The organism is Streptomyces zaomyceticus (assembly GCF_014656215.1).
GTDB lineage: Bacteria > Actinomycetota > Actinomycetes > Streptomycetales > Streptomycetaceae > Streptomyces > Streptomyces zaomyceticus.
The window spans coordinates 226,992-284,662 of the sequence record NZ_BNBZ01000001.1 but is presented as its reverse complement, the minus strand read 5'-3'; the positions used below and the strand labels follow the sequence as shown (position 1 = coordinate 284,662).

Genomic DNA, 57,671 nt, shown 5'->3' with positions numbered 1-57,671 from the left:
GAACAAGACCGGCTACCGCCGTCGCCAGGGTCACCGCCAGCAGTACACGGCGATCAAGGTCACCGGTATCCCCGCGGCTGCGAAGTAAGAGGGACTGAGACATGGCACACAAGAAGGGCGCATCGTCCACCCGGAACGGGCGCGACTCCAATGCCCAGCGGCTCGGCGTGAAGCGCTTCGGCGGTCAGGTCGTCAACGCAGGTGAGATCCTGATCCGCCAGCGTGGCACCCACTTCCACCCGGGCTCCGGCGTCGGCCGTGGCGGCGACGACACGCTGTTCGCCCTGCAGGCCGGTTCGGTGCAGTTCGGCACCCACCGTGGCCGCAAGGTCGTGAACATCGTTCCGGTCGCCTGATCGGATCATTTGCGGAGGCGGACCTCACTTCCCGTATCGGGAAGCGGGTCCGCCTTTCGCGTGTTACTAGATAGACATTCCGCACGTAATAACTGGAGGCACAACCATGACCACCTTCGTGGACCGCGTCGAGCTGCATGTCGCCGCGGGTAACGGAGGCCACGGCTGCGCCTCCGTTCACCGGGAGAAGTTCAAGCCGCTCGGCGGCCCCGACGGCGGAAACGGCGGGCGTGGCGGCGATGTGACCCTGGTTGTCGACCAGGCGGTCACCACGCTCCTCGAGTACCACCACTCGCCGCACCGCAAGGCGACCAACGGTCAGCCCGGCGCCGGTGACAACCGCTCCGGCAAGGACGGCCAGGACCTGGTCCTGAACGTGCCCGACGGCACCGTCGTCCTCGACAAGGAGGGCAACGTCCTCGCCGACCTCGTCGGCCAGGGCACCACCTTCGTCGCGGGCCAGGGCGGCCGCGGCGGCCTCGGCAACGCCGCGCTGTCCTCCGCGCGCCGCAAGGCCCCCGGCTTCGCGCTCCTCGGCGAGCCCGGCGAGGCGCGGGACATCGTCCTGGAGCTGAAGACCGTCGCCGACGTGGCCCTCGTCGGCTACCCGAGCGCCGGCAAGTCCTCGCTCATCTCGGTCCTGTCGGCCGCCAAGCCGAAGATCGCGGACTACCCCTTCACCACCCTGGTCCCCAACCTGGGCGTCGTGACGGCCGGTTCGACCGTCTACACGATCGCCGACGTACCGGGCCTGATCCCGGGCGCCAGCCAGGGCCGCGGCCTCGGCCTGGAGTTCCTCCGCCACGTCGAGCGCTGCTCGGTCCTCGTGCACGTCCTGGACACCGCGACGCTGGAGTCCGACCGCGACCCGGTCACCGACCTCGACATCATCGAGGAGGAGCTGCGGCAGTACGGCGGTCTCGAGGACCGGCCGCGCATCGTCGTCCTCAACAAGGTCGACATCCCCGACGGCCAGGACCTCGCGGACATGATCCGCCCGGACCTGGAGGAGCGCGGCTACCAGGTGTTCGAGGTCTCCGCCGTGGCGCGGCTGGGCCTCAAGGAGCTCTCCTTCGCCCTCGCCGGCATCGTCGGCGAGGCGCGCGCGGCCAAGCCGCAGGAGGAGGCGACCCGTGTCGTCATCCGTCCGAAGGCCGTCGACGACGCGGGCTTCACGGTCGTGTACGACGAGGCCGAGGACGTCTACCGGGTGCGCGGCGAGAAGCCGGAGCGCTGGGTCCGCCAGACCGACTTCAACAACGACGAGGCCGTGGGCTACCTGGCCGACCGCCTCAACCGCCTCGGCGTCGAGGACAGGCTGATGAAGGCCGGTGCCCGCGCGGGCGACGGTGTCGCGATCGGTTCCCTGGAGAACGCGGTCGTCTTCGACTGGGAGCCCTCGATGATGGCCGGCGCCGAGATGCTCGGCCGCCGTGGCGAGGACCACCGTCTGGAGGCCCCGCGTCCGGCGGCGCAGCGCCGCCGGGACCGCGACGCGGAGCGGGACGACGCGCAGCGCGAGTTCGACGAGTTCGACCCCTTCTAGGTCGTCTCCTCCGGACCGGCCGGGCGCCGGTCCGGCGGACGGACCGCCGTGCGGCCGTCCCTGTACGCACCGGCCGGGCACCCTGGGTGCCCGGCCGGTTTCGTCGTTCTCCGGCATCCGGGGGGCGCTCGGGGGCCACGTAGGATTCACGGGTGAGTGAGACCCCCCGGCCGCAGGCCCCCGCGCGTGTCAGTGTCGTCGTCATCGCGTACAACGACGCGGCGCACGTCGGCGACGCCGTCCGTTCCGCGCTCGCCCAGGGCGAGGCGGTCGGTGAGGTCCTCGTCGTCGACGACGCCTCCGGGGACGCGACGCCCGAGGTGCTCGCCGGGTTCGCCGACGAGCCGCGGGTCCGGCCGCTGATCCGGACGGAGAACAGCGGAGGCTGCGGCACTCCCCGCAACGACGGCATGGGCGCCGCCGTGCACCCCTACGTCCTCTTTCTCGACAGCGACGACCTGCTACTGCCCGGGGCCGTCGACGGACTGCTCGCCGTCGCCACCGAACAGGGCGCGGACGTCGTCGCCGGAATCTGTGTGCGGCGCGAGCTGCCCGAGGGCCGGGAGACCGTCTGGGCTCCCTCGCTGTACGACGTGTCCCAGGGCGCCACCCTCCCCGGCACCGTCCTCGACGGCATCGAGAAGAACCCCGAGTTCGTCCTCGACACCCTCTCCGTGAACAAGCTCTACCGGCGCGACTTCCTCGACCGGCACGCCATCCGCTTCCCCGACGGCGCCTTCCACTACGAGGACTTCGTCTTCAGCGCCCGCGTCCAGGCCGCCGCCCCCCGGCTCGCCGTCACCGACGTGCCCGTGTACGTGTGGCACGTGCGACGGCAGGCCGCGACCCTGTCGATCTCGCTGCGCCGCGCCTCCCTGGCCAACTGGGAGCACCGCATCGCCGCGCACGCCGCCGTCGTCGACGTGTTCCGCACGGCGGGACGGCCCGCGGCGGCCCGTGCCGCCCAGGCGAAGTTCCTCGACTACGACCTCCCCATGTATCTGCGCGAACTGCCGCAGCGCACCGCCGCCTACCGGGCCGACTGGTGGACGGTCACCCGCGCCCATCTGACCGGGTTCGAGGCCGCCGCGGTCGCCGACGCGCAGGCGCCGTCGCGCTGGCTGCACGCGGCGTTCACGGCGCTCGCCACCGTCCCCGAGGGGCGGGAGCTGAGCCGGTTCGTCGAGCTGTCCGCGCCGCGGCCGCGGCTCGTCCCGCCGTACCCGCACGCCGAGGACGGCGCGCCGGTGCTGGCCGCCGCCCCCGCCGACGTACCGCTGGAGGGTCTCGCGGAGCTCGCGCCCGCCGGGCTCCCGGTGGCCGTGGACGGTGAGGTGACCGTCGGCGCGTCGACCCGGCTGACGCTGACCGTGCACGATCTTTACGGGCGTGTCGCCGCACTCGGCCCGGTCGCCGTGCGTGTCGCGTTCACCGAGCGGGTCTCGGCGGCCGAGCTGTCGGCCGAGGCCCCGCTGCTTCCCGCGGAGGAGGGCTGGACGGCGACCGTGACACTGCCCACCTCGAAGCTGCTCCGCGCCGGCCGGCTCGCCGCCTGGTCGCTCCGCGCCGAGCTGCGGTACGCGGACGGATCGACCGGAAACGCCGAGGTCAGGGCCCCGCACGGATTCGTCGGCCGACGGGGCATGGTCCTCGGGCGACTCGGCAGGGTGCTGCTCGTCCAGGTCGTCGCCTCGGCGCGTCGCGGGCTCGTCCTGCGCTTCGCCGGCGGCGCGGTCGGCGCACGTCAGGTGGTGTCGGGACGCTTCAGGAGACTGTTCGCGATGCGGTGAACATCACCGGAGGCCCAGGAGAGCAGGTATGGAACAATTCCTCCTGCCGGGTAATCTTTCCGGTCGCCGGGTGGCCCTCGTCGAACACAACGGGGCGGCACCCTTCACCACTGAAGGCAGTAGAGCGCCATTGACCATGGCGCAGGCAGCGCCGCGCCTGGCGGGAACGCGTGCCGGATGTTGCCGCCCGCACTTGTGAGAGGACTTGGATGCCGACTAGCGACGTCCCTGATGTGAGCGTCGTCGTCATCGTCTACAACGATGAGGAACGGCTCCCGCGAGCGGTTCGGTCACTTCTCGACCAGACCCTGAACAACCTCGAAGTGATCATCGCCGACGACTGTTCGACCGATGGCACCGAGCGCGTCGCGCGCGCCCTGGAGGCATCCGACCCGCGCGTGCGCTACGTCCGCCTGGAGCAGAACAGCGGTGGCTGCAGCGCACCCCGCAACCGCGGCATCGCGGTCGCGCGCGCCCCGTACGTCATGTTCCTGGACAGTGACGACGAGCTGCCGCGCCACGCCTGCAAGAGCCTGCTCCTCGTCGCCGAGGAGACCGGCGTCGACTTCGTCACCGGTGAAGTGACCCGGCTGTTCGAGGAGACGAACACCACCGGTCTCTGGTACCCGCACCTCTTCACCGAGAAGCGGGTCGTGAACGGCATCGCCGAGAGTCCCGAGTACTTCTTCGACCACCTGTCGACGAACAAGCTCTACCGGACCGCCTTCATCCGGGACAACGCGCTCACCTTCCCCGAGGGCATCCACTACGAGGACCAGCTGTTCTCCGCGCAGGCGTTCTCGCTCGCGGAGTCCTTCGCCGTCGTCCCGTGGTCCGTCTACACCTGGCGCCTCGCGCCGGAGAGCGTCTCCATCTCCTCCAGCCGCCACAAGATCCAGAACGTGGTGGACCGCATCGGCGTCGCCCGGCTGATCGACGCCTGGTTCGAGGAGACCGGCCGCGGGGGTCTGCGCGCCGAGAAGGACTACAAGTTCCTCCGCCACGACTTCCGCCTGTACCTGGGCGACCTGGTCTTCCGCGACCTCGAGTGGATCGCCGAGTTCGCCGACGTGGTCACCCCGTACCTCGACGAGATCGCGGACGAGACCTACGCCCGGCTCTCCCGCGAGGAGCGCATCTGCATCCACCTGCTGCGCACCGGCCGCCTGGAGGAACTCCAGATCGCCGCCCGCCAGCTGGGCCGGCCGCAGCTCGCCCCGCGCTTCGCGACGGACGAGGGCGAGGTCACCTACTGGGGTGCCGTCGCCCCCGCCGACGACGCGAGCCGCAGCGCGCTGGACATCAGCGAGTGGTACCTGCGCGAGCAGGTGCTCGCCACCGGCCGCATCCGGCACGAACTGACCTCCGTGAGCATGCGGGGCCCGGTCCTGCACCTGGAGATCCGGACGTACGACCCCGCCGGTCTGATCACCGAGGACACCAAGGCCTCGGTGAAGCTGGCCGCGCACAAGACGCCGCTCTCGGTGCCGCTGACCCTCCGCCCCCAGGGCGACGGCCAGTACGTCTCCGAGGCCGCGCTCGACTTCCGCAAGGTGCCCGTCGGCAAGGTCGGCGTCGCGACCCGCCGCCACCCGGTGATCGCCCTGGAGCGCGACGGAGCCCGCCGTACGGACATCCTGCTGGCCGAGCACGACCAGCCCGACTTCCGTGCCACCGTCACCTACCACACGTTCGGCATCCACCACCTCCGCGTCAAGGCGGAGCAGAAGGGTGCCGGCCGTCTCGAGGTGACCTGGCAGCGCTCCGGCGTCCTGAAGTCGCTCGAACCGCTCGGCCCCATCGCCCGCAAGGCCAAGGGCAAGGTCGGCAAGGTCAGGAAGATCCTCGTCGGCAACGAGGGCAAGGCCACCGCGTACGACGCCGTGTCCAAGCTCCCGCGCAAGCGCAGCCTCGCCGTGTTCGAGGCCATGGAGGGCCGCGGCTACGCCGACAGCCCGCGCTACATCTACGAGGAGCTCAAGCGCCGCAACCTCCCGATCGACGTGGTCTGGGCGTACTCCGGCGACCGCTCGTCCTTCCCGAAGGACGTCACCCTCGTCCGCCGCGGCAGCTTCGCCTACGGGCGTGCGCTGGCCCGCGCGACCTACTGGGTCGACTCGCACAACCTGCCGTACCTGTACCCGAAGCCGAAGGGCACCCGGTACCTGCAGACCTGGCACGGCCAGACCTTCAAGGCGATGGGCTTCGACGTGCCCTCGCTGCGGGGTGCGTCGGAGATCGAGAAGGAGCGCTTCCGCTCCGCCGTGGGCCGCTGGGACGCGCTCGTCTGCCCCAGCGCCGAGTTCGAGAAGACCTTCGTCCCCGCCTTCGAGGTCTCGGCCGACCTGATCCGTTCCGGCTACCCGCGCAACGACGTGCTGGTGCGCTGGGCCGAGCCCGAGCAGCAGGCCAGGGCGGCCACCGTCCGCGAGGCCCTGAACATCCCGGCCGAGAAGAAGGTCCTGCTCTACGCCCCGACCTTCCGTGACGCGGCCCGCCGCACCGGTCAGTCGGTGCGCGTGGACTTCGAGGCGCTGGCCCCGCACCTGTCCGACGAGTGGATCATCGTCGTGCGGACCCACCCGTACGACCGGTTCAAGATCGCTCCGGAGCTGGGTCACTTCCTCCGCGACGGCTCCTCCTACGCCGACATCAACGATGTGATGCTGGCCTCGGACGCGGTCCTCACGGACTACTCCTCGCTGATGTTCGACTACGCCAACACCGGCCGGCCGATCATCCTCTACACGGACGACTACGAGGCGTACAAGGGCGGCGACCGCGGCACGTACTACGACCTCGAAGAGATCGCGCCCGGACCGATGGTGACGACCACCGAGGACCTCGCCGCCGCCGTGCGGGACCTGGAGGGCACCCAGGAGCGCCACGCGCAGCGGTACGCGCGCTTCCAGGAAATGTTCTGCTCGTACGAGACAGGCCACGCCAGCAAGATGGTGGTCGATGCTTTTTTCGAAGGCGGCACCCATGACTGAGGCCTCCCCTGTCCGCAACGTGTTCTTCGTCGGTATCGACGTCGACTCGATGGGTGGATCCCAGCGGGTGCTGCACACCCTCGCCCAGGGCATGGGGGAGCGCGGTCACCGCGTCGAGCTGATCGGCATCCGGCCCAGCCCGGAGCCTTTCCCGTACAACGTCACGCGTTCCTACCGGCACACGACGCTCTACCCGGCCCCCTCCGAGCCCAAGCCGCCGGTGCGCACCGTCGGCGACCGGATGAGCCTGGCGCGGCGCGCCGACGCCCGGCGCGCCCGGGCCGACCGCGACAACGCGCGGGCGGAGTTCGAGCGGAAGCTCGCCGAGGTCGAGGACGGCTACATCGTCTTCGGTTCGCCGTGGGCGGTCGACTGGGTCATGCCGCTGAAGTGGCGTCACCTCAAGGCCATCGGGCAGTACCACGAGTCCTTCGCCCAGGCGAAGCGGAGCGCCAACCTCGGCCTGATCCGGCGCCACTACCCGGAGCTGGAGCAGACCCTGGTGCTCTCCGAGGGCGACGCGGTCGAGTTCGTGAACCAGCGCGTGCCGAACGTGCGGGTCATGCCGAACCCGCTGCCGTTCTTCCCCGACGAGCTCGCCCCGCTCGACACCCGCAAGATCGGCGCCGTCGGCCGACTCGACCCGATCAAGCGGTACGACCGGATGATCGAGGCCTTCGCGCAGGCCCACCAGGGCCGCGACGGCTGGGAGCTGCACCTCTTCGGCGAGGGACCGCTGGAGGAAGAGCTCAGGATGCGCGCCGAGGACCTCGGCGTCGCCGACCAGGTCGTCTTCCGGGGCACGGCGCAGGACATGGCCGCCGCCTACCGCGAGCTGTCCGTCGTCGCGATCAGCAGTGAGCGCGAGGGCCGCCCGATGGCGCTGGCCGAGGCCGCCGCCTGCGGTGTGCCGTGTGTGAGCTTCGACGTGTCCGGCGGTGTCCGGGAGCTCGTCGCGGACGGTGTCTCCGGCACCCTGGTGCCGCCGGCCGACGTGCCGGCGCTCGCCGCCGCGCTCGGCGAGCTGATGGACGACGGCGCGATGCGTCAGCGGTACGGCCGGGCCGGGCGCGAGCATGTCGCGCACCTGGCGCTGCCGCACGTGCTGGACCAGTGGGAAGCGGCGTTCGACGAGATCGAGCGCTAGACCTGCCGCGCACGCCCCACCGAAGCGCGTCGCGGACGCGCGGGGGGAAGCGTGTGTGAAGCGTGTGGGGGAGCCCCGCCGAGACCTGGGTCACGGCGGGGCTTCCCCGTTTCCGGGGCCCGGGGGCCGTTCCCGGCGGGTGGCTACACTGTCGGAATGACCTGGCTCATCACCGGCGGCGCCGGTTACATCGGTTCCCACGTCGTCAAAGCAATGCTCGAGGGCGGCGAGAGCGTCGTCGTGGTCGACGACCTCAGCACCGGCAACCCGGCGCGCATCCCCGACGGCGTCGTCCTGGAGCAGGGCACGGTCCTCGACCGCGAGTTCCTCGACCGGGTGCTGCGCGAGCACCGGATCAACGGCATCGTCCACCTGGCCGGCAAGAAGCAGGTCGGCGAGTCCGTCGAGAAGCCGCTGTACTACTACCACGAGAACGTGACGGGCCTGCAGATCATCCTCGACGCGGCGACCGCGGCGGGCGTGAAGAGCTTCCTGTTCTCCTCCTCGGCCTCCGTCTACGGCATGCCCGACGTCGACCTCGTCACCGAGGAGACCGAGTGCCTGCCCCTCAGCCCCTACGGCGAGACCAAGCTCGTCGGCGAGTGGATGGCGCGCGCCGCCGGCCGGGCCCACGGCCTCTCCACCGCCTGCCTGCGGTACTTCAACGTGGCGGGTGCGGCCAAGCCCGAGCTCGCCGACACCGGTGTCTTCAACCTGGTGCCGATGGTCTTCGAGCGCCTCGACGCCGGTGAGTCCCCGCGCATCTTCGGTGACGACTACCCGACGCCGGACGGCACCTGCATCCGCGACTACATCCACGTCGCCGACATCGCGGACGCGCACGTGGCCGCGGCCCGCGCGCTCGTCGCGGCCGGCGAGCGCGGCGAGACGGCCACGCTGACCCTGAACATCGGGCGCGGCGAGGGCGTGTCGGTGCGCGAGATGGTGGACCTGATCAACGAGGTCACCGGTCACAGCGTCGAGCCCCTGGTCACCCCGCGCCGTCCGGGCGACCCGGCCCGCGTGGTCGCCTCGGCGGAGCGCATCGAGTCGGAGCTCGGCTGGAAGGCGCAGCACGACGTCCGCTCCATGATCAGCTCGGCCTGGGAGGGCTGGAGCGCGAACCGCGTGACGGTCTGATCTCCTTCGTTTCCGTCCGGCCCTCGTGGTCGGTCGCGGGCGGGGTGCCCCGGCTTCGGGGCACCCCGCTTTCGCATGCTCTCCGACTGCCTTTCTTCGGCGGCCTCAGGGCCGGTGGATGCGGTCCACGCCGTAGTACGTCGCCGTGCACTGCGCCGCCCAGTCCCGCTTGTACGTGGACGCGAAGAGGGGTTCGGTGAGGCCACCGATGAGGAGCGGTTCGTAGGCGACGTCCCGGGAGCCCGCCGCGACCTCCTGCCGGATGCGGGCGTTCTGCCGGTCCCAGGCGACCGCGCGTACCACCGTCTCCGTGGTCAGGGCGTACACCGGCTGCACCAGGGCGGCCGCGCTGCCGAGGGCGACCGCGCCGGCCGCCACGAGCGCGGCGGCGCGTCCGGCGGTTCGTCCGGGAGCCACGAGGCGCCGCCCCAGGAGGTGGCCACCCCAGGCCCCGTACGCGCAGAGGACGACCAGCAGCGGCAGGAGGAAGCTCGTCCAGGTGCGGCCGTACGTCCAGCCGACGTCTCCGTAGCCGCTGCGCAGTCCGAGGACGACGGCCAGGGCGGCGAGGGCGATCAGCGGCAGCGGCAGCAGCACCGCGGTACGGAACAGCGCCCGCGGGGGGAGTCCCGGGCCCGAGGAGTCCCGGCGGGCGCCGGTGCCCGTGGGATTGTCCCCGCGGGCGCCGGTGGCGGTGGGCGTGCGGCCCTCCCCGCGGGCGCCGGTGGCCGCGAGGGCCAGGCCGAGCAGCGCGCCGACGGCAAGGGCTCCCAGGTACGCCCACTGGCCGCCGATGGTCTGCCAGAGGCGCCACCAGTCGTGGAACGTTTCTCCGATCTGCGCCGCCGACATCGGCTCCTGCGGATTCTGCGCCCGCCGCCAGCGTGCGCCCGGCGAGGTGTAGAGCAGGGTGAGGCCGCCGACGAGTCCGAGGCAGGCCGCCGCGCACCACGTGGAGACGTACCGGTCCCGCGTCCAGCCGAGGCGGGGCAGACAGAGGACGCCCACGGCGACCGCGAACAGACCGGCCACCAGCGTGAACGGTTCGCTCAGCATGCCGAGCACCGCCCCGATCACCAGCGCCGATCCCACGGCGGCGGTCCTGGCCCACCGCAGACCACTGCGCGCGGCCCGGACGGCGCCGAGCACGGCCCAGAGACCGATCACGCTCGGCAGGGTGTGGGAGATGGTCGCCGGCGCCCAGAGCAGTACCTGGTACGAGCGGGTCCCGGCGAAGAACAGCAGCGCGGAGAGGAGCACCGAGGCGGCCACGAGGGGCAGGGCGGGCGGCCGGGCGGGCAGACCCGACGGCTCGCCGTCCGGCCGGCTCGCGTCGCGCAGGGAACGCAGGGCCGCGCGGCCGAGGAGGAAGAGACCGGTGACGAGTGCGACCACGAGGAGGGCGGGCAGCAGCTTCGGCCCCCGCATGCCGTCGGAGTAGAGCAGTCCGGTCAGGAAGGCGTTGGTGACGCGCCCGTTCTGGGTCTGGTAGAAGTCCGCGGTGATGCCGAGCACCCCCATGTCCCGGGCCTTCCACAGGGCGCACCAGTCGTCGGACGTGGGGCGTACGTACAGGCCGAGGAAGGCGCCGACCGCGAGCAGCGCCCCGGCGCCCGCGGCGACGGCGAGCGCGACCCACGGGAGCGCCCGCCGGAGTCCGTCCGTGGCTCCGGTGTGCTGTCCGCCGTCGTCCGCCATCCGTGCATCACCGCGCTCCGAGAGGGTCGTCCTACTCACCGGTCATCGCTCCAGGTGGCCGAGGTCAGTGCGCCCGAGCCCATGACGCGGCCGTTGCCATGACACGGCGATGCCACGGCAGGGCGACACCATGACGTGGCGACGACCGGACACGGCGACGCCGTGGCACGGTGTCGCCACGGCGTTGTCGTCGCTACGGGGCTCAATGGGTGACAAAAGGGTAAGAATGCCACCGGTATCACTATGTTCCCCGCATGCTTTGCTGCATGGACGACATGCCGACCGAGGGTGGTCACTCGGGCGACGTCGGACGGTCACCACCGCTCCGTACCCTGGCCGCGCTGCTCGAAGGAGAGTTCGACGGCGGTCCCTCAGGACGTACTCTCGCCCATCCCTCTGGAGTGACCGTTCATGACCAGGCTTTCCGTCGTCGTCCCCTGCTTCAACGAGGAGGACGTCGTCGAACGCTTCGACGCGCGGATGCGTCAGGTGCTCGACACCCTGCCGGTCGGATACGAGATCTGTTACGTCGACGACGGCAGCACCGACGCGACCCTGGGCAAGCTGCGCGCCATCGCCGCCCGGCACCCGCACCGGACCCAGTACGCCTCCTTCAGCCGCAACTTCGGCAAGGAGGCCGCCATGCTCGCCGGCCTGCGCAAGTCCACCGGCGACGCCGTGGTCATCATGGACGCCGACCTCCAGCACCCGCCCGAGCTCCTCGCGCGCATGCTGGACCTGCACCACCAGGGCCACGACCAGGTCATGGCCCGCCGGACCCGCGAAGGGGACAAGAAGCTCCGCTCCGCGTTCAGCCGGATGTACTACCGGGCCGTCAACCGCTGGGTCGACGTGGAACTCACCGACGGAGTGGGCGACTTCCGCCTCCTCTCCCGCCCCGCCGTCGACGCGCTCCTCTCGCTGCCCGAGTACAACCGCTTCTCCAAGGGGCTCTTCTCCTGGATCGGCTTCGACACCGTCACCTTCGACTACCAGAACGCCGCACGCGAGGGCGGTGAGACGAAGTGGAGGTTCAGCTCCCTGATCAACTACGGCATGGACGGGCTGATCTCCTTCAACAACCGCCCGCTGCGCATCGCCCTCTGGCTCGGGATGATGCTGAGCGGCCTCGCCGCCGTGTACGCGGTCTGGATCGCCGTCGCCGCCCTCACCCAGGGCGTCACCGCTCCCGGATACGTCACCCTGGTCGCGATCATCGTGGGGCTCGGGGGCGTGCAGATGGTGATGCTGGGGCTGATCGGGGAGTACATCGGCCGCATCTACTACGAGACCAAGCGCCGACCGCACTTCCTCGTGAAGGAGACCCACCGCTCCTTCGGGCGCGGCGCCGCCGAACACGCGGCCGCCGCCCGGATCCGCGTCCCGGCCACCGAGGGCGAGCACTGATGGCGGCGGCATCCGGCCCGGCCCGGCGCGGCCGGCTCGCCGAGATATTCCGCTTCGCCCTGGTCGGCGGCGTCAACACCGGCACCTTCTTCGGGTGTTACCTGCTGCTCCACCCCTGGATGCCGTACTTCGCCGCCTACTCCCTCGCCTTCCTCCTCAGCATGATCGGCTCCTTCTTCCTCAACACCTACTTCACCTACCGCACCCGGCCCACCTGGAAGAAGTTCGCCCTCTTCCCCCTCACCAACGTCACCAACTACCTCGTGCAGAGCGTCGGTCTGTACGCGCTCGTCACCTGGGCCGGAATGGACGACAGAATCGCGCCACTCGTCGCGGCCGTCGTCGCGATCCCGTTCACCTACCTCATCTCCCAGCGGATCCTGGTGCCCCGGAACGCCGGCCAGGGCCCCGGTGCCTCGGGTCCAGGGAGCGAAACGGACGAGCGGCAGCCGTCCCGGCTCGCGTAGATTGCCTGGCAGCCGCGCCGGGCGCATACGGCGCGTGGGACAGCCGAGTGAGGACGACGCAGGTGGCGACGCAGGTGACGGGACAGACGGACGTGGCAAGGCAGTACGTGACGGAGGCCCGCAGGATCGTCGTCAAGGTCGGCTCCTCCTCGCTCACCACCGCCTCCGGAGGCCTCGACGCCGACCGCGTCGACGCGCTCGTCGACGTGCTCGCCAAGGTCCGCAGCGGCGGCGAGAAGGAGATCGTCCTCGTCTCCTCCGGAGCCATCGCCGCAGGTCTCGCACCGCTCGGCCTCACCCGCCGCCCCAAGGACCTGGCCCGCCAGCAGGCGGCGGCCAGTGTCGGCCAGGGACTCCTCGTCGCCCGGTACACGGCCTCCTTCGCCCGCTACGGCGTGCGCGTCGGACAGGTCCTCCTCACCACCGACGACACCAGCAGGCGGGCCCACTACCGCAACGCCTACCGGACCCTCGACCAACTGCTCGCCATGGGCGCGCTGCCGGTCGTCAACGAGAACGACACCGTCGCCACCGACGAGATCCGCTTCGGCGACAACGACCGGCTCGCCGCCCTCGTCGCCCACCTCGTCCGCGCCGATCTGCTCGTCCTGCTCTCCGACGTCGACGGCCTCTACGACGGGGACCCGTCCAAGCCCGGCACGTCGAGGATCGCGCAGGTCGAAGGCCCCGCGGACATCGCCCACGTCGAGATCGGCGCGGCGGGCAAGGCGGGGGTCGGCACCGGAGGCATGGTCACCAAGGTCGAGGCCGCCCGGATCGCCGCCGCCGCCGGCATCCCCGTGGTCCTCACCTCCGCCAGCCGCGCCGCCGACGCCCTCGCCGGCCGCGACACCGGCACGTACTTCCACCGCACCGGCCGCCGCTCCGCCGACCGGCTCCTCTGGCTCGCCCACGCCTCCACCCCGCAGGGCTCCCTCACGCTGGACGACGGAGCCGTACGCGCGGTCGTCGACGGCAAGAAGTCCCTGCTCGCGGCCGGTGTCGCGGGAATCGAGGGCGACTTCGTCGCCGGCGACCCCGTCGAGCTGCGCGACACGACGGGCCGGGCCGTCGCCCGGGGCCTCGTCAACTTCGACGCCAAGGAGATGCCCCGGATGCTCGGGCGTTCCACCCACGCGCTGGCCAAGGAGCTCGGACCCGAGTACGAGCGCGAGGTCGTCCACCGCGACGATCTGGTCGTCATCCGCTGACCCTCGCGCCCCTCCCGAAACGGCTGAAAGTGCGGCCATCCGGAAGGGACGTTCACCAAAACCGCCCCAAGTGCCGCCTCGGACTGGTCAACTTTGTCTCGGGGGTAAGAGCAGGGCGGGGTACAGCACCACACGCATCACACAGGAGGCCGCCGGTGAGACGAGCGCGCCCAGGGGCGCCGCCCCGAGGGACTGCCGAACGCGCCCTGACCAGTGTCGAGGCCGGAGCCGACTTCGACGAGGCACGGGACAGGTCCACGGAGAGAAGAACCGAGACCACCACCGAGACACGTGAGGTTCCCGAGGCACGTGAGGCACGCGCCAAGGAACAGCCCGTGTCCAAACTCTGGCACATCACCCTCAGCGTGTCGGGTGTGGAGTCGCCGCTCAAGGAGGTACGGCGCGGGCTCGAACAGCTGGCCCACGACCACCCCTTCCTGCTGACCAGCCGCTATGCCAACGACCACGCCGAGATCCGGTACTGGGAGGAGGCCCGCGACCTGCACGACGCGGCGGCCGTCGCCCTGCGCCTGTGGGGCGAGCACCGGCAGACCGCCAAGCTGCCGCCGTGGGAGATCGTCGGCCTCGAGGTCATCGACCGCGAGACCTACCACCAGCGCATCGCGGAGGGCTACGGGCCGCCGCCCGCGGCCCCGGTCGGCGTCCACCCGTACTGAGCGGGACCTTCGTGACGCCCCTCCCGCGCCGTCTCGGAACAGCGGGGGCACGTCTCGGAGTGCGGGATACGTGAGGGATGTCCGCAGGGGTGCCAGTACCCTGCGGGCATGACCTCGCTCACGCCCCTCGACAACCTCTCCCCGGTCACCCGGGCCGCCTACCGGGCCCGTGGCGCCGCCGCCGAAATCGCGCCACTCCCGCGCGCGGCCAAGGACGACGCCCTGCTGGCGATCGCGGACGCCCTCGAAGTCCGCACCGCGGAAATCGTCGAGGCCAACGCCGAGGACATCGCCAAGGCCCGCGAAGCCGGGACCAGCGAGGCGATCATCGACCGGCTCACCCTCACCCCCGAGCGTGTCCGGGCCATCGCCACCGACGTCCGCGACGTGGCCGCGCTGCCCGACCCCGTCGGCGAGGTCGTCCGCGGCTCGACCCTCCCCAACGGCATCGACCTGCGCCAGGTCCGCGTCCCGCTCGGTGTCGTCGGCATCATCTACGAGGCCCGCCCCAACGTCACCGTCGACGCCGCCGCCCTCTGCCTCAAGTCCGGCAACGCCGTCCTGCTCCGCGGCTCCTCCTCCGCGTACGCCTCCAACACCGCCCTGGTGAAGGTCCTGCGCGACGCCATCGGCGGCGCCGGACTGCCCGCCGACGCCATCCAGCTCGTCCCCGGCGAGTCCCGCGAATCGGTGCGCGAGCTGATGCGCGCCCGCGGCCTCGTCGACGTCCTCATCCCGCGCGGCGGCGCCTCCCTGATCAGGACCGTCGTCGAGGAGTCCACCGTCCCGGTCATCGAGACCGGCACCGGCAACTGCCACGTCTACGTCGACGCGCAGACCGACCTCGACATGGCCGTCGAGATCCTGATCAACTCCAAGGCCCACCGAGTCAGCGTCTGCAACGCGGCCGAGACCCTCCTCGTCCACCAGGACGTCGCCGCCGCCTTCCTCCCCAGGGCCCTCGACGCCCTCGCCGAGGCCGGCGTCACCGTCCACGCCGACGAGCGGGTCCTCGCCCACGCCGAGGGCTCCAAGGCCACCGTCGTACCGGCCACGCCCGAGGACTGGGAGACGGAGTACCTCTCGTACGACATCGCCGCCGCCGTCGTCGACTCCCTCGACAAGGCCGTCGAGCACATCCGGATGTGGTCCTCCGGCCACACCGAGGCGATCGTCACCACCTCGCAGGCCGCGGCGCGCCGTTTCACCCAGCTGGTCGACTCCACCACGGTCGCGGTGAACGCCTCCACCCGGTTCACGGACGGCGGACAGTTCGGCTTCGGCGCGGAGATCGGCATCTCCACCCAGAAGCTGCACGCCAGGGGCCCCATGGGCCTTCCGGAGCTGACCTCGACCAAGTACATCGTCACCGGCGACGGTCACATCCGGTAACCGTTCCAATCGGTACGGGCGGGGAGGGTTCGCACACTCCCTGCCCAAAAACCCCTTCCGGGTCTACTCTGAATCCGTGCCGGACGACGTGGGGGGCACGCCGTTCCTGAACGGCGAAGACCCTGAGGACTCTGTCGACCGCGGAGGCGCCGACGAGGTCTACGCCGACGTGGTGTTCGACGAGGACTTCGTGCGGGCCGCGGCCGTCCACGAGCCGACCGCCGTCGAGCGGCTCCTCGCCGCCGCCCAGGCCCGTGCCGAGGCCGAGGCCGCCCGCGCCCGCACCGGCGGAGGATCGGCCGACGAGGACCTCTACGAGGAGTGCCACGACCCCTCCGCGCTCACCTACGAGCCCGACGACGTCGGCGACGACGCCAGCCCCTACGGCCGCCACGGCGGCGCCCTGCGCCCGTACCGGGGCAGCGCCCGCTGGCACCGGCCCGTCGCCTGGGTCCTCGCCCTCGTCATGGGCGTCGGCATGGTCGCCCTGGCCTTCAGCGCCGTCTACCGGGGCGCGGCGGCCAACCGCCAGGACCAGGTCCCTCCGCCGGCCACCACCGGTGTCGACACCCCCAACCCGAACCCGGCCCCGCCCGCCGCCCACGCCCCCGAGGCGCCCGCGGTCCACGCGCCCGCGGCCCGGTCGGCTTCCCCGAAGTAGCCGAAGCGGCGGCCGGCGTTCCCCCGGGCGGCCGAACCGTTCCGCCCCCGGCGGGACCCCGGGACACCCTGACGGCGGAATTCTTCCGACTTTGTCGCGTACCTCAGCGTTTACCGAAGCCTCCGCGGACCTACCCTGAAGGTATGGCAGGGCGTGGCGACCCGCCTGAGGGGACGCCCGAGGGCCTCCCCGGCGGTGAGGACGAATACCGATCCGTCGTCTTCGACGAGGCGTTCGTCCGTGCTGCCCACCTCCAGGAGTTCTCGGCCCGGGAACGGATGGGCGAGTACGCCCAGGCCGTCCGCAGCCGCCCGTCCGCCTGGGAGGGCCGCAGCAGCTCCCGCCAGGCCATCCTGCTCGTTCTGCTGATCCTGCTGGCCTTCGGCACGGCCATCTACCTGGGCGTCCGCAACCCGTACCAGCCCCCCGTCGATCAGCGGGCCGAACCGCTGCGGACCACGGTGGTACCCCTCGCCCCGAAGGGCCCGGTGGCGGGCGGTGTGCCCGACCGGCTCTTCGACAACAGCCCGGTCGCCGAGTACCGCACCGGGGCCGCCGGCATCAACCTGCCGGTCGCGGGACGCACCACCCACTTCGCCGAGAGCCAGGTCGTCACGGCGCTCAGCATCGCCAAGGACTATCTGGTGGCCTCCTCCCTGCAGCCCGACGTCCTGTCCGGGGCGACCGTGCGGCCCGCGCGCCTGCTGCTCGACCCCGACCAGCTGGAACAGTTCGACCGGAGCGTCGAGACACCGGCCGACGACGGCCGGCACGCCCTCGCCGGCTGGCTCGTCCGCTTCGACCCGCGTCAGGTCGTGCTCGCGGACCCGGCCGTCCGCGTCCAGGGCACCCTCCGCTTCGAGGAGACCAGCCCCGACACACTGGACGTCACCGCGGACCACACGTACACCTATGCGGTCCGCCCGGCGGGTCAGGGCGCCGGCCCGGTCGGCGCGTCGTCCCTCTTCACCGTCCACCGCGAGGTGCACTTCCGCTTCGACCGCGAGGACCTGCGCATGCACCGGGCCGAGCTGGTGACCAGCACCGCCGAGGTGGGCCCGCAGGCGTGCGGCGCGGACACCACGGGCTCCGTGAAACCGCTCCTGGCGGGAGCGAGTGCCCCCGAGGCGGGCGGCCCGGTGGTCACCGACCCGTACGCCACGGGCCGACCCGCCGCCCCCTCGCTGTGCGGAGCCCTGGCGCCGAGCGCGCAACCGTCGCTCTGACGGGTCGCTCCGACGCCCGGCGCGTGTCGACCGGCCCTCAGGCCCAGGTCTCGACCGCCCCTGGCGCCGAGGTCTCGACCGGCCCCGGCGCCGAGGTGTCGACCTGCCCTGGCGCCGAGGTCGCGCTAGGAGCCGCCCTTGTCGTCGTCGGCGGTCCCGCCGTCGTCCGACTTCTTCGGGCCCTGGCCGCCGTTGAAGCGGTTGCGCAGCTTCCCGCCCAGGTCGCCCGCCAGGTCACCGGCGCCCCCGGCTATGTCGCCGACCAGCTTCATCAGCGGATCCTTGCTGGTCCGCACCGTGTCGGCGTAGTGCCCCGCCGACTCGCGGAAGGAGTCCGTGACCGAGGTGTCCTTGTCCTCCGAGCGCTTGGGGTAGTGGCCGTCCATGATCCGCTGGAAGTCGCGGTTCTCCGACCACTTCTTCAGCTCCGCCGCCCGGACGGTGGTGAAGGGGTGCGTGCGCGGAAGCACGTTGAGGATCTTCAGGACCGAGTCCCGCAGGTCCCCGGCCTTCTCGTACTCGTCGGCCTGGGCGAGGAACGCGTCCACGTTCATCTCGTGGAGGTGGTTGCCCCCGGCGATCTTCATGAGACCGCGCATCGAGGCCTGCACGTCCTGACCGACGAGGAGTCCGGCCCGGTCGGCGGAGAGTTCCGACTTGCGGAACCACTCGCGCAGGGCGGTCACGATGGCCATGATCGCGACGTTCCCCAGCGGGATCCAGGCGATCTTGAGGGCCAGGCCGGTGAGGAAGAGCAGCACCGTGCGGTACACGGAGTGCCCGGAGAGGGCGTGGCCGACCTCGTGGCCGACGACCGCCCGCATCTCCTCCTCGTCGAGGAGCTCCACCAGGCCGGTGGTGACGACGATGATCGGCTCGTCCAGGCCGATGCACATCGCGTTGGGCTTCGGGTCCTGCGTCACGTACATCGGCGGGACCTTCTCCAGGTCCAGGATGTAACAGGCGTCCCGCAGCATGTCGTTGAGATGGCTGAACTGCGCGTCGCTCACCCGGACGGAGTCCGAGAGGAACAGCAGTCGCAGACTGCGCTCGGGCAGCAGCCCGCTGAGCGCCTTGAAGACCGTGTCGAAGCCGCTGAGCTTGCGCAGCGCCACCAGCGCCGAGCGGTCGGCCGGATGCTCGTAGGCCCGCGAGGAGATACCGGGGAACCGCTTCCGCTGCCTGCTCGGCACGTTCCCCTGGTCGTTCTCGGTCATGGATGCCCCCTGTTCGTACGAGTCGATGCTCGTCCCCCTGACGAACCCCAGCCTAGGCGGTGGCGCTACGGTGTGGCGGGGCCTGTGGATAACTCGGGCACCGAGGACGACCGAGGAGCACGACCGACATGCCGGACACCGTCGACACCGCTGCCGCACTGCTCGCGGCCGCCGCGGACCAGGGGCCGGGCGACACGCTCCGCATCGTGCTGCTCGTCTCGATCGTGGGCGGCGCCCTGATGGCCTGGTTCCTGCTGCGCGGCTATCGGAGCGACGACACGGGCGACGACGGCACCGGCGACGGCAGGGGCACCACCACGGACGCCACCACGGACCGTGACGCCAACGCCTGAGTCGGCGTGAGCCAGTCCGGACCGCCCGCATACGATGTGCGCGAAGTCTCCGCTCCCATCCCCGATCGATAGGTCTGCCGAAGATGAGCCTCCACAGCACCGCCGCCAACCTGGTCTCTCTCGCCGAGGGCGCCGAGCACGGCGGCAACCACGAAAGCCTCAGCCCCTACCTCACCGGCTTCGGCGCCTTCGGTGCCCTGATGCTGCTGCTGTGGATCACGACCCGCTTCAACCGCGACCGCTGAACCGCCGACCCTGATCAGGCGTCCGCTGCCGTGCCAGTAGGCTCTGCACGCATGGGAGAGCAGGAAATGCCTACTGGCGGGCGCGGGAAGCGCCGACTCGGCGTGATGGGCGGAACCTTCGACCCGATCCACCACGGACACCTGGTGGCGGCCAGCGAGGTCGCCGCCCTGTTCCACCTGGACGAGGTGGTGTTCGTACCGACCGGGCAGCCGTGGCAGAAGAGCGACCGGGCCGTGTCGGCGCCCGAGGACCGCTACCTGATGACGGTCATCGCGACGGCGTCCAACCCGCAGTTCTCGGTCAGCCGGATCGACATCGACCGCGGCGGCGCGACCTACACCATCGACACCCTGCGGGACCTGCGCTCCCTCAACAGCGACTCCGACCTCTTCTTCATCACCGGGGCCGACGCGCTGTCGCAGATCCTCACCTGGCGCGACGCCGAGGAGCTCTTCTCACTCGCGCACTTCATCGGCGTCACCCGGCCGGGCCACGACCTCACCGACGACGGACTGCCCAAGGGCGGTGTCTCGCTGGTCGAGGTTCCCGCGCTCGCGATCTCCTCCACCGACTGCCGGGCGAGGGTCGCGAACGGCGATCCCGTCTGGTACCTGGTTCCGGACGGCGTGGTCCGCTACATCGACAAGCGCCAGCTGTACCGCGGCGAGTGAGCTTCGGGGAGGGGTACCGGTGAACGATCAGCAGCATCCGTACGACCCGTACTATCCGCAGCCGCAGATCATCGGCTACGACGAGTACGGGCAGCCGGTGTACCAGCAGCCACAGGCGCCCCAGCAGGCACAGGGGCAGCACTACGACCCGTACGGCGGTCAGCAGCAGCCCCAGCAGCCGCAGGCGCAGCAGGGGTACGGCTACGACCCCTACGCCCAGCAGCAGTACACGCCGCAGCCGCAGCCGCAGCAGCCACAACAGCCGCCACAGCAGCACCAGGGGTCTCAGTACGACCCTTACGGGCAGCAGGGCTACGCCTACCCCTCCTACGACACGGGGCAGCAGTGGGCCGCCCGGGCCGAGCCCGCCCAGGCCTCCGCCCCGGCGCCCGCCCAGGCCCCCGCGCAGACCCCGCAGGCCGCGCCCGTCGCGGCCCCGCCCGGTGTGCCCGGCCAGCGCCCCGCGTCCGAGCGGCCCGCCCGGCCGGCCGATGACGACGACCGGGAGTACCGCACCGAGCAGTTCTCCTTCATCGAGGAGCCGGACGAGGACTCCGAGGACGTCATCGACTGGCTGAAGTTCACCGAGAGCCGTTCCGAGCGGCGCGAGGAGGCCAGGCGCCGCGGCCGCAACCGGATCATCGCGCTCGTCGTCGTGCTCGTCCTCGCGGTCGCGGGCGGCGTCGGCTACCTCTGGTCCGCGGGCATGCTCCCCGGTTCGTCCGACGAGGCCGGGAAGGGGGCTGCCGCGACCGGCCCGCAGAAGCGCGACACGATCGTCGTCCACCTCCACGACACCACGGGCGGCGGGACCTCCACGGTCCTCCTGGTGAACAACACCACGACCGGCCAGGGCACCACCGTTCTCCTCCCCGACTCCCTGGTCGTCGCCGACGACGAGGGCGCCGCGACCACCCTCGGCAAGTCGGTCGAGGACGACGGATCGAGCGGCACCCGGGAGGCGATCGGCAACCTCCTCGGCGCCGAGATCGCCGGCACCTGGCGGCTGGACACGCCGTACCTGGACACCCTCGTCGACCTGGTCAGCGGGATCGAGACGGACACCGACACCGAGGTGCCCGGACCGAAGAAGGGCGACGAGCCGCTGGTCAAGAAGGGCGAGAAGCAGTCCCTGAACGGGCGCTCCGCCGTCGCCTACGCGACCTACCGGGCGCCCGGCGAGGCCGAGAGCAAGCAGCTCCAGCGCTTCGGCCAGGTCATGTACGGGGTGCTCCGCAAGATCTCGGACGATCCCGCCTCCGCCACGATGACCGTCGAGAGCCTCACCCAGATCTTCGACCCCTCCCTCTCGGAGAAGGACCTCGGCGCCGCCCTGGCCAAGCTCGCCGAGCACGCCAAGGTCGGCGACTACAAGACGGCCCTTCTCCCGGTGGCGCAGGACGGCGCGCTGACCGAGGACGCGAGCGACAGTGTGGTGAAGGACATTCTGGGCGGCAAGATCACCGCCCCCGAGGCGGGCGACGTGCCCCGGATCTCGGTCCGGGACGCCTCCGGCAAGAAGGCGACCGAGGCGGCCAGGATCGTCCTGGTCAACGGCGGCTACGTCTTCGTGGGCGGCACGGAGACGGACACGCAGGAGAAGTCGCAGGTCGTCTACGGTGACGACGCCCAGAAGGCGACGGCGGTCGAGGTGGCCAAGACACTGGGTCTGCCGGCCGGCTCGGTCGCCAAGGGCAAGCCCACCGGAGCGGCCGCGGTCACCGTGGTCCTGGGCCAGGACTACAAGGTGCCGGGGGGCCGGTAAACGGCGCTCCGGAAAACGTTGGCGGGGCCGTCGGCGGTCCGTGAGACCCTGGAGGGGTACTGGACCGCCGACGAAAGCCTGCTTGTGACCGCCACGGATCGTTCCATCGAACTCGTCAACGCCGCCGCTCAGGCGGCCGCCGACCGGCTCGCGCACGACATCATCGCGTACGACGTCAGCGATGTGCTGTCGATCACCGACGCATTCCTGCTCGCCTCCGCGCCCAACGACCGCCAGGTCAAGTCGATCGTCGACGAGATCGAGGAGCGCCTGAACAAGGACCTCGGCGCCAAGCCGGTCCGCCGTGAGGGCGACCGCGACGCCCGCTGGATCCTCCTGGACTACGTCGACATCGTCGTCCACGTCCAGCACAGCGAGGAGCGTGTCTTCTACGCCCTCGAGCGCCTGTGGAAGGACTGCCCCGAGCTGTCCCTCCCCGAGGACGCGCGGAACACGCGCGGCAAGGCCGCCGAGCACGCCGAGCTGACCGGCGTGGACCTCTCCGAGCACGCCGCCGGCCTGCCCGACGAAGTGGACGGTGAGCTGCGCTGAGCACCACCAAGGGCGGCACCGGCCGCCGCATCGTCCTCTGGCGCCACGGCCAGACCTCCTGGAACCTCGAGCGCCGTTTCCAGGGTTCGACGGACATCGAGCTGACGGAGGCCGGCGTCGCTCAGGCGCGCCGTGCCGCCCGGCTGCTCGCCGCGCTGAAGCCGGACGTCATCGTGGCCTCCGACCTGAAGCGGGCGGCGGCCACCGCCGCCGAGCTGTCCGCTCTCACCGGCCACACCGTCGCTCACGACTCCGCGCTGCGCGAGACGTACGCGGGGGAGTGGCAGGGGCTGACCCACGACGAGATCGTGGCGCGCTACGGCGAGCAGTACGCCGCCTGGAAGCGCGGCGAGCCCGTGCGCCGGGGCGGCGGCGAGCTGGAGACCGAGGTGGCCGACCGGGCCGCCCCGGTGGTCCTTGAGCACGTCGACAAGCTTCCGGAGAACGGCACGCTCGTCGTGGTGAGCCACGGCGGCACGATCCGGACCACCATCGGCCGTCTCCTCGGGCTGGAGTCCCAGCACTGGGAGAGCCTGGGTGGCCTCTCGAACTGCTGCTGGTCCGTGCTCGGCGAGGGCGCCCGTGGCTGGCGACTGATGGAGCACAACGCGGGCACGCTGCCCGAGCCGGTCCTCGGCGACGACGACTGAGCCCCGTGACCGGCCTGCCGGACCCGGATTTCACTTTCCGGCAGGTCACAGGCTAAAGTTCTTCTTGTTCGCAGCGCAGAGCGCGAAGAACACGAGGGGCTATAGCTCAGTTGGTAGAGCGCCTGCATGGCATGCAGGAGGTCAGGAGTTCAATTCTCCTTAGCTCCACAATCACCGGATCCCGTCCCCAGCAGGGGGCGGGATTCGTCGTCATGTCAGCTCCTCCAAGGCCTGGAGCCCGTGGCGGCTCTCCTCGTCGTTCGGCGTGTAGGCCACGATCCGGCACTCCGGCATCCCGTTCACCGACAGGGAGACCGAGGTCAACCGGACCTCGCCCACCCGCTCGTGACGGAAGACCTTCACCCGCGTCCCCGGCGGGACCACGTCACCGCTGCGCCACAGCCGCGCGAACTCCGGGCTGGCCTCCGCGAGAGCCCGTACGTACTCCTCCCAGGCCGGCTCGCCCACATGGCGTCCGTACGCGCCCCGCAGCTGGGCCACCATCAGCGGCAGCTCCCGCTTCCGGTCGACCACCGGGCAGGTGGGGCCGGGCACGCTGAAAAGGGCCCACAGCACGTTGCGTATGCCGAACGGGCCGGTGTCCAGGTCGTTCCGTCCCTCCTGGAAGAAGAGCCGCTCGTACATGGAGTTCGTCGCCAGCACGTCGTACCGCGCGTTGTAGAGCACCGCCGGGTGCGGGTCCAGGGCGTCGAGGATGCCCTGGATCTCCGGGCTCACCACCGCCAAGTCCGCGGCGGACCGCTCCGGCGCGTACGGCACCTCGGCCAGGTGGTACAGGTGCTCGCGCTCGGGCCGGTCGAGCCGGAGCGTGCGGGCGACCGCGTCGAGCACCTGCGCGGAGGCGTTGATCGGGCGTCCCTGCTCCAGCCAGGTGTACCAGGTGACGCCGACCCCGGAGAGCTGGGCGACCTCCTCGCGGCGCAGCCCCGGCGTACGGCGCCGGAGCCCCGGCGGCATCCCCACGTCCTCCGGTGTCACCCTGGCCCGGCGGCTGCGCAGGAACGCGGCCAGTTCCGGCCGTCTGCGGCGCTGAGTCGGTACTGATGCCACGATCGTCACACCCCCATGGTCGAGTCCCCGTGCCGCCGTTGCCAGGTGGTGTCAGTACCAGCATCAGCGGGCTCTCGTTACCCGTATCCGATCGCGGTCACGCTCGACGCATGACCTCGACCACAACACGTCCCGTACTCAGTAAAGACGGTGGCACCGACAGCCGACCCGGACTGCTGCTGGGCGTGGTCCTCGCCGCCCAGTTCATGGCACTCCTCGACGTCTTCATCGTCAACGTCGCCGCCCCCACGATCCGCGCCGAACTCTCCGCGTCCGGAGCCGCGCTCCAGCTCGTCGTCGCCGGATACACCATCGCCTACGCGGTGTTGCTGATCACCGGAGCGCGCCTCGGCGACCTGCTCGGGCACCGGCGGATGTACCTGGGCGGTCTCGCCCTGTTCACCGCGGCCTCCCTCGCCTGCGGACTCGCCGCCGGCACCGGCCAGTTGATCGCCTTCCGGCTGGTACAGGGAGTGGGCGCCGCCCTGATGATCCCTCAGGTGCTGAGCCTCATCCAGCGCAACTTCACCGGCGAGCGCCGGGTCCGGGCCCTCAGCGCCTACTCCGCGGTGCTGGCCACCGGCGCCGCCGCGGGGCAGGTCGTCGGCGGTGTCCTGGTGAGTGCCGACCTCTTCGGGACCGGCTGGCGGCCCGTCTTCCTCGTCAACGTCCCCATCGGGATCGCCCTGCTCGTCCTCGGCGCCCGGTTCCTGCCCCGGGACGCCGGAACCGGACCCACGCACGCGCGTGCCCTCGACCTTCCGGGCCTCGTCCTGCTCGCCGCCGCCGTGACCCTGCTGACCGTCCCCCTGGTCCTCGGGCAGGAGCAGGACTGGCCCCTGTGGTCCTGGTGTTCGCTCGGCGGCTCCCTGGTGCTCCTCGCCCTCTTCGGCGTCTACGAGGCACGGCTCGCCCGGCGCGGCGGCGCCCCGCTCATCGCCCCGCGCGTGCTGCGCCTCCCCGGCATGGGGCGGGCCGTCCTGTGGATCGTCGTGGCGATGGGAGTCAACGCGGGCTTCCTCTTCACCCTCACCCTGCACCTGCAGGGCGGGCTCGGCCACAGCGCCCTGCGGGCCGGACTCACCTTCGGACCCGCCGCCGTCGTCTTCGGCGCCGTCGGGCTGACCTGGCGGCGTTGGCCGGCCCGGCTGCACCGCGTGCTGGTCCCGGGCGGATTCCTGCTCGCCGCCGCGGGCGCCCTCGCGATCGGCGGGCTGCTCGCGGACGGCGGTACGGGCGGTTGGGGGCTCTACCCGGCGCTGGGCGCGCTCGGCGCGGGCATCGCCCTGGCGTTCAGCCCCGCGCTGACCGGCGCGCTGGCCTCCGTACGGCCCGAGGACGCGGCCGACGCGAGCGGACTGCTCGCCACCGTCACCCAGCTCGGTCAGCTCATCGGGGTCGCCGCGTTCGGCACCCTCTTCCTCGGCGCGGTCGACGGACCGGGGGCGCGGAACTCCGCGGACGCGCTGTGGACGACCATGCTCGTACTGGCCGTCGCCTCGGTTGTCGGCGCGGTGGCCGGACCGGCGCGCCGAGCACGCTGACCCTCTTGCGAGGCCGTGGCAGAATCGGACGGCCGGAGGGGGACGAGAATCCGGACGGGAGGGTGGCCCAAGTGCTCGGCGACAACGGCGGGGTGTCCTATGGGTGCACAGCCTGCGGCCACAGCTGGAGCTGACTGATGGGTGCACACAGGCGGAAATGCGACTGGTGCGGCAGCGGCACGCCCATTGTCCGGGACATGGACCCCGTCAACCCGGGGTTCCAGTACTGGTGCGAGGAGTGCGCGCGGGCGCTGATCATAAAAGGCGACCCCATCGAGACGTACCGCGAGCTGGAGGGGGAGCCGATCTACGGCCGGCTCCTCGACGAGCACTGCACCCTCAAGCGGTTCTACTCCTTCGCCACGGCCTGACGCCGCAGCGTCAGCATGTACCCCACGAGCAGCGCCGCCGTCGTCAGCGGATAGACGGCGGACAGCACCATCTGACCCGCGTTCTGGTCCAGTTCGGGCCGGCCCGGGTCGTGCGGAACCCACCACAGCGCGAACGAGGCGAAGACCAGGGCCACCGTCCCCGTCACCGGCCACGTGCGCGTGGCGCGGTCCGCGAGCAGGATCAGCAGCGGCACGCACCAGACCCAGTGGTGGGACCACGAGATAGGGCTGATCATCAGCGCCGTGAACGCGCAGACGACCACCGCCACCGCCTTGTCGCCCCGCACCGCGGCCCGCACCGCGAGAACCATCGCCAGGCCGCCCAGGAGGGCCGCGGTCACCGCCCACCACATGCCCGGGTCGTCGGTGTGCATCAGCCGGGCCAGGACCCCGCGGATCGACTGGTTGGCGGTCTCCTCGGCGAAACCGACCCGGCCGGTCTCGAACAGGGTCTCCGTCCAGAACCGCTTCGAGTCCGCGGGGAGGGCCAGCGCCACGGCCAGCGTCGTCACCAGGAACACACCGGTCGCCGTCACCGCCGTGCGCAGCCACTGGTTCCAGCCCCGGTCCCCGCGCCACAGCAGCAGCCCCGCGACGAGCAGCAGGACCACGAAGAGTCCCGGTGTGAGCTTCACCGCCGTCGCCAGGCCGATGCCCAGGCCGGCCCAGCGGCTGCCCTGGCGCCGGGTGAGGTCCCAGAGCACCGCCACCGCTATGAGCAGGTTGATCTGCCCGTACCGCAGGGTCGTCCACACCGGCTCGCACCAGACCACGACGGCCGCGACCCACAGTGTCGTACGCCACAGGTCCGTACGGGAGAGCGACGGGCGGACCAACTGGAGCGACAGCTGGACCAGCGCGACCACCAGGAGCAGGTTCCCCGCCGTGGCGAGCGTGCGCATCACGGGCACGCTCACCAGGGTCAGCGGGACGAACAGCAGGGCGGCGAAGGGCGGGTAGGTCATGCCGAGGTTCGCCGACGTGGCGCGCATCGCGTACAGGTCGCCACCGGCCCGCACCGTCTCGCCCTCCGCCCGGTAGACCATGACGTCGAGCATGTTCACGTGGGCGAGGCGTTGCGCCACCCAGAAGGCCGCGAACGAGAGCAGGCAGACCGCCGCGGCGGTGGCCAGGGGCCACGGCCGGGCGCGGGTTTTGGAGAGCACGGAGACGGACACAGTCGGCGACCCTACCGGGCAGGTCAGGAGGGTCCCGAGAATCGATTTGGAGATCTGCCGGGAAGCCGGTTAATGTTCTGTCTGTCGCCGCGACGGAAACCGAAACGGAGACGGAAACAAGCAAGGGGCTATAGCTCAGTTGGTAGAGCGCCTGCATGGCATGCAGGAGGTCAGGAGTTCAATTCTCCTTAGCTCCACAGAAAAGAAGCGGGTCACCCGGATAGGGTGGCCCGCTTCTTCGTGTTCGGGCCCACTCGCTTGTCACGGTCCCTCTCGCCACGGCCCCACTTGTCACGCCCCCCTCTTCGCAGCTCAGATCTCCGCGACAGGGCTCGGCTCTCCGCGGCTCCGCTCCGTGGAACGTCGGTGCGCCCCGCTCGGGCCCTGCGGTACCCTGGCGCCATGCGTGCCGTACGCCTTCTGCTTACCGAGCCGCGCTGATCAGTCCCGGCGGATGACAGACATCTGTCGGAGTCGGCGCGGCGTCCCCTCCTGTGCGAGGGGATTTTTCATTTCACGGCAGTCCGTGGCAGTGGGCAGAGACGATCGATGGAGCTTCAAGGACCATGACCGAGATCAATACGGCCGCCGAGACGGCGGCCCCGCATCGCTACACGGCGGCCATGGCCGCCGACATCGAGGCACGCTGGCAGGACTTCTGGGACGCCGAGGGCACGTACGAGGCCCCGAACCCCACGGGTGACCTGGCGGGCGATCCCGCGATCGCCGGCCGACCCAAGAAGTTCATCATGGACATGTTCCCGTACCCCTCGGGTGCGGGCCTGCACGTCGGCCACCCGCTCGGCTACATCGCCACGGACGTCTTCGCCCGCCACGCGCGCATGACCGGCCACAACGTGCTGCACACCCTGGGCTTCGACGCCTTCGGCCTGCCGGCCGAGCAGTACGCCGTGCAGACGGGCACGCACCCGCGCGTGTCCACCGAGGCCAACATGGAGAACATGAAGGTCCAGCTGCGCCGGCTGGGCCTGGGCCACGACAAGCGCCGGTCGTTCGCCACGATCGACCCGGAGTACTACAAGTGGACCCAGTGGATCTTCCTGCAGATCTTCAACTCCTGGTACGACGACGAGGCCGGCAAGGCCCGCCCGATCGCCGAGCTGATCGCGCAGTTCGAGAACGGCACGCGTGAGGTTCCCGGCTCCACGCGCGCGTGGAGCGAGCTGAGCGCCGCCGAGCGCTCCGACGTCCTGGGCGAGTACCGCCTGGCGTACGCCTCCGACGCGCCCGTCAACTGGTGCCCCGGCCTGGGCACGGTCCTGGCCAACGAGGAGGTCACCGCCGACGGTCGCTCCGAGCGCGGCAACTTCCCCGTCTTCAAGTCCAAGCTGCGCCAGTGGAACATGCGGATCACCGCCTACGCGGACCGCCTGCTGGACGATCTGGACGCGCTGGACTGGCCCGAGGCCATCAAGCTGCAGCAGCGGAACTGGATCGGCCGCTCCGAGGGCGCCCGCGTCGACTTCCAGGTCGGCGAGACCGGCGCGATCACCGTCTTCACCACCCGCCAGGACACCCTGTTCGGCGCCACCTACATGGTGCTGGCTCCAGAGCACCCCCTGGTCGACGGCGCTGCGAAGATCGTCCCGGCCACCTGGCCCGAGGGCACCCACGACGTGTGGACCGGCGGGCACGCCACCCCGTCCGAGGCCGTCGACGCCTACCGCAAGCAGGCCGCCTCCAAGTCCGACGTCGAGCGGCAGGCCGACGCCAAGGAGAAGACCGGCGTCTTCACCGGCGCGTACGCGATCAACCCGGTCAGCGGCGAGCAGGTCCCGGTCTTCATCGCCGACTACGTCCTGATGGGCTACGGCACCGGCGCGATCATGGCCGTCCCGGCCCACGACAGCCGTGACTTCGCCTTCGCCCGCGCCTTCGAGCTGCCCATGCGCTGCGTCGTGGAGCCGAGCGACGACCGCGGCACCGACCCGTCGACCTGGGACGAGGCCTTCTCCTCGTACGAGGCCAAGCTGGTCAACTCCTCCAACGAGGACATCGCGCTGGACGGCCTGGGCGTCGTCGACGCCAAGGCGACGATCACCGCCTGGCTGGCCGACCGCGGCATCGGCGAGGGCACCGTCAACTTCCGTCTGCGCGACTGGCTGTTCAGCCGCCAGCGGTACTGGGGCGAGCCCTTCCCGATCGTCTACGACGAGGACGGCGTCGCCCACTCGCTGCCCGAGTCGATGCTGCCGCTGGAGCTGCCGGAGGTCGAGGACTACTCGCCGCGCACCTTCGACCCCGACGACGCGGACACCCAGCCGGAGACCCCGCTGTCCCGGAACGAGGCCTGGGTCGACGTCACCCTGGACCTGGGAGACGGAGCCGGCCCGCAGCGCTACCGCCGCGAGACCAACACCATGCCCAACTGGGCGGGTTCCTGCTGGTACGAGCTGCGCTACCTGGACCCGCGCAACTCCGAGCAGCTGGTCGACCCGGCCGTCGAGCAGTACTGGATGGGCCCCCGCGAGGGCATGCCCACCGGTGGCGTCGACCTGTACGTCGGCGGCGCCGAGCACGCCGTGCTGCACCTGCTGTACGCGCGCTTCTGGTCCAAGATGCTGTTCGATCTGGGCCACATCTCCTCGGCCGAGCCGTTCCACAAGCTGTACAACCAGGGCATGATCCAGGCCTTCGTCTACCGGGACGCGCGCGGGATCGCCGTGCCGGCGGCCGAGGTCGAGGAGCGGGACGGCGGCTTCTGGTACCAGGACGAGAAGGTCAGCCGCGTCCTGGGCAAGATGGGCAAGTCCCTGAAGAACGCCGTGACGCCGGACGAGATCTGCTCCGAGTACGGTGCCGACACCCTGCGCCTGTACGAGATGGCGATGGGCCCGCTGGACGTCTCGCGTCCCTGGGACACGCGCGCCGTGATCGGCCAGTACCGGCTGCTGCAGCGGCTGTGGCGCAACATCGTCGACGAGTCGACCGGTGAGGTCACCGTCGTCGACACCGCGGCCGACGAGGACACGCTGCGCGCCCTGCACAAGGCGATCGACGGTGTCGCGCAGGACATGGTCGCCATGCGCTTCAACACGGCCATCGCCAAGATCACCGAGCTGAACAACCACCTGACGAAGTCCGGCGGCGCGCTGTCCCGGTCGGTCGCCGAGCAGCTGGTGCTGCTGGTCGCGCCGCTGGCCCCGCACATCTCCGAGGAGCTGTGGCGCAGGCTGGGCCACACCGAGTCGGTCGTCCACCAGGGCTTCCCGGTCGCCGACCCGGCGTACGTCGTCGACGAGACCGTGACCTGCGTCGTGCAGATCAAGGGCAAGGTCAAGGCCCGCCTGGAGGTCTCCCCGTCCATCACGGACGCCGACCTGGAGACGCTGGCGCTGGCGGACCCGCACGTCGTCGCGGCGCTGGGCGGCGCGGAGATCCGCAAGGTGATCGTCCGGGCGCCCAAGCTGGTCAACATCGTCGCCGGCTAGCGGTACGTCGCCGCTCGGCGGCACATAGGGGTTTCCCCTACGGGCAGGTTGGGGGTTCCGATGGAACCACTGGCCTGCCCGTTCCGTTTACGGTGGAGGGACCACATCCGTGGGGACCGGACGGACGCCGGAGGGGCGCACATGGAAGCCGCGATTATCACGATCATGGCGCTGCTCTTCTTGTCCTTCGTGGCGCTGGGGGTCTTCGTCACCGTGAAGGCGGTCAAGGCCACCAAGCGCGGCGTCGACCGCACGCTGGACCAGGCTCGGCGCACGGTCGAGGACACCACACTGCGGGCCAAGAGCTTCGGCCAGACCGGAGTCGCCGGAGAGCTGGCCAGACTGCGGCTCTCGCTGCGCACCTCCATGCGGGCCACCCAGGAGGCGCTGCAGGCCGGAGTCGGCGAGGACGCCTCGCTGAAGGAGTCGCTCGACCTGTTCCACCGGCTCAGCGCGCACGGCATCGAACTGGACGGCGACCTCAAGCGCCTGGAGCGGGAGCCCGACCGGGCGTGGGTTTCCGGGCAGCTCCCCGAACTCACCGCGCGGACCGAGCGGATCACGAGCTCGGCCGACGCACTGCGGCGTGCCGCCCGGGAGCGTGCCCTGAAGTTCGCCGAGGGCGACCTGTCGATGCTCAGCGAGCAGATCGACGTCGAGGCGGGCGCGCTGCGGCACTGGACCACGGGCCCTGAGGCCGCGCACGCCACGCAGGACACGTACGGCACGGCACCGGGAGCGACCCCGGCGAGCACGGCCCCGAGGGCCGCTTCCGGTGACGCGGGTCCGGAGGCCGGAGAACCGGCCGCCATCACGGCGCCCGACCCCCGACGGACCGCCTACCCCTGGGAGAAGTCGACCCGGCCGGAGACCACCACCTGACGGAGCGGGCGACCGGTCGTGCCCCGGGGAGGGGGCCGGGCTGCCGTGCGGCGGTCTCGGCGGGTAACCTCCCGCTCATGTCCCGGCATGTCGCGATCGTCACCGATTCCACGGCCTACCTGCCACGCCAGACGAGGGAGCGGCACGCCATCACCACGGTCCCGCTGACCGTCGTCATCGGCGACCGCGCCCTCGAGGAGGGCACCGAGGTCTCGGCCAAGGCGCTCGTCGAGGCCCTGCAGAAGAAGCGGTCCGTCACCACCTCACGGCCGAGTCCCGAGATCTTCGCCGAGGCCTACCGCGAGGCGGCCGAGGCCGGGGCGAAGGGCATCGTCTCCCTCCACCTCTCCGCCGAGATCTCCGGGACCTACGACGCGGCCGTGCTCGCCGCGAAGGACGCCCCCGTGCCCGTGCGGGTGGTGGACACCCGCATGGTCGGCATGGCGCTGGGCCTGTGCGCCCTGGCGGCGGCGCAGGTCACGGAGGCGGGCGGCTCGCTCGACGAGGCCGTCGCGGCGGCGGAGAAGCGCGCCGCGGGAACCTCCGCGTACTTCTACGTCGACACCCTGGACTATCTGCGCCGGGGCGGACGTATCGGGGCAGCACAGGCGCTGCTCGGATCCGCCCTCGCGGTGAAGCCGCTCCTCGAACTCGACGGCGGGCGGATCGAGCTGCGGGAGAAGGTGCGGACGGCCTCCAAGGCCATCGCCCGGCTCGAGGAGATCGCGGTGGAGCGGGCCGGCAGCGGCGCCGTCGACATCGCGGTCCACCATCTCTCCGCGCCCGAGCGGGCCGACGCCCTCGCGGACCGGCTCAGGGAACGGGTACCGGGAATCGCGGAACTGCACGTCAGCGAGGTGGGTGCGGTCATCGGCGCCCACACGGGCCCCGGGCTTCTCGCGGTGGTGGTGTCGCCGCGCTGAGCCGGTCGCGGGTGCCGGGCCGCGTCGAGCCGGTCGTCCCCGTCGTGCCGTGTGGAGCCGGTCGTGCCTGCGGGGGCGCGCCGCCCGTCGTTCGATGCCGTCCGTGTCGCCTGCGCCGCCGTCCCCCGGGCGGGTGACGGAGTTTTCCACAGCGGGCTCCCTGTCCACGGATCGTGAGTGAGCCCCGCACGGCGTCCCGGTGATTCCTACCGTCACCTGCATGACTCTTCGTACACGCATCGCATCGACCGCCCCCGGCGCTCCGACCGGCGGGCCAGGCAGGGCGCCGGGCTCCGACGGGCGGAGCCGCCCGGGAGCGCGCGGCGCGGCTCCCGGGCGGGCCAGGAGGCGGACCCGGGTCCGCAGGGCGGTCACGGATCCCGAGGCCGTCGTACGGCGGCGAGGGGACGCGCTGTTCCCGGCGGCGTCGCCGGGGGTGGTGACGGCCGGTACCGGGGTGCGGGAGGCGCCTCAGGCGGTGGAGCGTGGATCCCCGCCCGGGGCCGGGGCGCGGTTGAGGGCGGCGCTGTGGGAGCGGGCCCCGGTGTGGGTGCAGACGCGGTGCGGGCTGGAACCGAGGACGCTGGCCGCACTGACGGTCGTCCTGATCGTGGCCGCCGGGCTCGCCTTCGGATACTTCTGGACGGGACGGCCGGAGCCGGTGCGCGCTCCCGAGTTCGTTCGCGCCGCGCCTGTGGCGGCCGCGCCGGCGACCCGCGCCGGGCCGGGAGCGGGAGTCGGAGCCGGAGTCGGGTCCGGGGCAGGGGCGGTGTCCGGGCCGGGGCCGGCGGCAGGTGGCGCGAGGGTGATCGTCGACGTCGCCGGCAAGGTGCGCAGGCCCGGGGTGCTGACCCTGCCGGCGGGCTCGCGGGTGGCGGACGCCCTGCGCGCCGCGGGCGGGGCGAAGCCCGACGCGGATCTCACCGGACTCAACCGGGCCCGCGTTCTCTTCGACGGTGAGCAGGTCCTCGTCGGCCTGCCGGGGCTGCCGGTCGGCGGCCACGGCTCGGATGCGGGGGGCGGGTCCGTTGGCGGCGGACCCGGGGTGCCGTTGAGCCTCAACACGGCCACGGCGGAGCAGCTCGACACCCTCCCGGGCGTCGGTCCTGTCCTCGCCCGGCACATCGTCGACCACCGCACGGAGCACGGCGGTTTCCGGTCGGTCGGGGAGCTGCGGGAGGTCAACGGCATCGGTGAGCGACGGTTCGCCGACCTCGAACCGCTGGTCCGGCCATGAACCGTGACGGGACGACGGCCGCGCCCGAGGCCGCGGCGGAGGAGAGGGGCATCCGGAAGCCTTCCTGGGAGGAGGGGCCCGCCGATCTGCGCCTTGTTCCGCTCGCGGTGGCGGCCTGGGTGGCGGCTGCCTGCGCCGTGGGTGTGGCCGGATGGTGGACGGTCGCCGGTGTCGTGGTCTGTGTGCTGGGAGCCGCCGTTCTGCTGACGTCGGCCTCGGCCCGGTGGCTCGGCGGGGCGTCCGGCGAGAGCGGTGTGGACGAACAGGGCGCCGCGGGTGGCGCGGGCCTTGCCGATGGTGTGGCTGAAGGGCGGATGCGACGGAGCACGTCCGGGGGGCGGTTGCGTGCGACCGCGTGTGCCGGGGTCCTGCTGTGTGCCGCCGCCGGGGCCACCTCGGCCGGGCTCCACGCGGCGGACCTGCGGCGCGGTCCCGTACCGGCCCTGGCGCAGGAGTACGCGCGGGCGCAGCTGGAGGTGACGGTGACGTCCGATCCCCGGCTCACCCGGTCCCGGGTGCGGGGCAGCGAGACGGTCCCGGTCTCCGTCGTTCTGAACGGCGAGGTGACCAGGGTCGAGCGGTCGGACGGCACGGTCCACCGGACCAGGGCGCCGGTCCTGCTGATCGTGCCGCCGGGGGAGGGACGGGACGCGTGGCTGCGACTGCTGCCCTCCACCCGGCTGAAGGTCGGCGCCCGGCTCGTGCCGCCTTCGCACCCCGGTGATCCCTTCGCGGCGGTGCTCAAGGTCCGGGGGGCCGGACCGCCTCGGATCATCGGCCCGCCGAGCGCGCTGCAACGGACGGCGGGGGAGCTGCGCGCCGGGCTGCGGCGGGCGACCGACGGACTCGGCCCGGACGCGCGGGCCCTGCTGCCCGGACTGGTCGTCGGGGACACCTCGCGGATCGGACCCGAGCTGCGGCACGCCTTCGAGGCGACCGATCTCACGCACCTGCTCGCTGTGTCCGGAAGCAATCTGTCAGTGGTGTTGCTTCTGCTCGTCGGCCGTCCGGGGCGGGCGCATCAGGTGGAGCGGGGCGGGCTCGCGCCCCGGCTGGGGTTGTCGCTGCGGCTGACCGCGGTGGCCGGGGGTGCGTTGACGCTCGCCTTCGTGGTCGTCTGCCGGCCCGATCCGAGCGTGCTGCGCGCCGCGGCCTGCGGATTCGTGGTGCTGCTGGCGATCGGCACCGGTCGGCGGAGATCGCTGATCCCGGCGCTGGCCGCCGCCGTTCTCGTCCTTGTGCTCCACGACCCCTGGCTCGCGCGGAGTTATGGATTCCTGCTGTCGGTCCTCGCCACCGGTGCCCTCCTGACGGTGGCCCCGCGCTGGAGCGAGGCGTTGCGGCGGCGCGGGGTGCCGGGTGGGCCGGCGGAGGCGCTGGCGGCCTGCCTGGCGGCGCAGGCGGTGTGCGCGCCCGTGGTGGTGGTCTTCGCCGCCCGGGTGAGCCTGGTCGCGATCCCGGCGAACCTGTTCGCCGAACTCGCGGTGGCGCCCGCGACGGTGCTCGGCTTCGCCGCGCTCGCCCTGGCACCGGTCTGGGCACCGGCCGCGGAGGGCGTGGCGTGGGTGGCGGGATGGCCCGCCGGATGGATCGCGCGGGTGGCCCGCACCGGGGCGGCCCTGCCGGGGGCGGAGCTGTCCTGGCCCGGTGGGTGGTGGGGTGGCCTCGTCCTTGCCCTGCTCACCGCGCTGGTGGTGCTCGCGGTGCGCAGGCTGCCGCATCGGGGGCCGGTCGGTGTCCTCGTCGTCGTGGTGCTTCTGCTCGTGGTGGTGAGACCGGCGCCGCTGACCCGGTGGGCCACCGGTTGGCCGCCGCCGGGCTGGGTCTTCGCGATGTGCCAGGTGGGGCAGGGGGATGCCACCGTTCTCGCGGCGGGTGGGGACGCGGCCGTCGTGGTGGACGCGGGCCCCGACCCCGTAGCGGTGGATCGCTGTCTGCGTGAACTCGGGGTGAGGCGGGTTCCGTTGCTGGTGTTGACCCACTTCCACGCGGATCATGTGGCCGGATTGCCGGGGGTGTTGCGGGGGCGGTCGGTGGGGGCGATCCAGACGACGGGGCTGGAGGAGCCGCCCGCCCAGGCGGCGTTCGTACGGCGGACGGCGGCGGCCGCGCGGGTCCCGCTGATCCACGCGGAGGCGGGGGAGCGACGGAGGGTCGGGGCGCTGGAGTGGACGGTGCTGTGGCCGACGGCCACGGGCGCCGCGGAGGGGGCGGAAGAGGCGACCGCGAGGGGTGGTTCCGGGGTGGTTTCCCGGGGGCGGTCGGTCGGCTTCGGCGAGGCGTCCGGCGGGCCGAACGACGCCAGTGTCACGCTGCTCGTCCGGGCGGCCGGCGGGCTGACCCTGTTGCTTCTCGGCGATCTGGAGCCGCCGGCCCAGCGGGCCCTGCTGCGCGCCCGTCCGGGGCTCGCGCCGGTGGATGTGCTCAAGGTGGCCCACCACGGTTCCGCGCACCAGGATCCGGGGCTGATACGGGCCGTACGGCCCCGACTCGCCCTGGTGTCGAGCGGGCGTGACAACCCGTACGGGCATCCCTCGCCCCGGACGCTGGAGTCGTTGCGGGCGGGTGGGGCGCGCGTGCTGCGTACCGATCGGGACGGGGCGATCGCGGTCGTGGGAGCGGGGGCAGGGCTCGTGGCCGTACCGGGGGGAGGCTGAATCGCCGGGGGAGAACCCTTGTAAAGAAGTCTTTCTAAAGATACCTTTCCATCATGCCGGAGGAGATCAGTGACGCTCAGCCCGAGGGCGAGCAGCCCCGCAGTATTCGACTCACCGACCCGCGAGCCCTGCGGGCGTACGCCCACCCCCTGCGGATGACGCTGGTGGGGCTGCTGCGCAGCAGCGGGCCCTTCACCGCCACCCGGGCCGCCGAGCTGACCGGGGAGTCCGTGGCCAGCTGCTCCTACCACCTGCGGATACTCGCCAAGTACGGGCTCGTGGAGGAGGCGCCGGGCGGCCGTGGGCGGGAGAAGCCCTGGAGGGCGACGGCCCGGTACACGGAGTGGCCGGAGTACAGCGAGGACGCGGCGGTCTCGACGGCGGCCGACGCGCTGAGCGCCGCGATCGCCGAGCGCTACTTCGAGCGGGTCACCCGGGCCATGGAGAACCGGCACCGGCTGTCGAAGGAGTGGCGGGAGGCCGAGCAGTTCGGGGATTCCCTGCTCCATCTCACCCCCGAGGAGCTGGCCGGCATCGGAGCGGGGATCGACGAGCTGCTGCGGCCCTACGAGGCGCGGGCTTCCGACGCGTCCCTCCGGCCGGAGGGCGCTCGACCCGTGATCGTCCTGCGGATCGCCTACCTGGACCAGGAAACCCCCGAGAGCGGCAAGGAGTGACGAGGATGACCCTGATGGAACGGGTGCCGGCGCTGCTGCGCGAGCGGACCTTCCGCCGCTACTGGACCGGGCAGACCATCTCCCTCGCGGGGGACCAGATATCGCTCATGGCGATCCCCCTCGCCGCCGTCCTGGTCCTCGGTGCCGACGCCGCGGCGATGGGCTGGCTCAAGGCGGCCGAACTCCTGCCCGCGCTCCTGCTCAACCTGCCGTTCGGCGCCTGGGCCGACCGGCAGGCCAGCCGCAGACGGGCCATGATCGCGGCCGACATCGGGCGGGCGGCGCTGGTCCTGACCCTCCCCGTGGCCTATGCGCTCGACGCGCTGACGCTCACCCAGCTGTACGTGGTGGCCTTCGGCATCGGCGCGCTCACCGTGCTCTTCGAGGTCTGCAACACCACGCTCTTCGTGGCGCTCGTTCCCACCGAGCGCTATGTGCAGGCGAACTCGCTGGTCAACGGCAGCCGCTCGACGGCCTGGCTGGCGGGGCCCGGGGTCGGCGGTCTTCTCGTGCAGTTCCTCACGGCACCCTTCGCCCTGGTCGCGGACGCCCTCACCTATCTGGTGTCGGCCGGCTTCCTTGCCCGGATCAAGCCGGTCGAACCCGCGCCGGCCCCCGTGGCCAAGGGGCACTTCACCGAGGGGCTGCGGTGGGTGGTGCGGGAGCGTTCGATGCGCGCGCTGTTCGCCGCCTCCGGCACGGTCCAGTTCTTCAACTACATGTTCCACACCCTCTTCGTGCTCTACGCGACCGCCGAACTCGGCATCGGAGCGGGCCTGCTCGGTCTCATCCTCGGGGCGGGAGCCGTGGGCGGCCTCCTGGGAGCGGTGTGCAGCGGGGCGGTCGTCCGGCGGATCGGCATCGGCGGCTCGCTCGTCGCCGGTTTCCTCGGATTCACGCTGCCGCTGGTCCTGATACCCCTGGCCGAAGGTCCGCTGCCGCTCGTGGTGTCGGTGCTGTTCGTGGCGGAGTTCCTCTCCTGCGTCGGCGTGATGATCGTGGACATCGCGGCGGGATCGTTCCAGATGGCGCTGATACCCGACGCCGTACGGGCTCGGGTCATGGGTGCCTTCCGGACCCTCAACCACGGGTTCCGCCCGCTCGGCGCGCTCGTCGGCGGTTTCCTCGGTACCGCGATCGGGCTGCGTCCGACGCTGTGGATCGCCACCGTCGGGGCCGTCTTCGCCGTGCTGTGGGTGCTGCCCTCGCCGCTGCCGCGCATGAGGGAACTGCCCTCTCCGGAAGAGGAGTCGACGCTGGTCGGATAGCCGGGAGGCGGAGGCGGCCGACGGGGCAGACTGGCGGTATGACAACGCGACCGACGGCCTCCGTCCCCTCCGAGCCCTTCGTCCCCGAGCCCGGGGACGTCGAGGCCTATCTGCGGCGCATCGGAGCGGAGCGCCCGGACCGCGAGGACTCCGAAGCGCTGCGCGAACTGCATCTGCGTCATCTGCTGACCGTGCCGTTCGAGAACCTCTCCATCCATCTTGGCGAGGACATCGTCCTGGACGGGAAAGCGCTGCTCGACAAGGTGGTCGGTGCGCGCAGGGGCGGCTTCTGCTACGAGATCAACACCGCGTTCGCCGTCCTGCTGAGGGGCCTCGGCTTCGAGGTCTCACTGCTCCAGGCGCGGGTCTTCGGGCCGGACGGAAGGCCGGGCATCCCGTACGACCACATGGCGCTGCTCGTGGAGACGGTGGACGGCGAGCGCCTGCTCGCCGACGTCGGCTTCGGTGACCACAGCCACTTTCCGCTGCGCTTCGAGGACCGGGAGGACCAGCAGGACCCGGGCGGTGTCTTCCGGATCGTGGAGGGCGCCGAGGGCGACCTGGACGTACTGCGGGACGGGAAGCCCCAGTACCGGGTGGAGCGGCGGCCGCGCGAGCTCGCCGACTTCACGGCCGGGGCCTGGTACCACCGGACCTCGCCCGACTCGCACTTCCCGCGGAACCTCGTCTGCTCCCTGCTCACCGAGGACGGCCGGATCACCCTCAGCGACCGGAAGCTGATCACCCGCGCGCACGGCGAGCGCGACGAGCGGATCCTCGACGGCGACGAGGAGGTGCGGGGCGCGTACCGGGACCTGTTCGGGATCGAGCTCGACGCACTGCCGGTCGTACGGGGTGGAATTTCCGATTCGAACCCTCGGTAACGCTTGCTGGGCTCTTGACCGGTTTGCCTCGAACGCCCCAGCGGTGATCGAATGCGAATTCGTTGCACAGTGAACGAGTCGCACGGGGGTGCGTGAAGAATGTTCGATCGTCTCTTCGGGAAGCGTGCGGCGGGCGCCGCACGAGGCGGTCCGCTCGCCGGTGTCACCGTCCCCTCCTCGGCGGGCGTGCTCAGCTGCCGGGTGCTCGACCCCGTGCACGAACCCGTCCGGCAGGCCGAGTTCGTCCTCACCGACGCCGCCGGACGCAAGGTCCTCGGCGGGGAGACCGACCCGTACGGCACGGCACTCGCGACCGTGCCGGCGGGCGAGTACCGGCTCGCCGTCACCGCCGAGGGCTACACACCGCACCACGGCAGCGCCGTCGTCGCCGAGGGCCACCACACGGGGCTCGGGGACGTGCTGCTCCAGATCGCCCCGCAGCCCCCGCTCCCCGAGCCCGGCGACTGGGAGATCGACCCGACGCACTCGCAGATCGGGTTCACGGCGCGCCACATCGGGCTCGCCCGGATCCACGGCCGGTTCAACGGCTTCGCCGGTGCGGTGCGGATCGGTGACCGCATGGAGCAGTCGGCGATGCACGTCGTCATCGACGCGGCCTCCATCGACACCGGGGTCCGGATGCGGGACGACCATCTGCGTTCCGGAGACTTCCTCGACGTCGGCGCGTACCCGACGCTGGAGTTCTTCAGCGAACGCTTCACGCACAAGGGCGGCAGCCGCTGGGCCGTCACCGGGGCGCTCACCCTTCACGGGGTGAGCCGCACGGTGACGCTCGACACCCAGTACCTGGGCCTCGGCAGCGGTCTCGAGGGCGAGGCCCGGTGCGCCTGCCGGGCCACCACCGAGCTGCACCGGGAGGACTTCACCCTCACCTGGCAGACGCTGCTCGCGCGGGGAATCGCGGCGGTGGGGTCGAGCATCAGCATCGATCTGGACATTCAGATCGTGCCCAAGGCGTCGCGGGGCTGAGAGCGGGGCGGCCGTGGGGCCGGGCGGTGGGGCTCGGGCCGCAGGGCTTACGGGGCTTCCAGCCAGCCCTCGTACTCGGCGGCCAGCTCGTCCAGCGCCGTCGGGTCGAGCCGGCTGTCCGGGTCCTCGACGACCACCAGCCACTGCGCGTCCTCGGCGTCGTCCTCCCCGGCCAGGGAGTCCCGTACGAGCTGAGGTTCCTCGGAGACGCCGAAACGGTCGGGGAGTTCGCCCGCGACCTCCTCGGCTGCGTCGCGGTCGGGGAGTACCAGTACGTGTCGTTCGCTCACCCCGCCATTCTCGGGCATCGCATTCATCGGCCGTCACCGCCGTCACCGCCGCCGTCGTCGGGCGCACCGCTGTCACGGGCGTCGCTGTCGGTGGCCCGTGGGATGCTGGATCGCGATGGCCACCAGAAAGACTTCCCCCGACGACCTCCTCGGCCCCGTGACGCTCGCCGTGGGGCAGGAGGACCTGCTCCTCGACCGCGTCGTCCAGGCGGTGGTGGCGGCCGCCCGCGCCGTCGACGCCGACACGGACGTACGTGACCTCGCCCCCGAGCAGCTCCAGCCCGGCTCGCTCGCCGAGCTGACCAGCCCCTCGCTCTTCGCCGAGCGCAAGGTACTGGTCGTGCGGAACGCGCAGGACCTCTCCGCCGACACGATCAAGGACGTGAAGGCGTACCTCGACGACCCGATCGAGGACATCTCGCTCGTTCTGCTCCACGCGGGCGGCGCCAAGGGCAAGGGGCTGCTCGACGCGGCACGGAAGGCCGGGGCGCGGGAGGTGGCCTGCCCGAAGACGACGAAGCCGGCGGAACGGCTGACGTTCGTACGCCAGGAGTTCCGGACGCTCGGACGGTCCGCGACGCCCGAGGCCTGCCAGGCGCTGGTGGACTCCATCGGCAGCGACCTGCGGGAGCTCGCCTCCGCGGTCGCGCAGCTCACCTCCGACGTGGACGGGACGATCGACGAGGCCGTCGTCGGGCGCTACTACACGGGCCGGGCCGAAGCCTCCTCCTTCAACATCGCGGACCGCGCCGTCGAGGGGCGGGCGGCGGAGGCGCTCGAAGCCCTGCGCTGGTCGCTCTCGACCGGAGTCGCACCCGTGCTCGTCACCAGCGCGCTCGCGCAGGGCGTCCGGGCGATCGGCAAGCTGTCCTCCGCGAGGGGCGGGCGGCCCGCCGACCTGGCGCGGGAACTCGGCATGCCGCCCTGGAAGATCGACCGCGTCCGGCAGCAGATGCGCGGCTGGACCCCCGACGGGGTGTCGCTGGCGCTGCGGGCGATCGCGGAGGCGGACGCGGGGGTGAAGGGCGGCGGGGACGACCCGGAGTACGCGCTGGAGAAGGCGGTGGTCGCGGTGGCGCGGGCGGCGCGGATGCGGCGCGGGGACTAGGCAGGGGGCTCGTTTCTCCCCCACCCCGCCCCTTCCCGAAACCCTGCCGGGGGCTGGTGGGAGCTGAGGCGATCGCCGGGGCTTCGCCCTGCTGCGACGACGGCCGCCGCTTCGCGTCCCCGGAACTCGCCCTGCGGAGCGGACCGCAGCTTCGGCTTCGCCTCCGGCTCCGCCAGGAGCGCCTGGCGGCGGCTTCGCGCTGTAGGGCCCGGTCCTGTGGGTCGGGGCGGCGGCTTCGCCCCCAGCCCCGTCGGCTGCGTTCGGCGGGCTTCGCGCCGCGAGGCCCGGACACCTGCGGCGACGGTGCGGCGCGGGCGGCGGCTTCGAGCCGTGGAGCCTGGATCTGCTGTGCGGGGCGGTGGCTTCGCGCGGTGCTCGGGCCCGCGGGCGCGGGAGCAGGCAGCTCTTGCGGCCAGCGGCCGCTTCGCGTCGCCGGACCCAGCCCTGCGGGCCGACCGGCAGCATGGGCTTCGCCTCTGCTCCGCCGGAAGCGCCTGGCGGCGGCTTCGCGCCGCAGGGCCCCGGACACCGGGCGGTGCGGGCGGCGGCTTCGCCCAATGCTCGGGTCTGAGCCAGCGGCCGTCGGCAGCTCTTGCAGCCAGCGACCGCTTCGCGTCGCGGGGCCCAGCCCTGCGGAGCGGGCCACAACTGCGGCTGCGCCTCTGGCCCCGCCGGAAGCGCCCGGCTCCGCAAGGCCCGCCCCTCCGGCGACGCCCGTCTCCGCCAGGCCAGCCCTGCGGCGGCGCCCACCTCCGTAAGGCCCGCCCCGCCGGCGACGCCTGCTTCTGCTAGGCCCGCCCCGCTGGCGACGCCCGCCTCAGCTAGGCCCGCCCCGCGGCAGCGCCCACCCGCGTAGGGCCCGCCCCACCGGCGACGCCCGTCTCCGCCAGGCCCGCCTCGCTGGCGACGCCCACCCCCGTAAGGCCCTCCCCGCCAGAGGCGCCCACTTTCCGCAAGCCCCTCCCCGCCGGGGAGCTCCCCTCCCTGGCGGGCCCGCACCCGTGGGGCCAGCCCCGCCGGCGACGCCTGCTTCTGCTAGGCCAGCCCCGGCTGGCGACGCCCAACCCCGTAAAGCTTTCCTCGTCGGCGACGCCCACCCCCGTAAGGCCCTCCCCGCCAGAGGCGCCCACTTCCCGCAAGCCCCCGCCGGGGAGCTCCCGTCCCCGGCGGGCCCGCCCCCGTGGGGCCAGGTGGCCGTCTCGCGTCGCGGAGGCAGGGGCCTGTGCGAGGAGCGTGAGGAGGCATGGGGTCGCGCGTGAGGAGGGGAGGGGCAGGGTCCGCGTGAGGAGGTATGGCCCCTGGCGAGGAGGTAGTGGCCCGTGCGAGGTGGTGCGGGGGTATGGCGAAGGCCCCGTGCCGCTCCTGGGGAAGGAGTGGTACGGGGCCTTCGTCGTTCAAGCCGGTGGGCTCGCACCCGCGTGGCGAACGCGTCCGCGTGCGAGTCCTGGGTGGCCGGGTGGGAGCGGGAGAGAGGGCCCGCTGGGTCCCGTGCGGCCGGTTACATCAGAGCTCAGCCCTGGAGAGCGGCAACCTTGGTGGCCAGCGCCGACTTCTTGTTGGCGGCGGCGTTCTTGTGGATGACACCCTTCGAGACAGCCTTGTCGAGCGCGCGGGAGGCGGCGCGAGAAGCCACGGTGGCCTTCTCGACGTCACCCGCGGCGACGGCCTCGCGGGCCTTGCGGATCGCGGTCTTGAGCGAGGACTTGACGGCCTTGTTGCGCAGGCGCGCCTTCTCGTTCGTCTTGTTCCGCTTGATCTGGGACTTGATGTTCGCCACGAAAAGAGCCTTTACAGGTTCGATGTTCCTTCTGGATGCGTCTCGCAGGCTGAGAGGGCACACGAGACACAGCTGTCCACAGTATCAGCCACTCTCGTGCCCGCCCAAACCGGGCGCAGGGCGACGGGCATGGGACCATGGAGCCTACGTATCGATCCGACATCGCCCCGAGACGAGACCCTGCGTGCCCGCGACTCCTACCAACGTGCCCGAGCCGAGCCGTACCGACCCGGCTCTGATCCGCAACTTCTGCATCATCGCGCACATCGACCACGGCAAGTCCACGCTCGCCGACCGGATGCTCCAGCTGACCGGTGTGGTCGACCAGCGGCAGATGCGTGCCCAGTACCTCGACCGTATGGACATCGAGCGGGAACGCGGCATCACGATCAAGTCCCAGGCGGTCCGGTTGCCGTGGGCGCCGACCGAGGGGCCGGGTCAGGGCAACACGCACATCCTGAACATGATCGACACTCCCGGGCACGTCGACTTCACGTACGAGGTCTCGCGTTCGCTCGCGGCCTGTGAGGGCACGGTCCTGCTGGTCGACGCGGCCCAGGGCATCGAGGCGCAGACGCTGGCCAACCTCTACCTGGCCATGGAGAACGACCTCACGATCGTTCCCGTGCTGAACAAGATCGACCTGCCGGCCGCGCAGCCGGAGAAGTTCTCCGAGGAGCTGGCCAACCTCATCGGCTGCCAGCCGGAGGACGTCCTGAAGGTCTCCGCGAAGACCGGTGTCGGTGTCGACGCGCTGCTGGACCGGGTCGTCCGGGACGTTCCCGCCCCGGTCGGTGTCGCCGACGCGCCCGCCCGCGCGATGATCTTCGACTCCGTGTACGACTCGTACCGGGGTGTCGTGACCTATGTGCGAGTGGTCGACGGGCAGCTCAACAAGCGCGAGCGCATCAAGATGATGTCGACCGGCGCCACCCACGAGCTGCTCGAGATCGGTGTCTCGTCCCCGGAGATGACGCCGTCGGACGGTCTCGGCGTCGGTGAGGTGGGCTACCTCATCACCGGTGTGAAGGACGTCCGCCAGTCCAAGGTCGGTGACACGATCACCTCCCTGAACAAGGGCGCCACCGAGGCCCTCGGCGGTTACAAGGACCCGAAGCCGATGGTCTTCTCGGGTCTCTACCCGCTGGACGGCTCGGAGTACCCGGACCTCCGCGAGGCCCTCGACAAGCTGCAGCTCAACGACGCCGCGCTGGTCTACGAGCCGGAGACCTCCGCCGCGCTCGGCTTCGGCTTCCGCGTCGGCTTCCTGGGGCTCCTGCACCTCGACGTCATCCGTGAGCGGCTTGAGCGGGAGTTCGGACTCGATCTCATCGCCACCGCGCCCAACGTGGTCTACCGCGTGGTCATGGAGGACGGCAGCGAGCACACGGTCACCAACCCGAGCGAGTTCCCCGAGGGCAAGATCGACGATGTGTACGAGCCCGTCGTACGCGCCACGATCCTGGCCCCCAGCGAGTTCATCGGCGCGATCATGGAGCTGTGCCAGACCCGTCGCGGCACGCTGATCGGCATGGACTACCTCTCCGAGGACCGGGTCGAGATCCGCTACACCCTGCCCCTCGCCGAGATCGTCTTCGACTTCTTCGACCAGCTGAAGTCCAAGACGCGCGGTTACGCCTCCCTCGACTACGAGCCCACCGGCGAGCAGGCCTCCAGCCTGGTCAAGGTCGACATCCTGCTGCACGGCGACAAGGTCGACGCGTTCTCCGCCGTCACCCACAAGGACGCCGCGTACGCCTACGGTGTGCGGCTGGTCGCCAAGCTGCGCGAGCTCATCCCGCGGCAGGCCTTCGAGGTGCCGATCCAGGCCGCGATCGGCTCCCGGGTCATCGCCCGCGAGACCATTCGCGCCATCCGCAAGGACGTCCTCGCCAAGTGCTACGGCGGTGACATCTCCCGTAAGCGGAAGCTGCTCGAGAAGCAGAAGGAAGGCAAGAAGCGCATGAAGATGGTCGGCTCGGTGGAGGTGCCCCAGGAGGCCTTCATCGCCGTCCTCTCCAGCGACGAGTCCTCCGGCAAGAAGAAGTAGCAGGAGAGAGCCGTACGCGGCTGTCCTGGTCAAACGACGGGTCCACGTGCCGAGTGCGCGTGGGCCCGTTCGTTATCAAGCGGCGCCCTGCAGACTCTTACGCGCCGGACCTCGGGCCTTTACTCTGATCCCGGCTCGAAGGTTACTCGCCAGTTAGTTACGAACCACCAGAAGGCACCGCCGCCGCCCGGAGGACGTCGTGAGCGACACACAGACCCAGATCGAGAACCGGCCGCCCTCCGTGGCGACCCTCTTCCTTGAGCGCGTCGAGCGGACTCCGGATGCGGAGGCCTACCGCTATCCGGTGCCCGCCGCCTCCGGCGCCGGCCCGGACGAGTGGAAGTCGCTCAGCTGGGGGCAGGCCGCCGAACGGGTCTACGCGATCGCCGCCGGCCTCGCCGATCTCGGTGTGCAGGCCGAGGAGCGGGTCGCGCTCGCCTCCGCCACCCGCGTCGAGTGGATCCTCGCCGACCTCGGCGTGATGTGCGCGGGCGCCGCCACCACCACGGTCTACCCGCAGACCAACGCCGAGGAATCGGCCTTCATCCTCTCCGACTCCGAGTCCCGGGTCCTCATCGCCGAGGACGCGGCCCAGCTCGCCAAGGCCGTCGAGCGCCGCGCCGACCTGCCGAACCTCCGCCATGTCGTCGTCATCGACGCCACCGGGGTGGAGAGCGACGGCGATTTCGTCCTCACGCTCGCCGAGCTGGAGGCGCGCGGCAAGGGCTACCTCGAGAAGCACCCCGAGGCCGTGAAGGAGCGGGTCGCGGCGATCACCGCCACGCAGCTCGCCACCCTCATCTACACCTCCGGCACCACCGGCCGCCCCAAGGGCGTCCGCCTCCCGCACGACAACTGGTCGTACATGGCCAAGGCGATCGCCGCGACCGGGCTCGTCACCGAGGTCGACGTCCAGTACCTGTGGCTGCCGCTCGCCCATGTCTTCGGCAAGGTCCTCACCTCGGGCCAGATCGAGGTCGGCCACGTCACCGCCGTCGACGGCCGTGTCGACAAGATCATCGAGAACCTGCCGGTGGTCCAGCCGACCTACATGGCGGCCGTGCCCCGCATCTTCGAGAAGGTCTACAACGGCGTCGCCGCCAAGGCCCGCGCCGCCGGCGGGGCCAAGTACAAGATCTTCCAGTGGGCGGCCGGTGTCTCCCGCGAGTACGCCAAGGCCAGCCAGGACAACTTCCGCCGCACCGGGACGGCGTCCGCGCCCTTCGGCCTCACGGCCAAGCACAAGGTCGCCGACGCCCTCGTCTACTCCAAGATCCGTGACGCCTTCGGCGGCAACCTGCGCGCGTGCATCTCCGGGTCCGCCGCCCTCGCCCCCGAGATCGGCTACTTCTTCGCCGGCGCCGGCATCCACATCCTGGAGGGTTACGGACTCACCGAGACCTCCGCCGCCTCCTTCGTCAACCCGGGCGAGGCCTACCGCACCGGCACCGTCGGCAAGCCGCTCCCCGGCACCGAGGTCCGGATCGCCGACGACGGCGAGATCCTGCTGCGCGGCCCCGGCGTCATGGAGGGCTACCACGGCCTTCCGGAGAAGACGAGCGAGGTCCTGGAGTCCGACGGCTGGTTCCACACCGGTGACATCGGCGAGCTGTCCGCCGACGGCTACCTGCGGATCACGGACCGGAAGAAGGACCTGATCAAGACGTCCGGCGGCAAGTACATCGCGCCGGCCGAGGTCGAGGGCCAGTTCAAGGCCGTCTGCCCGTTCGTCTCGAACATCCTCGTCCACGGCGCCGACCGGAACTTCTGCACCGCGCTGATCGCCCTCGACGAGCCCACCCTCCTCGGCTGGGCCGCCGAGCACGACCTGGCGGGCAAGTCGTACGCCGAGGTCGTCGCCGCCCCGCAGACCGTGAAGATGGTCCAGGGCTACGTCGACCGCCTCAACGAGGGCCTCCAGCGCTGGCAGACGATCAAGAAGTTCCGGCTGCTGCCGCGCGACCTCGACATCGAGCACGGCGAGCTGACCCCGTCGCTGAAGCTGAAGCGGCCGGTGGTGGAGCGCGAGTACAAGGGGCTCATCGACGACATGTACGCCGGGTCCCGGGAGTCCTGACCCCCGCCGCCGTGGGCCTGGGCCCCGCCCTGGGGAGAGGTTGTCCACAGGCCGGGCGTTCACCTCGGGCAGTACGGGACAATGGGGCTCATGCCTTCCGTACTGCCCGATGGTGAGACCGTTCCCGACGACGGGGCGCTGCCCCCGCACGCCCTGGAAGGGGCGGGGGAGCGGCCGCTCGGGTTCTACCTGCACGTGCCGTACTGCGCGACGCGCTGCGGCTACTGCGACTTCAACACCTACACGGCCGGTGAGCTGCGGGGGACCGGTGGCGTGCTCGCCTCCCGGGACAACTACGCCGAGCAGGTCGTCGAGGAGATCCGGCTCGCCCGCAAGGTGCTCGGGGACGACCCCAGGCCGGTGCGGACCGTGTTCGTCGGCGGGGGTACGCCCACCCTGCTCGCCGCCGGTGATCTCGTACGGATGCTGGCGGCCGTCCGCGAGGAGTTCGGGCTCGCCGACGACGCCGAGGTGACCACCGAGGCCAATCCCGACTCCGTGAACCCGGCCTATCTGGCGGAGCTGCGGGCCGGTGGCTTCAACCGGATCTCCTTCGGCATGCAGAGTGCCAAGCAGCACGTGCTGAAGATCCTCGACCGGACGCACACCCCCGGGCGCCCCGAGGCGTGCGTCGGGGAGGCGCGGGACGCCGGGTTCGAGCACGTCAACCTCGACCTGATCTACGGCACCCCCGGGGAGACCGACGACGACTGGCGGGCCTCGCTCGACGCGGCCATCGGCGCCGGGCCCGACCACGTCAGCGCCTACGCGCTCATCGTCGAGGAGGGGACGCAGCTCGCGCGGCGCATTCGGCGCGGTGAGGTGCCCATGACCGACGACGACGTCCACGCCGATCGCTACCTGATCGCGGAAGAGGCCTTCGAGAAGGCGGGCTTCTCCTGGTACGAGGTCTCCAACTGGGCCACCTCGGAGGCCGGGCGCTGCCTCCACAACGAGCTGTACTGGCGCGGGGCCGACTGGTGGGGCGCGGGCCCCGGCGCCCACAGCCATGTCGGCGGCGTCCGCTGGTGGAACGTGAAGCACCCCGGGGCGTACGCGGCGGCCCTCGCCGAGGGGAGGTCGCCGGGCGCCGGGCGGGAGATCCTCTCCGAGGAGGACCGCCGGGTGGAGCGGATCCTGCTGGAGCTGCGGCTCCGGGACGGCGTCGAGCTGTCGATCCTCAAGCCGGCGGGGCTGGCCGCCGCCGGGCGGGCCCTGTCGGACGGGCTCCTCGACCCCGCCGCCCACGAGGCCGGCCGCGCGGTCCTGACCCTGCGCGGCCGTCTGCTCGCGGACGCGGTGGTGCGGGACCTGGTGGACTAGGCCGTCTCCTCCGGGCCTTCCCCGACCCGCGCCGACCCCGCGCCGACCCCGCGCTGTCCCTTGCCGAGCGTGCCCGCGGGCAGGGCGCGCCCCGAGCCGGGCACGCCCCGAGCCGGGCGTGCCCCGGGTGAGGGCGGCGCCCGGGACGGGTCAGTGGCTCGGCAGGTACTTGTAGCAGTGGTTCGCCGTCACCGGGTTGTACTCCCGCAAGGTCTCCAGCATCCGGTCGCCGGTGTCGGGCCCGACGACGCCGTCCGCCTGGGATTCGCCCACCTTCCAGTTCTGGAAGGCGATCACGCCCCACTGCGTCTGCCTGCCCCAGATGCCGTCCTCGGCCAGTTCGAGGGGGACGGCGTTGGCCCAGTTCACGGCCATCTGGACGCACTTCACGCCCTCGCCCTGGCTGCCGTACGACAGGTACGGCGCGCCGGGGCGGGCGACGGCGGTGCCCGCGAGACCCGTGACGGCGACGGCGGTGGCGGACACGAGCAGTGCGGCCCTCGTGAGGGCGGGGTGTGAGAACACGGATTCCTCCGGATGACGCGACGGTGGCGGCGCGGCGGAAGGGCCGAGCCGCGAAGGCTCCGTCACGCTCGCACGGCCCCGTCCGGCGCGGCACGGACCCGGAGTCCCGGGACGCCGGGACACCCCTGTCCCGGGACGAGGGAGGCGCTGCCCGGGTCCGTGCCGCCGTCGGCTCCCGCTACGGCGCCGTCACGAAGTCGATCAGTTCCTCCACCCGGCCCAGCAGTTCCGGCTCCAGGTCCTTGTAGGACGTGACCTTCGACAGGATGTGCTGCCAGGCCGCGCCCGTGTGGGCGGGCCAGCCCAGGGCCTCGCACACGCCCGTCTTCCAGTCCTGGCCCCTGGGGACCCGCGGCCAGGCGGGGATGCCCACCGAGGCCGGTTTCACCGCCTCCCAGACGTCGATGTACGGGTGGCCCACGACCAGCACGTCCGGGGAGGTCACCTGCGCGGCGATCCTCGACTCCTTCGAACCCGGGACCAGATGGTCCACCAGGACACCCAGGCGGGCGTCCGGGGCCGGGTCGAACTCCGCGACGATCGACGGGAGGTCGTCGACGCCCTCCAGGTACTCCACGACCACGCCCTCGATGCGGAGGTCGTCGCCCCAGACCCGTTCGACGAGTTCCGCGTCGTGACGGCCCTCCACGTAGATCCGGCCCGCTCGCGCGACCCGTGCCCGTGCGCCGGGGACCGCGACCGAGCCCGAGGCCGTGCGGGTGGGGCGCGCCGGGGCGGCGGACGGGCGGACCAGGGTCACCACGCGGCCCTCCAGGAGGAAGCCGCGCGGATCCATCGGGAAGACCCGGTGCTTGCCGAAGCGGTCCTCCAGGGTCACCGTGCCCGCCTCGCAGCGGATCACCGCCCCGCAGAAGCCCGTCGTGACCTCCTCGACGACGAGGTCACGGTCGGCCGGGACCTCGGGAACGGGCGCCGAACGCTTCCATGGGGGCGTCAGATCCGGGTTGTAGCTGCGCATTCGGGCGACGTTATGCGACCGGGAAGCGCGTTGCCAGTTCCTCCCGTTGGAGTCGTACGAACGTGGCGTCCACCACCGCCCCGTGCCCCGGCACGTACACCGCGTCCTCGCCGCCGAGCCGCAGCAGCCGGTCGAGCGCGTCCGGCCAGCGGGAGGGGATCGCGTCCGGGCCCGCCTGCGGCTCGCCCGACTCCTCGACGAGATCGCCGCAGAAGACCACCTCCCGCTCGCCGGGCACCAGGAGCACCAGGTCGTGGCCCGTGTGGCCGGGGCCGACGTTCGCCAGGAGGACCTGCCGGTCGCCCAGGTCGAGCGTCCACTCCCCGGAGACCACGTGCCGGGGGGCCACCAGGACGTCCGCGGCCTCCGCCGCGGCCTTCGCGTCGAGGCCCTGCTCCACGGCGTCCCGGCGCAGCGCCTCCCGCTCCCGCTCCCGGCCGAGCAGCTCGTCCGACCCCACCGCGCCGAAGACCTCCGCTCCCGCGAACACCGCCGTGCCGAGCACATGGTCGAAATGCGGGTGGCTCAGTGCGATGTGCGTCACTCTCCGGCCGCCCGTGAGCGCCGCGATCTGGGTCCGCAGCTCGGCGCCCTCGGCGAGCGAGGAGCCCGTGTCGTACAGCAGCACCGCCCGTTCACCCAGTACCAGCCCCACCGTGGCGTCCCAGCCGGGCAGCCGTCGCCGGCCCACCCCGTCCGCGAGCCGCTCCCACCCGTACGCTTCCCAATCCACGTCCATACGGCGACGCTAGCCGGTGGGAGCGCCGCCACCTTGCCAGGAGCGACGCCCGCCGCCGTACACTGGCCGGGGGATCGCTGGCACTCGGACAGGGTGAGTGCCAAAAGCGGAGCAACCGGAACGACGACGACAGCTGGAGGTGCGCACGATGCTCAGCGAACGCAGACTCGAGGTCCTGCGCGCCATCGTCCAGGACTACGTCGGGACGGAGGAGCCGGTCGGCTCCAAGGCGCTCACCGAGCGTCACAAGCTCGGTGTCTCGCCCGCCACCGTGCGCAACGACATGGCCGTGCTGGAGGAGGAGGGGTTCATCGCCCAGCCCCACACCAGTGCCGGACGCATCCCGACCGACAAGGGCTACCGCCTCTTCGTCGACCGGCTCGCCGGCGTCAAGCCGCTGTCGACGCCCGAGCGCCGGGCCATCCACAACTTCCTCGACGGCGCGGTGGACCTGGACGACGTCGTCGGCCGTACGGTCCGGCTGCTCGCCCAGCTGACCCGGCAGGTCGCCGTCGTCCAGTACCCCTCGCTGACCCGCTCGACCGTCCGGCACGTGGAGCTGCTCTCGCTGGCTCCCGCGCGCCTGATGCTGGTGCTCATCACGGACACCGGCCGTGTCGAGCAGCGGCTCGTCGACTGCCCCGCCCCCTTCGGTGAGACCTCGCTCGCCGATCTGCGGGCGCGGCTCAACAGCCGGGTCGTCGGACGCCGGTTCGCCGACGTGCCGCAGCTGGTGCAGGACCTCCCCGAGTCCTTCGAGGAGGTCGAGGACCGCGCCACGGTCTCGACCGTGCTCGCGACCCTCCTCGAAAGCCTCGTCGAGGAGCACGAGGAGCGGCTGATGATCGGCGGTACCGCCAATCTCACCCGCTTCGGACACGACTTTCCCCTGATGATCAGGCCGGTCCTTGAAGCCCTCGAGGAGCAGGTCGTGCTCCTCAAGCTGCTCGGCGAGGCCAAGGAATCGGGCATGACCGTACGCATCGGGCACGAGAACGCCCACGAGGGGCTGAGCTCCACGTCCGTCGTCTCGGTCGGCTACGGTTCGGGCGGCGAGGCAGTCGCCAAACTCGGCGTGGTCGGACCGACCCGCATGGACTACCCCGGAACGATGGGAGCGGTACGCGCAGTGGCACGTTACGTCGGACAGATCCTGGCGGAGTCGTAAGTGGCCACGGACTACTACGCCGTACTCGGCGTGCGCCGCGACGCCTCCCAGGACGAGATCAAGAAGGCCTTCCGGAGGCTCGCGCGCGAGCTGCACCCGGATGTGAATCCCGATCCGAAGACGCAGGAACGCTTCAAGGAGATCAACGCCGCCTACGAGGTCCTCTCGGACCCGCAGAAGAAGCAGGTCTACGACCTGGGCGGCGACCCGCTCTCGGCTTCCGGCGGAGGCGGCGCGGGTGGCTTCGGTGCCGGTGGCTTCGGCAACTTCTCCGACATCATGGACGCCTTCTTCGGCACGTCCCAGCAGCGCGGCCCGCGCTCGCGGACCCGCCGCGGCCAGGACGCCATGATCCGTCTGGAGATCGACCTCAACGAGGCGGCCTTCGGCACCACCAAGGACATCCAGGTCGACACGGCGGTCGTCTGTACGACCTGCTCGGGCGAGGGTGCCGCACCCGGCACCTCCGCGCAGACCTGTGACATGTGCCGCGGCCGCGGCGAGGTCTCGCAGGTCACCCGGTCGTTCCTGGGCCAGGTCATGACCTCGCGGCCCTGCCCGCAGTGCCAGGGCTTCGGCACCGTCGTCCCGACCCCGTGCCCCGAGTGCGCGGGCGACGGCCGGGTCCGGTCCCGTCGCACCCTCACGGTCAAGATCCCGGCCGGTGTCGACAACGGCACCCGGATCCAGCTCGCGGGCGAGGGCGAGGTCGGCCCCGGCGGCGGCCCCGCCGGCGACCTCTACGTCGAGATCCACGAGACGCCGCACGACACCTTCCAGCGGCGCGGCGACGATCTGCACTGCACGGTCACCATCCCGATGACGGCGGGGGCGCTCGGTACCAAGGTGCCGCTGCAGACCCTCGACGGCGTCGAGGAGATCGACATCCGCCCGGGCACCCAGTCCGGTCAGTCGATCCCGCTGCACGGCCGCGGCGTCACTCATCTGCGGGGCAACGGCCGGGGCGACCTGATCGTGCACGTCGAGGTGCAGACGCCGAGCAAGCTCGACCCGGAGCAGGAGCGGCTTCTGCGCGAACTGGCCAAGCTGCGCGGCGAGGAGCGGCCCACCGGCCAGTTCCAGCCGGGCCAGCAGGGGCTGTTCTCCCGTCTGAAGGACGCGTTCAACGGGCGGTAGAGCCCGGTTCGACGGTACGGAAGGGGCGGCATCCGCGCAGGCGGTTGCCGCCCCTTCCGCCGTCCCCTCCGCATCCCTCCCATGACCTGACGTACGGATTCGGCCCCGAAGCAGGGGCATGGCACGATGCCCATATGTCCACCACCGCGCTGAACGATCTCTCTCGTTTTCCGATCGTGCAGGCCCCCATGGCGGGTGGCGCCTCCTGTCCCGAACTGGTCGGAGCCGTGTGCGCGGCCGGGGGGCTCGGCTTCCTGGCCGGCGGATACAAGACGGCCGGAGGCCTCTACCAGGAGATCAAGCAGGTGCGCGGGCTCACCGCACGCCCCTTCGGCGTCAACCTCTTCCTGCCGGAGACCGGGCGGCCCACCGACCCCGCCGCCATCGAGGTCTACCGCCATCAGCTCGCGGGCGAGGCCACCTGGTACGAGACCCCGCTCGGCGAGTCCGACGACTGCCGCGACGACGCCTACGACGCCAAGCTGGCGATCCTCCTGGAGGACCCCGTCCGCGTCGTCTCGTTCACCTTCGGCTGCCCCGAGCCCGAGGTCCTCGCCTCCTTCGCCCGCGTCAACACCTTCACGATCGTGACCGTCACCTCCGCCGACGAGGCCCTCGCCGCCCAGCGCGCGGGAGCCGGCGCCGTCTGCGTCCAGGGTGTCGAGGCCGGCGGACACCAGGGCACCTTCCGCGACGACCCGGCCGACGAGGGCGCCCCGGGCACCGGGCTGCTCGCCCTCCTCACCCAGGTCCGCGAGAGCGTCTCCCTGCCGATCGTCGCCACCGGCGGGATCATGCGCGGCGCGCAGATCGCCGCCGTCCTGGCCGCCGGAGCGGACGCCGCCCAGCTCGGCACGGCCTTCCTCTGCTGTCCCGAGTCGGGTGCCCACCCGCTGCACAAGCGGGCCCTGACCGACCCGCTGTTCACCCGGACCGCCCTCACCCGGGCCTTCTCCGGGCGCCCGGCGCGCGGCCTCGTCAACCGCTTCATGCGGGAGCACGGGCCGTACGCCCCCGCCGCCTACCCCGAGATCCACCACCTCACCGCCCCGATCCGCAAGGCCGCCGCCACCGCGGGCGACGCCCAGGGCATGGCCCTCTGGGCCGGCCAGGGCCACCGGCTCGCCCGCGAACTCCCCGCCGGGCAGCTCGTCGAGGTGCTGGCCGCCGAACTCGACACCGCTCTCTCCGAGCTCGCCCCCAGGAGCACCTCATGACCGCACCCGTCTTCGTCGTCGACGCCGTCCCGGGTCCCGGGAGTTTCCTCCTGGACGGCCCCGAGGGCCGGCACGCCGTCTCCGTGAAGCGGCTGCGGGAGGGCGAGGAGCTCGTCCTCGCCGACGGTCTGGGCCGCTGGGCGGCGTGCGTGGTGCTCGCCGCCGAGGGCAAGGACCAGCTCACCGTGCGGGTCGACGAGGTCCACGAGGACCCCGCGGAGGAGCCCCGGATCACCGTCGTCCAGGCGCTGCCCAAGGGCGACCGGGGTGAACTCGCCGTGGAGACCATGACGGAGACCGGGGTGGACGCCGTCGTGCCCTGGGCCGCCTCCCGCTGCATCACCCAGTGGAAGGGCGACCGGGGCCTCAAGGCGCTCGCCAAGTGGCGGTCCACCGCACGCGAGGCCGGCAAGCAGTCGCGCCGCTCGCGGTTCCCCGAGGTCGCGGAGCTCATGACGACCAAGCAGGTCGCCGCGCTGCTCGCGGGGGCGGACTTCGCGGCCGTCCTGCACGAGGACCGCGACCACCCGAGCGGGGCGCTGGCCACCGCCGAGCTCCCGGCGAAGGGCTCGATCGTGCTGGTCGTCGGGCCCGAGGGCGGGGTCTCCCCGGAGGAGCTCGCCGCGTTCGAGGCGGCCGGGGCGAAGCCGTACCGGCTGGGCCGCAGCGTGCTGCGCACCTCGACGGCGGGCACGGCGGCGACGGCGCTCGTCCTGGGGCGTACGGGACGCTGGAGCTAGGCCGGCCGTCTCTTCCGCCGGACCCGAGCCGACGCGGTCGCGCGCGCCGGGCCGGTTCCGTGCGGCTCCGGGGTGCGCGCCACGGCGTCGAAGAGCGGCCGGCCGTCCTCCTCCCGCACACCGTGCGCGGTGGGGAGGAGGCCGCGGGCGCCGGCCGCGTCCAGGAACCTTCGCACCACGCCCGGCTGGTTGAGGTCGAGGTGTCCGCCCGCGACGGCGGCCACTTCCCCGGTGCCCGTCGTGAAGCCGGCCACGACACGGCCGGGGGCGTCCCGGAAGACCAGCCGGAGCTGTGCGTGGGGGTTCTCCGTGCGGCGCAGCGACAGCACCGTCCGGCAGTCGGGGTGCCGGTGCCGGACGTTCCAGAGCCACACCGTGCCGTCCGCGGTCAGCCTGCGCGGTGCGCCCTCGCGTCTCATGCGGCGAAGCGTAAGGAAGGGTGTGCGGAAGGGGCGTACGGACGGGCACGGTTCATGCGGCGGGGTGTACGGACGGGCACGGCGGACCGAACCCGGTGGACGGCGGCCCCCGGGCGCTCCTTAGGCTGACCGCATGGCCGACGAGTCCCCCCTGATCCGCAGTCTGCGCGCAGCGGTCGCCGCCGCGCCCGACGACGTCCCCCTGCGTCTGCACTTCGCCGAACTGCTGCTCGCGGAGGGACGGAACGACGAGGCCGTCTCGGAGGCGGCGGTCGCGCTCCAGCACGCGCCGGGGGACGCCGGTGCCCGCGCGCTGATGGTCCGCGCGATGGGCCTGCCGCCGACCCCGACCGCCGCCCCGGGCGCGACCCCGGCACCGTCGGCCCAGGCCCCGGCACCGTCGGCCCAGGCCCCGGCCCCGGCGGCCCCGACCCAGGACGCGGCCACCGACGGTCCCGCCGTCGGCCGCCCCGCCACCGACGGTCCGGCCGTCGACCGTCCCGGCTTCGACTGGGACGCCGCCGAGCAGCAGGTCCAGGACCTCGTCGGCCCCCGTTTCCTGGAGGACCCGCAGGCCGCCGCAGGCGAGGGTCCCGCCGGGGACGCCGCCGCCTGGGACGTCGACGCCCCCGGCTCCGTACGCCTCGCCGACGTCGGCGGCATGGAAGAGGTCAAGGACCGGCTCGAAGCGGCCTTCCTCGCCCCCATGCGCAACCCCGAACTGCGCAGGCTGTACGGCAAGTCGCTGCGCGGCGGCCTGCTCCTCTACGGCCCGCCCGGCTGCGGCAAGACGTTCATCGCACGGGCCGTCGCGGGCGAGCTCGGCGCGAACTTCCTCACCGTCTCGCTCTCCGACGTCCTCGACATGTGGATCGGGGCCTCGGAGAAGAACATCCACGACATCTTCGAGACCGCCCGCCGCCAGGCCCCCTGCGTCGTCTTCCTCGACGAGCTGGACGCCCTCGGCGCCAAGCGTTCCCGTACGCACCACAGCGGTCTGCGCAATGTCGTCAACCAGCTCCTCACCGAGCTCGACGGCATCGCGAGCGGCGCCGGCAACGAGGGTGTCTTCGTGCTCGCCGCCACCAACGTGCCCTGGGACGTGGACATCGCGCTGCGCCGCCCCGGCCGGCTCGACCGCACCCTGCTCGTGCTGCCGCCGGACGCCACCGCCCGGGAGTCGATCCTCCGGTACCACCTGCGCGAGCGCCCCATCGAGGCCGTCGATCTCGGCAAGCTCGTCAAGGCCACCGAGGACTTCTCCGGCGCCGACCTCGCCCATGTCTGCGAGACGGCCGCCGAGGCCGCGCTGCTCGACTCCGCCCGCAGCGGCTCCGTACGTCTGATCAGCACCAAGGACCTGCTCGGCGCCGCCAAGCAGATCAAGCCGTCGACGGAGCCGTGGTTCGCGGCCGCCCGGAACGTCGCCATGTTCGCCAACGAGGGCGGGCTGTACGACGACCTCCTCGCCCACCTCAAGCGGAAGCGCAAGCTGTGACCACGCCGACCGCTCTCCTGCGCGCGGAGGCGCTCTACGACACCGGGCGCTACGCACAGGCCGGCGAGCTCGTGGCCCAGCACCTGGCGACCGAACCGGAGGACGCCGAGGCGCTCGTCCTGCTCGCCCGCTGCCACCACCGCGCCGAGGACCACCCGGCCGCCCTCGACGCCGTCGACCGGGCCCTGAGCGCCGAACCCGAGCTGCTCATGGCCTGGCTGATGCGTGTCCAGATCCTGCTGGGCCTGCGACGGTTCCGGGAGGCGGAGACCTCCGCCCGGTACGCCGTCCGGCTCGCACCGCA

51 protein-coding genes and 2 tRNA genes (2 of these 53 cut by a window edge) are annotated in these 57,671 nt (G+C 71.8%); 43 read left to right on the top strand and 10 right to left on the bottom strand.

Annotation, left to right across the window (positions count from 1 at the left end):
• From rplU to galE, 7 genes are all read left to right on the top strand, one after another.
• Positions 1-88, top strand: the end of a protein-coding gene (gene rplU, locus IE311_RS01275; protein ID WP_015033583.1) for a 50S ribosomal protein L21. Its footprint begins 233 nt before the window's first position; the window shows 88 of its 321 coding nt (coding positions 234-321); its start codon lies beyond the left edge, outside the window; its stop codon occupies positions 86-88.
• 13 nt (positions 89-101) lie between these two features.
• The gene (rpmA, locus tag IE311_RS01270; protein WP_030317577.1) at positions 102-356 is read left to right on the top strand and encodes a 50S ribosomal protein L27; all 255 of its coding nucleotides are present in this window, start codon (positions 102-104) and stop codon (positions 354-356) included.
• Positions 357-462: 106 nt separating this feature from the next.
• A complete protein-coding gene (obgE, locus tag IE311_RS01265; RefSeq protein WP_189829608.1) occupies positions 463-1,902 on the top strand; it encodes a GTPase ObgE in 1,440 nt (479 codons plus the stop codon).
• 152 nt (positions 1,903-2,054) lie between these two features.
• The gene (locus IE311_RS01260) at positions 2,055-3,692 is read left to right on the top strand and encodes a glycosyltransferase family 2 protein (protein WP_189829607.1); all 1,638 of its coding nucleotides are present in this window, start codon (positions 2,055-2,057) and stop codon (positions 3,690-3,692) included.
• Positions 3,693-3,901: 209 nt separating this feature from the next.
• Positions 3,902-6,685, top strand: a complete 2,784-nt coding sequence (locus IE311_RS01255) for a CDP-glycerol:glycerophosphate glycerophosphotransferase (RefSeq protein ID WP_189829606.1) — start codon at positions 3,902-3,904, stop codon at positions 6,683-6,685.
• Positions 6,678-7,832, top strand: a complete 1,155-nt coding sequence (locus IE311_RS01250) for a glycosyltransferase (protein WP_189829605.1) — start codon at positions 6,678-6,680, stop codon at positions 7,830-7,832. Before IE311_RS01255 ends, IE311_RS01250 begins: the two co-directional genes overlap by 8 nt.
• Positions 7,833-7,988: 156 nt before the next feature.
• Complete coding sequence (galE, locus tag IE311_RS01245) at positions 7,989-8,972, top strand: UDP-glucose 4-epimerase GalE (protein WP_189829604.1); 984 nt, start codon at positions 7,989-7,991, stop codon at positions 8,970-8,972.
• A 105-nt stretch (positions 8,973-9,077) separates the two neighbouring features.
• Here the strand turns inward: galE and IE311_RS01240 are convergent, their stop codons facing one another.
• Entirely contained in the window at positions 9,078-10,709 is a 1,632-nt protein-coding gene (locus IE311_RS01240) for a hypothetical protein (protein ID WP_189829603.1), read from the bottom strand.
• 372 nt (positions 10,710-11,081) lie between these two features.
• Between IE311_RS01240 and IE311_RS01235 the strand changes: the two genes are divergently transcribed.
• From IE311_RS01235 to IE311_RS01205, 7 genes are all read left to right on the top strand, one after another.
• Complete coding sequence (locus tag IE311_RS01235) at positions 11,082-12,077, top strand: glycosyltransferase family 2 protein (protein ID WP_189829602.1); 996 nt, start codon at positions 11,082-11,084, stop codon at positions 12,075-12,077.
• Complete coding sequence (locus IE311_RS01230) at positions 12,077-12,544, top strand: GtrA family protein (protein WP_189829601.1); 468 nt, start codon at positions 12,077-12,079, stop codon at positions 12,542-12,544. The genes IE311_RS01235 and IE311_RS01230 overlap by 1 nt, the downstream gene beginning before the upstream one ends.
• A gap of 107 nt (positions 12,545-12,651) precedes the next feature.
• Positions 12,652-13,755, top strand: coding sequence for a glutamate 5-kinase (proB, locus tag IE311_RS01225; protein ID WP_189829919.1), 1,104 nt, complete (start codon positions 12,652-12,654; stop codon positions 13,753-13,755).
• Positions 13,756-13,910: 155 nt separating this feature from the next.
• Positions 13,911-14,432 (top strand): hypothetical protein, encoded by a 522-nt coding sequence (locus IE311_RS01220; RefSeq protein ID WP_189829600.1) that lies wholly within the window; start codon positions 13,911-13,913, stop codon positions 14,430-14,432.
• Positions 14,433-14,540: 108 nt separating this feature from the next.
• Positions 14,541-15,824: a glutamate-5-semialdehyde dehydrogenase gene (locus IE311_RS01215; protein WP_189829599.1), complete on the top strand. Its 1,284-nt coding sequence runs from the start codon at positions 14,541-14,543 to the stop codon at positions 15,822-15,824.
• A gap of 76 nt (positions 15,825-15,900) precedes the next feature.
• Positions 15,901-16,485: an SCO2584 family spore wall biosynthesis protein gene (locus IE311_RS01210; RefSeq protein ID WP_229901657.1), complete on the top strand. Its 585-nt coding sequence runs from the start codon at positions 15,901-15,903 to the stop codon at positions 16,483-16,485.
• A 143-nt stretch (positions 16,486-16,628) separates the two neighbouring features.
• Entirely contained in the window at positions 16,629-17,711 is a 1,083-nt protein-coding gene (locus IE311_RS01205; protein ID WP_189829598.1) for an SCO2583 family membrane protein, read from the top strand.
• 125 nt (positions 17,712-17,836) lie between these two features.
• Here the strand turns inward: IE311_RS01205 and IE311_RS01200 are convergent, their stop codons facing one another.
• Positions 17,837-18,928, bottom strand: a complete 1,092-nt coding sequence (locus IE311_RS01200; RefSeq protein ID WP_189829597.1) for a M48 family metallopeptidase — start codon at positions 18,926-18,928, stop codon at positions 17,837-17,839.
• 128 nt (positions 18,929-19,056) lie between these two features.
• Between IE311_RS01200 and IE311_RS01195 the strand changes: the two genes are divergently transcribed.
• The 7 genes from IE311_RS01195 (at position 19,057) to IE311_RS01165 (ending at position 23,333) form a co-directional block, all read left to right on the top strand.
• On the top strand, positions 19,057-19,281 hold the full coding sequence (locus IE311_RS01195; RefSeq protein ID WP_189829596.1) for a hypothetical protein: 225 nt from the start codon (positions 19,057-19,059) through the stop codon (positions 19,279-19,281).
• Between the two features lie 83 nt (positions 19,282-19,364).
• Complete coding sequence (locus tag IE311_RS01190) at positions 19,365-19,526, top strand: hypothetical protein (protein ID WP_030550482.1); 162 nt, start codon at positions 19,365-19,367, stop codon at positions 19,524-19,526.
• Positions 19,527-19,577: 51 nt separating this feature from the next.
• The gene (gene nadD, locus IE311_RS01185; protein WP_189829595.1) at positions 19,578-20,198 is read left to right on the top strand and encodes a nicotinate-nucleotide adenylyltransferase; all 621 of its coding nucleotides are present in this window, start codon (positions 19,578-19,580) and stop codon (positions 20,196-20,198) included.
• 19 nt (positions 20,199-20,217) lie between these two features.
• Entirely contained in the window at positions 20,218-21,963 is a 1,746-nt protein-coding gene (locus IE311_RS01180) for an LCP family protein (RefSeq protein ID WP_189829594.1), read from the top strand.
• An 84-nt stretch (positions 21,964-22,047) separates the two neighbouring features.
• Complete coding sequence (gene rsfS, locus IE311_RS01175) at positions 22,048-22,515, top strand: ribosome silencing factor (protein ID WP_189829593.1); 468 nt, start codon at positions 22,048-22,050, stop codon at positions 22,513-22,515.
• Entirely contained in the window at positions 22,512-23,165 is a 654-nt protein-coding gene (locus IE311_RS01170) for a histidine phosphatase family protein (protein ID WP_189829917.1), read from the top strand. Before rsfS ends, IE311_RS01170 begins: the two co-directional genes overlap by 4 nt.
• A gap of 95 nt (positions 23,166-23,260) precedes the next feature.
• Positions 23,261-23,333 (top strand) — tRNA-Ala (locus IE311_RS01165).
• Positions 23,334-23,375: 42 nt separating this feature from the next.
• On the opposite strand, the gene IE311_RS01160 is transcribed toward IE311_RS01165, so the two are convergent.
• On the bottom strand, positions 23,376-24,245 hold the full coding sequence (locus IE311_RS01160; RefSeq protein WP_189829592.1) for a helix-turn-helix transcriptional regulator: 870 nt from the start codon (positions 24,243-24,245) through the stop codon (positions 23,376-23,378).
• Positions 24,246-24,346: 101 nt separating this feature from the next.
• Between IE311_RS01160 and IE311_RS01155 the strand changes: the two genes are divergently transcribed.
• Positions 24,347-25,780 carry an MFS transporter gene (locus IE311_RS01155; protein ID WP_189829591.1) on the top strand — a complete coding sequence of 478 codons (1,434 nt, stop codon included), beginning with the start codon at positions 24,347-24,349 and terminating at the stop codon, positions 25,778-25,780.
• Positions 25,781-25,917: 137 nt separating this feature from the next.
• Positions 25,918-26,151 (top strand): hypothetical protein, encoded by a 234-nt coding sequence (locus tag IE311_RS01150; protein WP_015033559.1) that lies wholly within the window; start codon positions 25,918-25,920, stop codon positions 26,149-26,151.
• On the opposite strand, the gene IE311_RS01145 is transcribed toward IE311_RS01150, so the two are convergent.
• Entirely contained in the window at positions 26,130-27,350 is a 1,221-nt protein-coding gene (locus IE311_RS01145) for a glycosyltransferase 87 family protein (RefSeq protein WP_189829590.1), read from the bottom strand. The genes IE311_RS01150 and IE311_RS01145 overlap by 22 nt on opposite strands.
• Positions 27,351-27,474: 124 nt before the next feature.
• Between IE311_RS01145 and IE311_RS01140 the strand changes: the two genes are divergently transcribed.
• From IE311_RS01140 to IE311_RS01095, 10 genes are all read left to right on the top strand, one after another.
• Positions 27,475-27,547 (top strand) — tRNA-Ala (locus IE311_RS01140).
• A gap of 369 nt (positions 27,548-27,916) precedes the next feature.
• Entirely contained in the window at positions 27,917-30,802 is a 2,886-nt protein-coding gene (leuS, locus tag IE311_RS01135; protein ID WP_189829589.1) for a leucine--tRNA ligase, read from the top strand.
• Between the two features lie 141 nt (positions 30,803-30,943).
• A complete protein-coding gene (locus IE311_RS01130; protein ID WP_189829588.1) occupies positions 30,944-31,684 on the top strand; it encodes a hypothetical protein in 741 nt (246 codons plus the stop codon).
• Positions 31,685-31,761: 77 nt separating this feature from the next.
• Entirely contained in the window at positions 31,762-32,607 is an 846-nt protein-coding gene (locus IE311_RS01125; protein WP_189829587.1) for a DegV family protein, read from the top strand.
• A gap of 220 nt (positions 32,608-32,827) precedes the next feature.
• A complete protein-coding gene (locus IE311_RS01120; RefSeq protein ID WP_189829586.1) occupies positions 32,828-33,844 on the top strand; it encodes a ComEA family DNA-binding protein in 1,017 nt (338 codons plus the stop codon).
• Positions 33,841-36,501, top strand: a complete 2,661-nt coding sequence (locus IE311_RS01115; protein ID WP_189829585.1) for a ComEC/Rec2 family competence protein — start codon at positions 33,841-33,843, stop codon at positions 36,499-36,501. The genes IE311_RS01120 and IE311_RS01115 overlap by 4 nt, the downstream gene beginning before the upstream one ends.
• Positions 36,502-36,554: 53 nt before the next feature.
• Complete coding sequence (locus IE311_RS01110; protein ID WP_189829584.1) at positions 36,555-37,178, top strand: winged helix-turn-helix domain-containing protein; 624 nt, start codon at positions 36,555-36,557, stop codon at positions 37,176-37,178.
• A gap of 5 nt (positions 37,179-37,183) precedes the next feature.
• Entirely contained in the window at positions 37,184-38,446 is a 1,263-nt protein-coding gene (locus IE311_RS01105; RefSeq protein ID WP_373313720.1) for an MFS transporter, read from the top strand.
• Between the two features lie 38 nt (positions 38,447-38,484).
• The gene (locus IE311_RS01100; protein WP_189829581.1) at positions 38,485-39,330 is read left to right on the top strand and encodes an arylamine N-acetyltransferase family protein; all 846 of its coding nucleotides are present in this window, start codon (positions 38,485-38,487) and stop codon (positions 39,328-39,330) included.
• Between the two features lie 99 nt (positions 39,331-39,429).
• Positions 39,430-40,320: a YceI family protein gene (locus IE311_RS01095; protein ID WP_189829579.1), complete on the top strand. Its 891-nt coding sequence runs from the start codon at positions 39,430-39,432 to the stop codon at positions 40,318-40,320.
• Between the two features lie 47 nt (positions 40,321-40,367).
• Here the strand turns inward: IE311_RS01095 and IE311_RS01090 are convergent, their stop codons facing one another.
• Positions 40,368-40,628 carry a hypothetical protein gene (locus IE311_RS01090; RefSeq protein WP_373313719.1) on the bottom strand — a complete coding sequence of 87 codons (261 nt, stop codon included), beginning with the start codon at positions 40,626-40,628 and terminating at the stop codon, positions 40,368-40,370.
• Between the two features lie 97 nt (positions 40,629-40,725).
• Here IE311_RS01090 and holA point away from each other — a divergent pair, with 97 nt between their 5' ends.
• Entirely contained in the window at positions 40,726-41,718 is a 993-nt protein-coding gene (gene holA, locus IE311_RS01085; protein ID WP_189829577.1) for a DNA polymerase III subunit delta, read from the top strand.
• Between the two features lie 1,510 nt (positions 41,719-43,228).
• Here the strand turns inward: holA and rpsT are convergent.
• Positions 43,229-43,495 carry a 30S ribosomal protein S20 gene (rpsT, locus tag IE311_RS01080; RefSeq protein WP_030317512.1) on the bottom strand — a complete coding sequence of 89 codons (267 nt, stop codon included), beginning with the start codon at positions 43,493-43,495 and terminating at the stop codon, positions 43,229-43,231.
• 184 nt (positions 43,496-43,679) lie between these two features.
• On the opposite strand from rpsT, the gene lepA reads away from it, so the two are divergent.
• From lepA to hemW, 3 genes are all read left to right on the top strand, one after another.
• Positions 43,680-45,545, top strand: a complete 1,866-nt coding sequence (gene lepA, locus IE311_RS01075; protein WP_189829576.1) for a translation elongation factor 4 — start codon at positions 43,680-43,682, stop codon at positions 45,543-45,545.
• A 199-nt stretch (positions 45,546-45,744) separates the two neighbouring features.
• Positions 45,745-47,622 (top strand): AMP-dependent synthetase/ligase, encoded by a 1,878-nt coding sequence (locus IE311_RS01070; RefSeq protein ID WP_189829575.1) that lies wholly within the window; start codon positions 45,745-45,747, stop codon positions 47,620-47,622.
• Positions 47,623-47,712: 90 nt separating this feature from the next.
• Complete coding sequence (gene hemW / locus IE311_RS01065; RefSeq protein WP_373313717.1) at positions 47,713-48,945, top strand: radical SAM family heme chaperone HemW; 1,233 nt, start codon at positions 47,713-47,715, stop codon at positions 48,943-48,945.
• 150 nt (positions 48,946-49,095) lie between these two features.
• Here hemW and IE311_RS01060 read toward each other — a convergent pair whose 3' ends face one another.
• From IE311_RS01060 to IE311_RS01050, 3 genes are all read right to left on the bottom strand, one after another.
• On the bottom strand, positions 49,096-49,470 hold the full coding sequence (locus IE311_RS01060) for a peptidoglycan-binding domain-containing protein (protein ID WP_189829573.1): 375 nt from the start codon (positions 49,468-49,470) through the stop codon (positions 49,096-49,098).
• 178 nt (positions 49,471-49,648) lie between these two features.
• Entirely contained in the window at positions 49,649-50,449 is an 801-nt protein-coding gene (locus tag IE311_RS01055) for a DUF3097 domain-containing protein (protein WP_189829572.1), read from the bottom strand.
• Between the two features lie 10 nt (positions 50,450-50,459).
• The gene (locus IE311_RS01050; RefSeq protein ID WP_189829571.1) at positions 50,460-51,188 is read right to left on the bottom strand and encodes an MBL fold metallo-hydrolase; all 729 of its coding nucleotides are present in this window, start codon (positions 51,186-51,188) and stop codon (positions 50,460-50,462) included.
• A 148-nt stretch (positions 51,189-51,336) separates the two neighbouring features.
• Between IE311_RS01050 and hrcA the strand changes: the two genes are divergently transcribed.
• The 4 genes from hrcA to IE311_RS01030 all read left to right on the top strand — a co-directional run bounded on the left by hrcA (position 51,337) and on the right by IE311_RS01030 (position 55,450).
• A complete protein-coding gene (gene hrcA / locus IE311_RS01045) occupies positions 51,337-52,356 on the top strand; it encodes a heat-inducible transcriptional repressor HrcA (protein ID WP_189829570.1) in 1,020 nt (339 codons plus the stop codon).
• Positions 52,357-53,493: a molecular chaperone DnaJ gene (dnaJ, locus tag IE311_RS01040; protein ID WP_189829569.1), complete on the top strand. Its 1,137-nt coding sequence runs from the start codon at positions 52,357-52,359 to the stop codon at positions 53,491-53,493.
• A 134-nt stretch (positions 53,494-53,627) separates the two neighbouring features.
• Entirely contained in the window at positions 53,628-54,710 is a 1,083-nt protein-coding gene (locus IE311_RS01035; RefSeq protein ID WP_189829568.1) for a nitronate monooxygenase, read from the top strand.
• Entirely contained in the window at positions 54,707-55,450 is a 744-nt protein-coding gene (locus IE311_RS01030; RefSeq protein WP_189829567.1) for a 16S rRNA (uracil(1498)-N(3))-methyltransferase, read from the top strand. Before IE311_RS01035 ends, IE311_RS01030 begins: the two co-directional genes overlap by 4 nt.
• Here IE311_RS01030 and IE311_RS01025 read toward each other — a convergent pair.
• Positions 55,447-55,869 (bottom strand): hypothetical protein, encoded by a 423-nt coding sequence (locus IE311_RS01025; RefSeq protein ID WP_229901656.1) that lies wholly within the window; start codon positions 55,867-55,869, stop codon positions 55,447-55,449. The two genes, IE311_RS01030 and IE311_RS01025, sit on opposite strands and share 4 nt — an antisense overlap.
• A gap of 133 nt (positions 55,870-56,002) precedes the next feature.
• On the opposite strand from IE311_RS01025, the gene IE311_RS01020 reads away from it, so the two are divergent.
• Together IE311_RS01020 and IE311_RS01015 are read left to right on the top strand one after the other, a co-directional pair.
• The gene (locus IE311_RS01020) at positions 56,003-57,367 is read left to right on the top strand and encodes an ATP-binding protein (protein ID WP_189829566.1); all 1,365 of its coding nucleotides are present in this window, start codon (positions 56,003-56,005) and stop codon (positions 57,365-57,367) included.
• Positions 57,364-57,671: the 5' end (the start) of a tetratricopeptide repeat protein gene (locus IE311_RS01015; protein ID WP_189829565.1), read on the top strand. 787 nt of this gene lie beyond the right edge of the window; only the first 308 of its 1,095 coding nucleotides appear in the window; its start codon is at positions 57,364-57,366; its stop codon lies off the right edge, out of view. Before IE311_RS01020 ends, IE311_RS01015 begins: the two co-directional genes overlap by 4 nt.

Coding starts and splice junctions, on each gene's coding strand:
- IE311_RS01195 (WP_189829596.1), top strand. CDS start 19,057: ATGCCGGACACCGTCGACACCGCTGCCGCACTGCTCGCGGCCGCCGCG.
- IE311_RS01130 (WP_189829588.1), top strand. CDS start 30,944: ATGGAAGCCGCGATTATCACGATCATGGCGCTGCTCTTCTTGTCCTTC.
- leuS (WP_189829589.1), top strand. CDS start 27,917: ATGACCGAGATCAATACGGCCGCCGAGACGGCGGCCCCGCATCGCTAC.
- IE311_RS01105 (WP_373313720.1), top strand. CDS start 37,184: ATGACCCTGATGGAACGGGTGCCGGCGCTGCTGCGCGAGCGGACCTTC.
- IE311_RS01120 (WP_189829586.1), top strand. CDS start 32,828: ATGACTCTTCGTACACGCATCGCATCGACCGCCCCCGGCGCTCCGACC.
- galE (WP_189829604.1), top strand. CDS start 7,989: ATGACCTGGCTCATCACCGGCGGCGCCGGTTACATCGGTTCCCACGTC.
- IE311_RS01050 (WP_189829571.1), bottom strand. CDS start 51,188: ATGGACGTGGATTGGGAAGCGTACGGGTGGGAGCGGCTCGCGGACGGG.
- IE311_RS01235 (WP_189829602.1), top strand. CDS start 11,082: ATGACCAGGCTTTCCGTCGTCGTCCCCTGCTTCAACGAGGAGGACGTC.
- IE311_RS01095 (WP_189829579.1), top strand. CDS start 39,430: ATGTTCGATCGTCTCTTCGGGAAGCGTGCGGCGGGCGCCGCACGAGGC.
- IE311_RS01115 (WP_189829585.1), top strand. CDS start 33,841: ATGAACCGTGACGGGACGACGGCCGCGCCCGAGGCCGCGGCGGAGGAG.
- IE311_RS01025 (WP_229901656.1), bottom strand. CDS start 55,869: ATGAGACGCGAGGGCGCACCGCGCAGGCTGACCGCGGACGGCACGGTG.
- hrcA (WP_189829570.1), top strand. CDS start 51,337: ATGCTCAGCGAACGCAGACTCGAGGTCCTGCGCGCCATCGTCCAGGAC.
- IE311_RS01020 (WP_189829566.1), top strand. CDS start 56,003: ATGGCCGACGAGTCCCCCCTGATCCGCAGTCTGCGCGCAGCGGTCGCC.
- holA (WP_189829577.1), top strand. CDS start 40,726: ATGGCCACCAGAAAGACTTCCCCCGACGACCTCCTCGGCCCCGTGACG.
- IE311_RS01110 (WP_189829584.1), top strand. CDS start 36,555: ATGCCGGAGGAGATCAGTGACGCTCAGCCCGAGGGCGAGCAGCCCCGC.
- IE311_RS01250 (WP_189829605.1), top strand. CDS start 6,678: ATGACTGAGGCCTCCCCTGTCCGCAACGTGTTCTTCGTCGGTATCGAC.
- IE311_RS01030 (WP_189829567.1), top strand. CDS start 54,707: ATGACCGCACCCGTCTTCGTCGTCGACGCCGTCCCGGGTCCCGGGAGT.
- IE311_RS01255 (WP_189829606.1), top strand. CDS start 3,902: ATGCCGACTAGCGACGTCCCTGATGTGAGCGTCGTCGTCATCGTCTAC.
- IE311_RS01055 (WP_189829572.1), bottom strand. CDS start 50,449: ATGCGCAGCTACAACCCGGATCTGACGCCCCCATGGAAGCGTTCGGCG.
- IE311_RS01155 (WP_189829591.1), top strand. CDS start 24,347: ATGACCTCGACCACAACACGTCCCGTACTCAGTAAAGACGGTGGCACC.
- IE311_RS01150 (WP_015033559.1), top strand. CDS start 25,918: ATGGGTGCACACAGGCGGAAATGCGACTGGTGCGGCAGCGGCACGCCC.
- IE311_RS01125 (WP_189829587.1), top strand. CDS start 31,762: ATGTCCCGGCATGTCGCGATCGTCACCGATTCCACGGCCTACCTGCCA.
- nadD (WP_189829595.1), top strand. CDS start 19,578: ATGGGAGAGCAGGAAATGCCTACTGGCGGGCGCGGGAAGCGCCGACTC.
- IE311_RS01205 (WP_189829598.1), top strand. CDS start 16,629: ATGGCAGGGCGTGGCGACCCGCCTGAGGGGACGCCCGAGGGCCTCCCC.
- IE311_RS01035 (WP_189829568.1), top strand. CDS start 53,628: ATGTCCACCACCGCGCTGAACGATCTCTCTCGTTTTCCGATCGTGCAG.
- IE311_RS01090 (WP_373313719.1), bottom strand. CDS start 40,628: ATGCCCGAGAATGGCGGGGTGAGCGAACGACACGTACTGGTACTCCCC.
- hemW (WP_373313717.1), top strand. CDS start 47,713: ATGCCTTCCGTACTGCCCGATGGTGAGACCGTTCCCGACGACGGGGCG.
- obgE (WP_189829608.1), top strand. CDS start 463: ATGACCACCTTCGTGGACCGCGTCGAGCTGCATGTCGCCGCGGGTAAC.
- IE311_RS01215 (WP_189829599.1), top strand. CDS start 14,541: ATGACCTCGCTCACGCCCCTCGACAACCTCTCCCCGGTCACCCGGGCC.
- IE311_RS01200 (WP_189829597.1), bottom strand. CDS start 18,928: ATGACCGAGAACGACCAGGGGAACGTGCCGAGCAGGCAGCGGAAGCGG.
- rpmA (WP_030317577.1), top strand. CDS start 102: ATGGCACACAAGAAGGGCGCATCGTCCACCCGGAACGGGCGCGACTCC.
- IE311_RS01230 (WP_189829601.1), top strand. CDS start 12,077: ATGGCGGCGGCATCCGGCCCGGCCCGGCGCGGCCGGCTCGCCGAGATA.
- IE311_RS01100 (WP_189829581.1), top strand. CDS start 38,485: ATGACAACGCGACCGACGGCCTCCGTCCCCTCCGAGCCCTTCGTCCCC.
- IE311_RS01190 (WP_030550482.1), top strand. CDS start 19,365: ATGAGCCTCCACAGCACCGCCGCCAACCTGGTCTCTCTCGCCGAGGGC.